This is a genomic window from Haloplanus sp. HW8-1 (assembly GCF_023703795.1).
Classification (GTDB): Archaea; Halobacteriota; Halobacteria; order Halobacteriales; family Haloferacaceae; genus Haloplanus; species Haloplanus pelagicus.
Map to the genome: position 1 here is coordinate 1 of NZ_CP098519.1, position 57,671 is coordinate 57,671.

49 protein-coding genes (1 of these 49 running past the window's edge) are annotated in these 57,671 nt (G+C 57.4%); 36 read left to right on the forward strand and 13 right to left on the reverse strand.

What is annotated here, in order from left to right; genetic code table 11:
- Positions 1–118 precede the first annotated feature (118 nt).
- From NBT82_RS18430 to NBT82_RS18445, 4 genes are all read left to right on the forward strand, one after another.
- Complete coding sequence (locus NBT82_RS18430) at positions 119–1,057, forward strand: ParA family protein (RefSeq protein WP_256476708.1); 939 nt, start codon at positions 119–121, stop codon at positions 1,055–1,057.
- Positions 1,050–1,451: a DUF7970 domain-containing protein gene (locus NBT82_RS18435; protein ID WP_251331434.1), complete on the forward strand. Its 402-nt coding sequence runs from the start codon at positions 1,050–1,052 to the stop codon at positions 1,449–1,451. Before NBT82_RS18430 ends, NBT82_RS18435 begins: the two co-directional genes overlap by 8 nt.
- Before the next feature lie 343 nt (positions 1,452–1,794).
- On the forward strand, positions 1,795–5,139 hold the full coding sequence (locus tag NBT82_RS18440; protein ID WP_251331435.1) for a PAS domain-containing protein: 3,345 nt from the start codon (positions 1,795–1,797) through the stop codon (positions 5,137–5,139).
- Between the two features lie 190 nt (positions 5,140–5,329).
- Positions 5,330–6,256: a DUF7504 family protein gene (locus NBT82_RS18445; protein ID WP_251331436.1), complete on the forward strand. Its 927-nt coding sequence runs from the start codon at positions 5,330–5,332 to the stop codon at positions 6,254–6,256.
- Between the two features lie 133 nt (positions 6,257–6,389).
- Here NBT82_RS18445 and NBT82_RS18450 read toward each other — a convergent pair whose 3' ends face one another.
- The 6 genes from NBT82_RS18450 to NBT82_RS20465 form a co-directional block, all read right to left on the reverse strand.
- The gene (locus tag NBT82_RS18450) at positions 6,390–9,053 is read right to left on the reverse strand and encodes a sensor histidine kinase (protein WP_175454621.1); all 2,664 of its coding nucleotides are present in this window, start codon (positions 9,051–9,053) and stop codon (positions 6,390–6,392) included.
- A gap of 382 nt (positions 9,054–9,435) precedes the next feature.
- On the reverse strand, positions 9,436–10,035 hold the full coding sequence (locus tag NBT82_RS18455) for a HalOD1 output domain-containing protein (RefSeq protein WP_175454622.1): 600 nt from the start codon (positions 10,033–10,035) through the stop codon (positions 9,436–9,438).
- Positions 10,036–10,431: 396 nt separating this feature from the next.
- Positions 10,432–11,466, reverse strand: coding sequence for a transcription initiation factor IIB (locus tag NBT82_RS18460; protein WP_089767367.1), 1,035 nt, complete (start codon positions 11,464–11,466; stop codon positions 10,432–10,434).
- A 446-nt stretch (positions 11,467–11,912) separates the two neighbouring features.
- Positions 11,913–12,053 carry a DUF7563 family protein gene (locus tag NBT82_RS20365; protein ID WP_425601780.1) on the reverse strand — a complete coding sequence of 47 codons (141 nt, stop codon included), beginning with the start codon at positions 12,051–12,053 and terminating at the stop codon, positions 11,913–11,915.
- 4 nt (positions 12,054–12,057) lie between these two features.
- On the reverse strand, positions 12,058–13,488 hold the full coding sequence (sufB, locus tag NBT82_RS18465; protein WP_089767369.1) for a Fe-S cluster assembly protein SufB: 1,431 nt from the start codon (positions 13,486–13,488) through the stop codon (positions 12,058–12,060).
- Between the two features lie 174 nt (positions 13,489–13,662).
- Positions 13,663–13,959, reverse strand: coding sequence for a DUF8152 family protein (locus NBT82_RS20465; protein ID WP_089767370.1), 297 nt, complete (start codon positions 13,957–13,959; stop codon positions 13,663–13,665).
- Positions 13,960–14,141: 182 nt separating this feature from the next.
- On the opposite strand from NBT82_RS20465, the gene NBT82_RS18470 reads away from it, so the two are divergent.
- The 3 genes from NBT82_RS18470 (at position 14,142) to NBT82_RS18480 (ending at position 18,817) form a co-directional block, all read left to right on the forward strand.
- On the forward strand, positions 14,142–14,939 hold the full coding sequence (locus NBT82_RS18470; protein WP_089767371.1) for a sulfite exporter TauE/SafE family protein: 798 nt from the start codon (positions 14,142–14,144) through the stop codon (positions 14,937–14,939).
- Between the two features lie 615 nt (positions 14,940–15,554).
- The gene (locus NBT82_RS18475) at positions 15,555–17,138 is read left to right on the forward strand and encodes a transposase (protein WP_251331437.1); all 1,584 of its coding nucleotides are present in this window, start codon (positions 15,555–15,557) and stop codon (positions 17,136–17,138) included.
- 446 nt (positions 17,139–17,584) lie between these two features.
- Positions 17,585–18,817, forward strand: coding sequence for a phage integrase SAM-like domain-containing protein (locus NBT82_RS18480; protein ID WP_251331438.1), 1,233 nt, complete (start codon positions 17,585–17,587; stop codon positions 18,815–18,817).
- 90 nt (positions 18,818–18,907) lie between these two features.
- Here the strand turns inward: NBT82_RS18480 and NBT82_RS18485 are convergent, their stop codons facing one another.
- Positions 18,908–20,773: an MBL fold metallo-hydrolase gene (locus NBT82_RS18485; RefSeq protein ID WP_251331439.1), complete on the reverse strand. Its 1,866-nt coding sequence runs from the start codon at positions 20,771–20,773 to the stop codon at positions 18,908–18,910.
- The gene (locus NBT82_RS18490) at positions 20,770–21,666 is read right to left on the reverse strand and encodes a hypothetical protein (protein ID WP_251331440.1); all 897 of its coding nucleotides are present in this window, start codon (positions 21,664–21,666) and stop codon (positions 20,770–20,772) included. The genes NBT82_RS18485 and NBT82_RS18490 overlap by 4 nt, the downstream gene beginning before the upstream one ends.
- 128 nt (positions 21,667–21,794) lie before the next feature.
- On the opposite strand from NBT82_RS18490, the gene xseA reads away from it, so the two are divergent.
- The 13 genes from xseA to NBT82_RS18555 all read left to right on the forward strand — a co-directional run bounded on the left by xseA (position 21,795) and on the right by NBT82_RS18555 (position 38,592).
- The gene (gene xseA / locus NBT82_RS18495; protein WP_251331441.1) at positions 21,795–22,847 is read left to right on the forward strand and encodes an exodeoxyribonuclease VII large subunit; all 1,053 of its coding nucleotides are present in this window, start codon (positions 21,795–21,797) and stop codon (positions 22,845–22,847) included.
- A 3-nt stretch (positions 22,848–22,850) separates the two neighbouring features.
- The gene (gene xseB / locus NBT82_RS18500) at positions 22,851–23,033 is read left to right on the forward strand and encodes an exodeoxyribonuclease VII small subunit (RefSeq protein ID WP_251331442.1); all 183 of its coding nucleotides are present in this window, start codon (positions 22,851–22,853) and stop codon (positions 23,031–23,033) included.
- A gap of 221 nt (positions 23,034–23,254) precedes the next feature.
- A complete protein-coding gene (locus NBT82_RS18505; RefSeq protein WP_251331443.1) occupies positions 23,255–23,533 on the forward strand; it encodes a hypothetical protein in 279 nt (92 codons plus the stop codon).
- Between the two features lie 6 nt (positions 23,534–23,539).
- Positions 23,540–23,959, forward strand: a complete 420-nt coding sequence (locus tag NBT82_RS18510) for a DUF7985 family protein (RefSeq protein WP_251331444.1) — start codon at positions 23,540–23,542, stop codon at positions 23,957–23,959.
- Positions 23,960–23,986: 27 nt separating this feature from the next.
- Positions 23,987–25,720: a DUF8186 domain-containing protein gene (locus NBT82_RS18515; RefSeq protein ID WP_251331445.1), complete on the forward strand. Its 1,734-nt coding sequence runs from the start codon at positions 23,987–23,989 to the stop codon at positions 25,718–25,720.
- Positions 25,717–26,547 (forward strand): hypothetical protein, encoded by an 831-nt coding sequence (locus tag NBT82_RS18520; protein ID WP_251331446.1) that lies wholly within the window; start codon positions 25,717–25,719, stop codon positions 26,545–26,547. The genes NBT82_RS18515 and NBT82_RS18520 overlap by 4 nt, the downstream gene beginning before the upstream one ends.
- Before the next feature lie 2 nt (positions 26,548–26,549).
- On the forward strand, positions 26,550–27,611 hold the full coding sequence (locus NBT82_RS18525) for a TrbL/VirB6 family protein (protein WP_251331447.1): 1,062 nt from the start codon (positions 26,550–26,552) through the stop codon (positions 27,609–27,611).
- A gap of 6 nt (positions 27,612–27,617) precedes the next feature.
- Complete coding sequence (locus NBT82_RS18530) at positions 27,618–28,739, forward strand: TraC-like domain-containing protein (RefSeq protein ID WP_251331448.1); 1,122 nt, start codon at positions 27,618–27,620, stop codon at positions 28,737–28,739.
- A complete protein-coding gene (locus NBT82_RS18535) occupies positions 28,723–30,957 on the forward strand; it encodes a VirB4 family type IV secretion system protein (protein WP_251331449.1) in 2,235 nt (744 codons plus the stop codon). Before NBT82_RS18530 ends, NBT82_RS18535 begins: the two co-directional genes overlap by 17 nt.
- Positions 30,950–34,774, forward strand: coding sequence for an ATP-binding protein (locus NBT82_RS18540; protein WP_251331450.1), 3,825 nt, complete (start codon positions 30,950–30,952; stop codon positions 34,772–34,774). Before NBT82_RS18535 ends, NBT82_RS18540 begins: the two co-directional genes overlap by 8 nt.
- Positions 34,771–35,655, forward strand: coding sequence for a bifunctional DNA primase/polymerase (locus tag NBT82_RS18545; protein WP_251331451.1), 885 nt, complete (start codon positions 34,771–34,773; stop codon positions 35,653–35,655). Before NBT82_RS18540 ends, NBT82_RS18545 begins: the two co-directional genes overlap by 4 nt.
- Positions 35,652–37,172, forward strand: a complete 1,521-nt coding sequence (locus tag NBT82_RS18550) for a primase-associated protein (protein ID WP_251331452.1) — start codon at positions 35,652–35,654, stop codon at positions 37,170–37,172. Before NBT82_RS18545 ends, NBT82_RS18550 begins: the two co-directional genes overlap by 4 nt.
- Positions 37,173–37,581: 409 nt before the next feature.
- Positions 37,582–38,592, forward strand: a complete 1,011-nt coding sequence (locus NBT82_RS18555; protein WP_251331453.1) for a phosphotransferase family protein — start codon at positions 37,582–37,584, stop codon at positions 38,590–38,592.
- A gap of 9 nt (positions 38,593–38,601) precedes the next feature.
- Here the strand turns inward: NBT82_RS18555 and NBT82_RS18560 are convergent, their stop codons facing one another.
- The 3 genes from NBT82_RS18560 to NBT82_RS18570 form a co-directional block, all read right to left on the reverse strand.
- Positions 38,602–39,240 carry a SagB/ThcOx family dehydrogenase gene (locus NBT82_RS18560; protein WP_251331454.1) on the reverse strand — a complete coding sequence of 213 codons (639 nt, stop codon included), beginning with the start codon at positions 39,238–39,240 and terminating at the stop codon, positions 38,602–38,604.
- Positions 39,241–39,326: 86 nt separating this feature from the next.
- Positions 39,327–40,658: a YcaO-like family protein gene (locus tag NBT82_RS18565; protein ID WP_251331455.1), complete on the reverse strand. Its 1,332-nt coding sequence runs from the start codon at positions 40,656–40,658 to the stop codon at positions 39,327–39,329.
- Positions 40,643–41,527, reverse strand: a complete 885-nt coding sequence (locus tag NBT82_RS18570) for a TOMM precursor leader peptide-binding protein (RefSeq protein WP_251331456.1) — start codon at positions 41,525–41,527, stop codon at positions 40,643–40,645. The genes NBT82_RS18565 and NBT82_RS18570 overlap by 16 nt, the downstream gene beginning before the upstream one ends.
- 877 nt (positions 41,528–42,404) lie before the next feature.
- Here NBT82_RS18570 and NBT82_RS18575 point away from each other — a divergent pair.
- Entirely contained in the window at positions 42,405–42,845 is a 441-nt protein-coding gene (locus NBT82_RS18575) for a DUF8030 family protein (protein ID WP_251331457.1), read from the forward strand.
- A 100-nt stretch (positions 42,846–42,945) separates the two neighbouring features.
- Here the strand turns inward: NBT82_RS18575 and NBT82_RS18580 are convergent, their stop codons facing one another.
- Positions 42,946–44,310, reverse strand: a complete 1,365-nt coding sequence (locus NBT82_RS18580; protein ID WP_251331458.1) for a DUF5797 family protein — start codon at positions 44,308–44,310, stop codon at positions 42,946–42,948.
- A 117-nt stretch (positions 44,311–44,427) separates the two neighbouring features.
- Here NBT82_RS18580 and NBT82_RS18585 point away from each other — a divergent pair, with 117 nt between their 5' ends.
- The 5 genes from NBT82_RS18585 (at position 44,428) to NBT82_RS18605 (ending at position 46,824) form a co-directional block, all read left to right on the forward strand.
- A complete protein-coding gene (locus tag NBT82_RS18585) occupies positions 44,428–44,973 on the forward strand; it encodes a hypothetical protein (protein ID WP_251331459.1) in 546 nt (181 codons plus the stop codon).
- A gap of 73 nt (positions 44,974–45,046) precedes the next feature.
- The gene (locus NBT82_RS18590; protein ID WP_251331460.1) at positions 45,047–45,337 is read left to right on the forward strand and encodes a DUF8069 family protein; all 291 of its coding nucleotides are present in this window, start codon (positions 45,047–45,049) and stop codon (positions 45,335–45,337) included.
- Positions 45,337–45,672 carry a DUF7558 family protein gene (locus tag NBT82_RS18595; protein WP_251331461.1) on the forward strand — a complete coding sequence of 112 codons (336 nt, stop codon included), beginning with the start codon at positions 45,337–45,339 and terminating at the stop codon, positions 45,670–45,672. Before NBT82_RS18590 ends, NBT82_RS18595 begins: the two co-directional genes overlap by 1 nt.
- Before the next feature lie 49 nt (positions 45,673–45,721).
- On the forward strand, positions 45,722–46,318 hold the full coding sequence (locus NBT82_RS18600; protein ID WP_251331462.1) for a helix-turn-helix domain-containing protein: 597 nt from the start codon (positions 45,722–45,724) through the stop codon (positions 46,316–46,318).
- A complete protein-coding gene (locus tag NBT82_RS18605; RefSeq protein ID WP_251331463.1) occupies positions 46,315–46,824 on the forward strand; it encodes a PIN domain-containing protein in 510 nt (169 codons plus the stop codon). Before NBT82_RS18600 ends, NBT82_RS18605 begins: the two co-directional genes overlap by 4 nt.
- A 2-nt stretch (positions 46,825–46,826) precedes the next feature.
- On the opposite strand, the gene NBT82_RS18610 is transcribed toward NBT82_RS18605, so the two are convergent.
- Positions 46,827–47,087, reverse strand: a complete 261-nt coding sequence (locus NBT82_RS18610) for a MarR family transcriptional regulator (protein WP_251331464.1) — start codon at positions 47,085–47,087, stop codon at positions 46,827–46,829.
- A 120-nt stretch (positions 47,088–47,207) separates the two neighbouring features.
- Between NBT82_RS18610 and NBT82_RS18615 the strand changes: the two genes are divergently transcribed.
- The 10 genes from NBT82_RS18615 to NBT82_RS18660 form a co-directional block, all read left to right on the forward strand.
- On the forward strand, positions 47,208–47,468 hold the full coding sequence (locus NBT82_RS18615; RefSeq protein ID WP_251331465.1) for a HalOD1 output domain-containing protein: 261 nt from the start codon (positions 47,208–47,210) through the stop codon (positions 47,466–47,468).
- 582 nt (positions 47,469–48,050) lie between these two features.
- Positions 48,051–48,917 carry a DNA-binding protein gene (locus NBT82_RS18620; protein WP_251331466.1) on the forward strand — a complete coding sequence of 289 codons (867 nt, stop codon included), beginning with the start codon at positions 48,051–48,053 and terminating at the stop codon, positions 48,915–48,917.
- A 306-nt stretch (positions 48,918–49,223) separates the two neighbouring features.
- Positions 49,224–53,417 carry an NACHT domain-containing protein gene (locus NBT82_RS18625; RefSeq protein WP_251331467.1) on the forward strand — a complete coding sequence of 1,398 codons (4,194 nt, stop codon included), beginning with the start codon at positions 49,224–49,226 and terminating at the stop codon, positions 53,415–53,417.
- Between the two features lie 169 nt (positions 53,418–53,586).
- Positions 53,587–54,513 (forward strand): transcription initiation factor IIB, encoded by a 927-nt coding sequence (locus NBT82_RS18630; protein ID WP_251331468.1) that lies wholly within the window; start codon positions 53,587–53,589, stop codon positions 54,511–54,513.
- Positions 54,514–54,607: 94 nt separating this feature from the next.
- Positions 54,608–55,489 carry a biosurfactant protein 1 gene (locus NBT82_RS18635; protein ID WP_251331469.1) on the forward strand — a complete coding sequence of 294 codons (882 nt, stop codon included), beginning with the start codon at positions 54,608–54,610 and terminating at the stop codon, positions 55,487–55,489.
- Between the two features lie 138 nt (positions 55,490–55,627).
- On the forward strand, positions 55,628–55,816 hold the full coding sequence (locus tag NBT82_RS18640; RefSeq protein WP_137711694.1) for a DUF8012 family protein: 189 nt from the start codon (positions 55,628–55,630) through the stop codon (positions 55,814–55,816).
- A 91-nt stretch (positions 55,817–55,907) separates the two neighbouring features.
- A complete protein-coding gene (locus tag NBT82_RS18645; protein ID WP_251331470.1) occupies positions 55,908–56,288 on the forward strand; it encodes a hypothetical protein in 381 nt (126 codons plus the stop codon).
- Positions 56,289–56,355: 67 nt separating this feature from the next.
- Positions 56,356–57,018, forward strand: a complete 663-nt coding sequence (locus NBT82_RS18650) for a DUF6735 family protein (protein ID WP_251331471.1) — start codon at positions 56,356–56,358, stop codon at positions 57,016–57,018.
- Positions 57,019–57,091: 73 nt separating this feature from the next.
- Entirely contained in the window at positions 57,092–57,508 is a 417-nt protein-coding gene (locus NBT82_RS18655; protein WP_251331472.1) for a DUF8025 family protein, read from the forward strand.
- Positions 57,509–57,612: 104 nt separating this feature from the next.
- Positions 57,613–57,671, forward strand: partial view of a DUF7995 family protein gene (locus NBT82_RS18660; protein ID WP_251331473.1) — the beginning only. The gene runs 433 nt beyond the window's last position; the window shows 59 of its 492 coding nt (coding positions 1–59); the start codon lies at positions 57,613–57,615; its stop codon lies beyond the right edge, outside the window.

Below are 57,671 nucleotides of genomic sequence, written 5' to 3' on the forward strand. Positions count from 1 at the left end.
TATATAGGCTATTCTATAATAGAATACTATTTTAGAATAGTATAACTGGAAGAGATAGTATTCTATCTATACTATTCGCGGCAGATTTAACTTGAGGGGAGTTGATACGCTGAATAGCATGAGTGGCTCAGATAGCAAGAATAGCATAGATAGAACGAATAGCCCAAATAGCCCATATGATTCGGTACAGACCGATGGGAACTCTCGGGCTGTTTCGGTGTGTATGCTGAAGGGAGGCGTCGGCAAATCGACGATTGCGGTCAACCTCGCCCGACAACTGGCCGCACACGAACACGATGTCCTCCTCATCGATCTTGACCCGAACGGCCACGCGTCCGTGGGGCTGGGGTTTGACGACCAGTACCACAACACCGAGGAAACCATCGGCGACGTCTTCTTCAACGATGCTGACCCGACTTCAGTTGTCTACGATACCAGCTATGAGTTCGATATCCTCCCGTCCAGCGAGGACTTAGAACAGGTCGAGCGGGAGATCGTCGTCGGCGACGTATTCCAACCCTCTGCGCTGCTCAAACGGGAAGTCGTCGACCCACTCCTTGGGGACACGTACGATTATATCGTCACAGATTCGCCGGCGTACCGATCCCGACTCACGGACAACGCGCTCGTCGCGACGGCGAACTTGGTGCTTCCGCTCGCCCCGGGGAACGAGGCGATGGCCGGCTTGGAGCGAACCATCGAGCGACAGATCTCACCGCTTCGGCAGCATATGGACGTCGACGTTCTGTCACTGGTTCCGAACATGTTGAGCGGCCGTATCGACCAGCAGACTCAAGATCGACAGCTCCTCGAACGTCTCAACTCGCACGATAACCTTCAGGACCGCATCCCGAATTTCGCGAGAATCACGGACTGGGAGGCTGTCGACGCCGGCGATCTCAAACCCTCACCGGGCATCCGGGACCGAACCAGCATCACGAAGGCCTATGGCGAGCGCAAACCCCTGCTGGACTACGACCCTGACTGTGACCAGTTGCAGTGTTTCAACGAGTTGGCGCACATCGTCGAGGCAGGTGAGGTGGTCCGCCATGTCTGACGACGATCCGTTTGCCGACCTCGGGGAGACACTCGAAGATGAACCGGACGACGAACCCCAGGATACGGATGACGCGTCTGGATCGGGAGGCGACGAAGAGACGCCCTCTCAGGAACCCGTCGAACGACGAAATCCGATGACCGATTCAGCGTTCAGCTATGAGGCCGCCAAACAGCGGCCTTTCTACGCCAGGGAGGCTACGATCGAGGACTTCGATTCTTGGTTGAAGTACGAACTGGAACGCGAGCTCAACCAGCAGGGCTACCAGAACATCGTCGTTAGGGAGATGACTGATGCTCTTCTCCGAACCGTCGTGGAGGAAGATCTCGTAGACGAAGTGGCCGAACGATTCGAACAAGCCCGCGAGTCTGCTTCTTCAGAATCGACTGAATAGCGTACTATTCCAAAATAGAATACTATTCTACAATACCCCAGCAGCAACCTCAGAATAGTCTGATTCCGCCTCTATATGGTGGACTCAGTTGAGACCCATAACCTCGGAGGATATATTTGATGTGTGCCTTCTATTCAACAGATGTTGTGCTGTTCAAAATCCGGAGTAAGAGTCAGTACTGGTTCTCAACTCATTTATTAACGATTTTAATAGATATTCATTTGTCAATAATGAATACATCAATCTACTACCTGTGAAACCCACTCTTAGGCTGTAAAATCTAGTTATGGGCAATTACGGCGATACTCTCAAATTGGTCCAGAATAGTGAATTATATAACAAGATGAGTCCGGAACCCACGTCTCCCGACTACGGAGCCGACGCGTTCCTCGCGCGGCTGGCGATAGAAGGTCCAGCACCGATCCTCGCCGCAGAGGCCGCCACCGGAACCGTCGTGGCGGTAAACGAGGCTGCGACCGAGCTGTTCGGTCGCAACCGCTCTTCGCTTATCGGGATGCACCAGACCGAACTTCACCCTCCAGAGACTGAGACGCGCCATCAAGAAGGGTTTCAGGCAGTCCAAGACGGGCGGGAGAAACACGTCCGCGCCGACGCGGAGGAGCCGGTAACGATTCTGCGCGCCGACGGGTCGACGGTGCCCGTCGACGTGAGGTCAACGACGTTTACACACGCGGGCACCGAGTACGTCCTCGGAATCTTCCAAGACGCCAGCGAACGCATGGAGAACTTGGCTCGGCTCGAACAGCAGGCGGCCGCGATGGACCTGACGACCTCCGGTATTGCGTTATTAAACGGTGACGGTGAGTACACGTACCTCAACGACGCCCACGTCACGATGTTCGGGTACGACGACGCCGAGGAGCTGCTCGGCGGGACCTGGCGGCAGATATACGCGGACGACGTCATCGAGCGAATCGAAACCGAGGTTCTCCCGGTCGTCGAGGAGACGGGGTCGTGGGACGGAGAGTTGGTCGGCGTCAAACGGGACGGCACGCCGATTACACAGCGCGTGTCGCTCGCACAGCTTCCCGACGGGGGAATCACCTGCGTTAATCTCGATCTCACCGAACAAGAACGCCGACTCCGTCGCCTTGAGGAGACACGTTCGCTTGCCGAAGAGCTGATGACTGCAGACGATTACGAGGACGTGATCGATACTGCGATCGAGGGAGTGACGGAGATTATTGATCGGCCGTTCTCTGGGTATTGGGCACACGAACCTGCTGGGACGGATACAGCGAATCCGACTGGAACTGCGGAAACCGCGACTGACGTGCTCGTTCCGGTGTCTGTCTCCAGTAGCGGAGCGTCGATTGTCGAGGAGGTACCGCCATTTCGCCCCGGTGAATCGCTTGCGTGGGAGGCGTTCGATGCTGGGACGCCGGCATACTATCCGAATGTCGCCGCTGAGGTGGGCGTTCACAACCAGGACACGCCAATCGGTACCGAATTTATTGTCCCTATCGACGACGATGGCGTGTTTCTCGTCGGATCGCCGGAAACGGACAATCTCAGTGAGGACGAACGCGAGCTCATTTTGATCGTCACACAGTACCTCCAGACGGCAATCGAACTCGTCGCGCAGCGACGTCAACTACGTACTGCGCGCGACCGCATAGCGTCAGAACGCAATCAGCTCGAACGTGTCATGAATACAGTCCCGCAGCTGATATTCGCGAAGAACACCGACGGCGAATTCTTGCTCGCGAACGAAGCGGTCGCTGACGCGTACGGTACCACCGTCTCGGATCTGATCGGTTCGACTGATGCCGACTACACGGCCGAGCCCGACGAGGTGGACGCATTCACCGACGACGATAGACGGGTGATTGAGACCGGCGAGCCGCTCCATCGCACCGAGGAGACGCTGACCGACGCCGCGGGCAACGAACGGGTCTTAGAAACGTGGAAAATACCATTCAAGCCGGCCGACAGCGATGAGGACGCGGTACTCGGCGTCGCCAACGACATCACCGATCTCACCGATGCGCGTGACGAACTCGACCGGCAGCGCCGGTTGACGAACCTCTACGCCGTGAGCAACCGCGTATTCAAATCAGCGGATCCGGAAGACGCGTTCGACGCGTGCGTCGAGGCGGTCGCCGACGTGGTGACGGCCGACGAGATCGCGATATACGATCGCAATACGTCAGAGGGGGAGCTGGTTCGGCTCGCGACCGCGGGAGACAACGCCGACTCACGTAGCCGACGGCGAATTCACCCGGGCGAGACGGACCTCTGGCGAGCGTTCACCGAGTCAGACACGTGCTGGCTCCCGGCCGACGCCGTTATCGAGGTGGACGGCGCGGCCGAGAAGCGGGCACTCGTCACGCAGCTCGGTGAGACGAGCCTGTTGAGCGTAGTCGTCGACGAACGGGACGAGACGTTGGAATCGTTTATTGGGGCGGTGAGCCAGCAGGTCTCGGCAGCACTCACACAACTCCGCCAGGAAACGTCGATAGCGGGGCTCTCGAATGATGTCGCCAGGACCCAGCGGCAAGCGGACCGCTACCAGAACCTGTGGGAGGGAGTGGTCGACGCTATTGAAGCGATCGTGACTGCGGAGACGTCGGCGGCAGTGCGTGAGGCGGTTGTCGACTTCGGCGATCGTGTGGCGGAGTACGCGTTCGTCGGGACGTACGATCCGGTCACAGAGCGAATTTCCCCGGTCGAAGTGTCCGAGGCTGGTGGACCGTCGAAGCTGTACGAAAACGACGGGCAGGCGTTCCCCGCGATCACCGCTGCCTCACAAAACGAACCAGAGCGTGTCGTCGATGGACAAGAGACTGGGGGAAGTCACGGCGAGTGGCTTAACCGACTGCTCCATTTCGGCTACCGGGAATCGCTCGCGGTTCCAGTGAGCCATTACGGGACCGTCCACGCCGTCGCTGAGTTCATCAGTACAGATGCCGAGCGCTTCGCCGAACCAGAACGCCAAGCAGTTGGTGCGGTTGCGGACGCCGCCGGAATGCGCCTGTCAACGCTTGAGTCCGCGAGCGCGTCGAACGCACCGATCGCCTTCGACCTCGAATGTCAGGATCCGTCGCCGCTCTTTCCGGGCCTCTCGACGTCCGGTACAATCGTCGTCGAACACGTCGCGCTAACGGACAGAGAAAACTTTCACCTTACCGGTCGCGTCGACGGCTACACCGAGACCGCATTTCGTGACTACGTCGCGGCGACGCCGGGCATCGAACTAGACAGCATCGACTCGATCGACAGCAGCGTCCACGAGATTGCTGTGCGGATGAGAGATACACCAGACCGGTCGCTAGCCTCGGTTCGCGACGTACTCATGCGGACAGACACACAACTGAGCAGTGTCCGTTCCCGCCCGAACGCTGACGTGTTGGAGTTCTGGACCACGGACCCGGGAGTAATCGGTCGGGTCCGCGAGGAGTTGTCTACCGTCTCAGATTCGTGTCAGCTCGTCTCGAAGCGCCATCTGTCCGGGTCAACCGGTAGACGCGACGAGTCGGCCGGGAATACAGAGTTGACGAGCCGACAGCAGGAGATCGCCGAAACAGCGCTCCAAGAAGGATACTATGATGATCCGCGGGGTATCAACGGTGCCGATCTCGCCGACCGGTTCGACGTGTCTTCGTCGACGCTCCACCAGCATCTGCGCGCCGCGGAGTCGAAGATCATCCGCGGCTTCTTCGAGTGACAAACGGTTGTGAACTACTACTGAGACACGGACATATTTGGTATCTATTCTGTCTGCCACATATCTTCGGGCGTAGAAATAGTATTGACACTGAAAGATTAGCAAGTATGACCTCGGGACGGAATAACGCGCTGCGGCTCTCGATGAAGGGCCCTCTATACCCGATACCGCCGCGGGCGGGTGAGACTGAGTGAGCATCCAGCCGTCTGAGTTGACTATGATGGTGTACGAGTATCTGAACCGGCCCACTGAACCCACCCCGACTGCGACGAGTGAAGACCGTTCGTCATGGGTCGACTCTTCCGTCTACGTCGACGACTACGGGAACAAGCTAGTTGACCGGCTTCTCGCAGCCGAAAGGCATCCCGGTGAGGCCTTCGAAGCCGTTTTACACCCGTCTCCAGAAACGATCGCACCGGCTTTCATCACCGATGTTGCGGTCCACTACGACGACATCGTTGGATTTGCTGCGCCGAGCTCCCAATTATATGATGACCTCTTTTACGCCATGTACGCGGCGATGACCGAGAAGGGCGCGGTGTTGACGACGAAGTACCCACGCCATGAGGTTCGCTCGCGGCTCTCGACGATGGACCCTCTCGTCATCGATTCTACCCCTGGTGCCGAGACCGACGGCGGTGTTGACGTCGCGACTACCGACTCCGGACCGGTCCGATGCGGTGACCTCACTTCACTTGGGGTCGCCGCCGAACGCGCGACGACGCAGCTCGCGACGGGTGATCGAACGGGAACATTCGCGATCGCGACGTTGACCCAACTGCTGGCGCATCATGACTCAACTGCACTCGATAGGTTCCTCCACGAACTGGTCGGCCAGTGGCGAAATCAGGGCGTCGGCGGGCTCATCCACCTGCCACCAGCGAGGGACATCGACGGTTCCAGCTGGTTTGGGTCGGCACACTTCGATTACGTTATTGAGATGCGAACCGACGACGGCCAGATTGAGGCGCGAGTGTGTGGGAAGCGAGATGTTGCCCCCACATGGCAGGTGGTTGGCTCGGCGCCGTGCTCGGATAGTGAAGCGTCGGCCCAAGCAGTGGACCGACAGCCTTCCGGAATAGTCGATGAAGACGGCGGCGAGTCTACCCCGGAGTGAATACGGTACTGTTACCCGACGAGTCCGTGTCACAACCCGGCCTCGGTTGCTGGGTTTCGGATCGCTGACCCTCGTTGTGAGACGGGGCTTTGCCGACCCTTCCACACGCCTCGCAGTTTGTACGGTATGCCCCCTAGGACATCTGCCCGGGTGCGGCTAAACCCAGATTACGGTTTGCTGACGACGTCGGAACGCGAAGCACAACTTCGGTACCTGTGTCGGTCACGTCGACGTCGATCTCCCCGCCGAGTACCGAGACTAACATCCGAATCAGCCAGATCCCGAGCCCAGAACCGTGCTGTAACGGCGTCTCTTCGCCGGTGACGAGTACCTCCCGCTCGATATCTGGCATGCCAGGCCCGTCGTCGGCCACGACGATCTGGAGCCAGCCGTTGTCGACCTGTCTCACCGATACGTTGACGTACGGGTCTTCTCGGTCTCCTGCGGCCACCGCGTTCTTTATCACCTCGGTAACTGGGTGTGTAAGCCATCGTGAGACTGTCTCGTCGGTCGCGTCGACAGAGACAGCGATCGTTGCGTCCGAGTGGTCATCTCGTACCGCCGTTGCGGCCGTTTCAGTGACCTCAGCGATGTTAACGCTCGACTCGTCGTGTGGTATCTCCCGTATCGCGCGATCGATCACCTGCATTTTGTTCGTAAGTCGTTCCCATCCGTCGAATATACGCGTCAGTCGGCGGAGATGATCTTGACGACAGTCAGCGTCCGGTTCCTCGGCGAGCATCGTTGTCCATCCCACGAGCTTGTTTAAATCGTTGCGGACGTTGTGTCGGACGACCCGCTGGAACACTTGTAAATGCTGTCGCTGTCGCGTCTTCACGGTGATATCCTTCCCCTCAACGGCGATCAGCGTGATTTCACCAGCGGCGTTACGAATCGGCTTGAACGATACGTCGATGCGTGCGAGACCATCTGGACCCTGTAGTTCTCCTTCGGTCTGGACGAGTTCACCGTCACCCGCGCGGTTGACCGCCTCACAAACCGTGAGTCCGTGGTTCGGATCAAGGTTCAGCCACGGGAATTTGTCGATTGGTTCACCAACTATAGTCGACCGATCCACACCGATGCGTGTAACCAGCGTATCGTTCACGTCAGTCACGATTTTATTGGGGCGGACTAACGCGGTAAACTGGTGCGGGCTGTTAAACACTGCCTCCAGTCGCCGAGTGTACTTCTCGCGTTCAGAGATATCGATGAACAGCACATCGGTACCTACGACTTCGTCGTCGACGGTGCGCGGGATCGCCCGTAACAGACACGGGACCGTGTCGCCGTCCGTCGTCACGAGCGTGCGTTCCGCAACGGTAAGATCGCCGCTAAGCGCGCGTTCGTAGCCGTCTGTTTGGAGCGAATCGGCCGAGGTATCGTCGTAAAACTCACTGAGCGGCTGTCCAACCACCGCTTCGCGCTCGTACCCCAGCGCGTCGGAAAACGACCGGTCACAGGCCTCAATGACTGCTTCGCCGCCAACGGCCCGAGTTTGAACGAACAGCAGCGGGCCCTGATCAAACAGTTTCGACGCCCATTTCACACGCTCGGAGCGCTTCGTCGCGTCTCGCCCCATCGCCAGCACACTGGCAGAGCCATCACCCGCATCACTCACAACGGTGTGTAGATCTATCCACGTGACTTCGCTGTCATCCGTCCCGATTCGTATCGTCTCAGCAGCCGGGTCACCGGTCTCGATCGGGCGCCGCAGGGCGTCAGCGGCACGTTCGCGGTCCTCCGGATAAACTACTGCTTGCCATTCGTCTATCGTCGTCGGGCTCGCTCCGACCGTCTCTCGTAAAGTGGCGTCCAACGTGACTGTGTTGGTACTGAAGTCCCACTCACCGATGCCCGTCTCCGTCCCGCTGAGGACGAGTTCCAGCCGCTCAGTCTGGTTTCTGAGCTCTCTGATCCGCCGTCGTTGCTCGGTAATATCGTGTTGAACCCCGATGTAGTTTGTCACGATTCCGTTTGCGTCTCGAACCGGCGTCACGGAGAGCTTCGCCCAGTACGGTTCACCCCCCGCGGTGTAGTTTCTCAGCTTAGTTGTTATCGGTCGCTCGGTTTCGATCGCCGTACGGATTCGCTTTGTCGTCTCCGAATCTGATCCGGGGCCCTGGAGGAATCTCGGGTTTCGGCCGAGAGCCTCTGACCGCTCGTATCCGGTTAGCTGTACAAATTCCTCGTTAACGTACACCAACGGGTTCCCCGGTTGGGTTGGGTCCGTAATCTGGATGCTGGTCCCTGCTTCGTCCAGCGCCCGCTCTTTTAATGCGAGTTCGTGTTCCCGTGCTTCACGATCGCTCACGTCACGCACCGTACAGACCATTCGGGATGGGGTGACCATCGTCAGGGACAGCTCCGCCGGGAACGTCGTTCCATCTGGCCGACTTCCCGTTACTCGCCCCTGCCAGTGACCATCGCGTTCGAGCGCGTCGAAAGCTTCCTTCTCGATCCGTGCCGCTTCATCCGCAGCGTATAGCTCCCGCCAACTTCGACCGAGTAGCTCCTGTTTGCTGTCGAATCCGTACATATCGACGTGCGTCTGGTCGATATAGACGTACGCCTCGTCGTCAAGGATGGCGACGCCATCGGCGGCGTCCTCGATCGCCTGTTGAAACGCACCGAGGCGAATATCCGAGGCGATCTCGCCTGTCGGGTCACGGGTCTGGGAGCTAATACGGTCGAGTGCCGCGGCGAGTGACCCTGCTGCTCGCTCGAGAACATCACGGACAGCGGCCTCGTCCAACGCGGTCGCGAGATCGTGGTGATCCCAGCCAACCGATAGCACACGCTCGGAATCGATCGGAACGAAAAGTTCCTGACGCGGAAGCCAGCGGTTATCATCCGGTGCGATTGGTCCGGCCACCCCGTCAGTTCGAACCGGCGCATCAGCCGTGAAACATCGCTTGATTAGAGCTGCGTCTGGTGAAGGGATTCGAGCCGACCGACCCGTATGGCGTTCGGAACCGAACAACGGTGGGGACGGCTGTTCCGGCGATTGGGCATTCTCGGGGTTACTACCATGCTCGTTGCGGTTTCGCCACACGGTAATAACTGTGTCCCCCAGTGTGGTACGGACCGCAGTCAGTGTCCGATCAATAGCGCCACCTACTGTCTCTTCTCGGTTGAGATCGATGCCGAGGTTGAACAGTGCGTCATCGGTCATCTCGTCACAACTGGTCATCTGTCTGTGTTGCCAGCGGTTCAGTCGAAGACGACTGCGCGGTCAGGTCGTCAATCGATGTCTGAATGGCCCAGAGTTGCTCCACCACTGCCCAGAGCGGATCGCCGAGTTCAGTATCCGAAGTGTTGCTAGCGGCGGTCCAGACGTATTCTTCGGCCTCGGCAAACGCCGCTGCCGCCGCTTCGAGAGCCGCTTCGGTCGATTGCTGTGCGCGTGCGTCGGCTGACAGTCTATGGTGTGCTGGCCGTGTGGGGAACGCGTCTGCGTCGACGACCTCGATCCATCCGTCATGTGTCACAGTCACGAATACATCGTCGTATCGAAACGAAAGGGTCCCCTCTTCAATACGCGTTGTTGAACTATCCGGACCACCAAACAGGAGGTTGATTGTGTCGGCGTCAATATATCTGTCGAGACGCCGGAGATTTTTCGCATCTGTATTTTTAAACTCGGAGACAGCAGTGAATACAGCGTCGAGTGCTGACCGAGTAGTCGTCGGATCAAACCGAGTAACTGACGAGTCCGAGTTCATAGGTCTGTCAATATACATAAATAGTGGATCAATATATTTCGTCTCGCGGACCACTCCGCCTCTCATGGCCTATACCGGATATGTACGTGTGCGCGACTCTCGACAGACATCCGCTGGTACACTTCATAAGACAACCGCGATTATCGAATCAGTCACAGATCGCCTGGCTTAGAGCGGAAACCCGCGTGACTCGATGGTCCATTCGAGCCACGCGTTTTGCCTCTGACAGATTCCTCACTTCGTCGATAGCGTCAACCTAGTCTAGAGGTCGACAGGTTTCAGTCAGTCGAAGAAAAGTTATTTTCTTTGGCGGAACAGTCCGGCATCGAACAAAAAAATCGAATATTTGGGGGTAAGAGGCTGTGCTGAATCGCCATACAGCAGCAAGCTTGTATGTGGGTTAGCCAGATACGCCTCTGAGTTCGGGGGCAGCGTTGTCATTCACTGTGTCTACTCATCCTCCGTATCTGTTGCGGCCAAAATCTCAGGATACCGGTTCCGTATCGTCATCTCGCTCACGTCCGTAGCATCAGCGATATCTGTCTGTCGGAGCGACTCATCGCATCGCTTAGCGGCCGCGTACAATGCCCCAGCGGCGATGCCTACCGGATGTTTCCCGCTGTGAACGCCGTTTTCAACCGCTATTCCGGCGAGACGTCGTGCCTCTCGCTCTGTTGCGTCCGTACACTCCACGTCCGACGCGATCCGTCCGATGAACGAACGGGGGTCTGTCGGGGCGATTTCTAACCCGAGTTCACGTGAGACGTGTCGATATGCCCGCTCAACGCGAATTTGTTCGACGCGGCTCACTGCCGAGACCTCGTCGGTAGAGCGCGGGACACCGTCCATGCGACTCGCCGCGTATATCGCCGCAGTGGCGACGCTTTCAACGGCTCGACCCGTAACGAGTCCGTCCGCAAGTGCGCGACGATAGATGACGCCTGCTGTCTCTCGGGTGCTGTCCGGCGCACCAAGCGCGGAAGCCATGCGGTTGATCTCACCGAGTGCATGTATGAGATTCCTATCCGCAGATGAGCGCCGTCGGAAGCGCTCATCCCACCGTCGCAGGCGGCGCATCTGTTGTCGCTGTTCTCCTGACAGCGCGTTCCCCTTCGCATCTGTGTTTTGCCACCCAATCATCGTCGACAACCCCTTATCGTGTAAGAGGTTCGTGCTTGCTGGTCCGACGCGGGAGTCCTCATCGCCGGTGCCGTTCGGCGTGTACAGTTTGATGTTCGTATCAAGCGTCGCGTCTGAAACGACGAGTCCACAGTCGTCACAGACCGCATCAACCTCATCATCGGCTCGACGAAGTCGCCCGTGACACTCCGGACACGTAGTCTGACTGTGCCGTTCGTCCCCATTCTCCACCGAAACTGCGTCGGTAACAGACTGTCCGTCGCCAGTTTCGCTCGATGAGGGCGCATCAGTACCGTTTTTGCGGGAAACTGTGTCCGGTCGCTCTTCGTTAGTGCGCTCGTTCATCAAGTCGAATCACCTCTCGTGACCGGGGCAGAACAGACGCGTTCGACTGTGTGTCTGGCCAGTACTGTTCATTATGGGCTCTGAGCCGGCGTTGAGTCGCTGATCCTGATACCATGCGCGGTAACTCTCGTAGCAACCGCAGATGGAACTGACCACACTGTCTCGGTGGGTACTGTCACTCCATCGATCGCGAGACAGACGAGTTTCCCTCGTCCCCGCCGCGCCGCAACAACAAATTCAAACCGACGTGATCGGTCGTCAGTCGCTGTCACGTGGATCGTTGAGAGCCCGTTCACACTCTCCCACGTTGTCGTGTCGACGACCCTGAGGTCGCCTGCGGGAGTGACAGCAGTCGAGTCACAGGCTGGACAGGACCCCTCGTGTGGGCTTGTCCCAAGATACCCATAATCGGTGTCACACGCAAAGCAGTGTTCCATGGTCAGAGACTAGTACCGATCCACGATCGTCTCTGCGATATGTGCCCGACCGGAACATGCTGGACAGGCAACTACGTCACCACCGTCTAACCCGAACACGGTGACGAATCGCTGTGAGACGTGTCCGCCGCAGTGGGCGCATTCCGGCATCAAATTACCCCAGCGAGCCCTCCATCTCGAGTTCGACGAGCCGGTTGAGCTCAACGGCGTACTCGATCGGCAGCTCTTCGGTGATAGGCTCGATGAAGCCCGAGACGATCATCTGCTTGGCGTCGTCGTCGTCGAGACCGCGCGACTGGAGGTAGAAGATGTCCTCGTCGCCGATCTTGCCGACGGTCGCCTCGTGGGCGACGTCGACCTTCGACTCGTTGATCTCCATGTACGGCATCGTGTCCGACGTCGACTCGTTGTCGAACATCAGCGCGTCGCACTCCACGGCGGTCGAGGAGTTCTCCGCGCCGTCCGCGATGTGGACGAGGCCGCGGTAGTTCGTGCGGCCGCCGTCCTTCGCGATCGATTTCGACTCGACGGTGGACTTCGTGTCCGGCGCGTTGTGGTACACCTTCGCGCCGGTGTCGATGTCCTGGCCCTCGCCCGCGAAGGCGATGGTGATGTGGTTGTCGGAGGCGCCGCGCCCCTTCAGGATCGACGACGGGTACAGCATCGTCGCCTTCGACCCCATCGAACCGGAGATCCACTCCATGCGCCCACCCTTCTCGGCGATGGCGCGCTTCGTGTTCAGGTTGTAGGTGTTCTTCGACCAGTTCTGGACGGTCGAGTACTGGACGTGCGCGTCCTCGTCGACGAACACCTCGACGCCGCCACAGTGAAGATTGAACTTCGAGTACTTCGGCGCCGAGCAGCCCTCGATGTAGTGAACCTCCGAGCCTTCTTCGGCGATGATGAGCGTGTGCTCGAACTGGCCCATCCCCTCGGAGTTCATGCGGAAGTACGCCTGCACCGGCATGTCGACGGTGGTGTTTTCGGGCACGTAGACGAACGAGCCACCCGACCAGATGGCGCCGTGGAGCGCCGCGAACTTGTTGTCGCTCGGGGGGACGCACTTCGTCATGAAGTGCTCGCGGACGAGTTCTTCGTGCTCTTGGACCGCCTCGTCCATGTTACAGAAGATGACGCCCTTCTCCTCCCAGCGCTCCTGCATGTTCTGGTAGACAACCTCCGATTCGTACTGCGCGCCGACGCCGGAGAGGGCGTTTTTCTCGGCTTCGGGGATGCCCAGCTTGTCGAAGGTGTCTTTGATGTCGTCTGGAAGTTCGGTCCAGTCGTCCACGCCGGCGCGGACGTCGACGTCCGGCCGAATGTAGGGGACGATCTCGTCGACATCGACCTCCGAGAGGTCCGGCTGGCCGGGCCAGTCGGTCGGCATTGGCATCTCTTGGAACTGTTCGAGCGCGCGCAGGCGCCGCTCCAGCATCCACTCCGGTTCGTCTTTGTCCTCCGAGATGACGCGGACCGTCTCCTCGGTGAGCCCCTTCTCGGTCTGGAAGGCAGACTTCTCCTCCTTTTTGAACTCGAAACGGGCCTCGGTGTTCGTCTCTTTGAGATCGTCTTGTTTTGAACTCATCAAAGTATTCTTCAGAGACTACAAATATAAGTGTGGTGCGCTGGAACACACTTTAGTAACTTATACTGGTTTCTTTAACGAAAGTGAATAACTTTGTGTAGTTTAATTTGGTTTCTCTACCTAGTAGAATTTAATATGTGGCGAGAGGGCTATTGCGTACAAACAGGACCACCGTCATTTGTTAGCGAGAACGACTCGACAGCATTCAATCGCCGCTTCGATGTGGCGGTCGGCGACGGAATCATCCGTTTCGTCAGCCGACTCAAGCAGTGTAGCAACTTGCCGAACCCGTTTCTGTCTGGTTTGCGTGTCAAGATCATTACTAGTAGCATCGCGGGCGACGGCTTCTGCCTCTCCGAGCCATCGGTTCGTCGCTGGCGGTACTGGGCGATCTGCGGTCGCAGTTAGGTGGGTCGCCAGTGCGTCGACCGCAGCCCGCGGCTCGGTTGGGATGTCGATTTCGTCCGTCATTGTTGGTGTATTCGCATCCACTGTGAAGAATTGTTGCGCCAAGCTACACTCCAGATGCTTGCGAATGTCTCTAGCCTAGCACGACCTCTTGTTCGCCTATCGTAACATGTCTGCGGTATCTGTCTGGGCTTGTTCGAGAGACACACCAGACGACACAACCCCATGCGCAACCGAGAACGACTATGATCGAGTCGCTCCTCCGGATTGACGTCATGCTCTTCGTCCTCATCGGCGTACTGGGCGGCGCGCACTGTATCGGGATGTGCGGTCCGCTTGTGACGATGTACTCGAAGCAGATGACGCCGCAGCCTGACGGCGGGGCGGTGACGGCCAACGACGGGCGTGCCGGTCATCTCACGACCTACGAGGTTCGCCAGCACTTCCTGTTCAACGTCGGCCGGGCGACGACGTACGCAATTTTTGGGGCCCTCTTTGGTGCACTTGGGAGCGTCGTGTTCGTCACCGCTGACCAGTTGACACCGATCGCTGATCTCCTGCGGGGTGCTGTCGGTCTCGCGGTAGGGGGATTCATCGTGGCGACGGGCGTTCGGTACGTCATCGGGGGGAGTGGAGGCGATATCCGAATACCCGGCGTACAGCGCGTCACGTCGTGGCTTGCGACGAGAGTTCACCGACACGTGAATAGCCCGAGTATTGTCGGCCTCGGCGCCGTCCACGCGCTTCTTCCCTGCCCGATGCTGTATCCCGCGTATCTGTTCGCCTTCGCGAGCGGATCCCCGACCACTGGGGCAATCGCTCTCGGCGCCCTCGGTATCGGGACGATCCCGGCCGTCTTCCTCTATGGAACGATTATCCAGTCGATCGACGTTGCCCACCGGCGTCGAGTCCATCGGTTGCTTGGCGTTGTGTTCGTTGTGCTGGGGTACGTGTTGTTCGCGCACGGACTGATGGCACTCGGTATACACCTCCCACACCCAATGTTCCCACATTATCAGCCTCTCGGTGGGATGGGACACTGACGCATTCGATAGATCTGTCGAATTAGTAGCTAATCCAGTAGATTTCTCAGGGCAGAACACGGGATATCGAGGCGAAACCGTGACCTGAGACCGCGGCAGACCCAACAGACAGGTCTCCTAAGTTGATATACACCCGGAATCCAGACGGGGGTCTGTTGAGGATTTTAAAGACATTACACACCTCGTCTGGTCCTGTACCTCACGTACGGACTCTTTCCATATCACTTCGATATATCGAACAACTGGACAGGGGGGAGACCGTAATTTCAGACCACTCTCGTGTCGACTGGGAGATTCCGGGAGGAACTGACAAAAAGAGGCCAATACCGACCGAACTGGATACTTTATCGGATGCGACTGGGCTAACTTACGCCAACAAAATAGACGTGATTGGGGATATAGGGCCGGATTTAATGGGGGTTCTCTGAAACAGATGAATCCAAAGCATTTGCTAATAATCACGTCGGATCGACTATCGGGTCCAAGAGTAGCGATCGACCACCCGTCGATAAAATCCAAATGACAGAGATAGAGTAAGTAGACCACTTTACTGTTAACCGCCTCAGAAATCACATGCACTGTTCTGACGACTCAACTCGCGACGAGCGTCTGTGAATGCGCTCTCTGTGTGAAGCGTACCAACTGGGGATTACTATTCGGAACAAACTCAAAGAAACCGATCTCGTCACCGCGTTCGAGAAGCTCGATCATTCGATAGATGCTATCGAAGACGGGTATCCAGCGTGGCATCCTGCGCCGCTCTCCTTTCGCGCAATGGTTCTCTCGTTCGTGTTCATGGAGATAACGGGTGACTCATACGCCAACTTCACTCGACGACTCACCCGACAACCGGAAGTAGCGACTATCCTCGGCTTCAGTCGAGTGCCCGACGAATCAGCATTCTCTCGTGCGTGGCGAAATCGATTCGACGACGCGACCCACGAATACATCCACGCTGCCGCCCACTTCGTTGTCAAAGAAGTCCATGATCGCAGCATCTCAGCGCCGGAGGTGCGGCCTAAGGCAGAGATCGTCGACAATGAGCAAGAAGATACAGACTCAGTAGAAGACGAATCCTTCTCACAGGAGGAGATTGTTCAGACAACGCGCCTCGCGCGTGATCACGCCTTCGGACACTTCGACTCTGATCGGGCGCCGAACGCCTCGTACGAGGACACGCAATTTTTCGAGTTACAGACATTCATGGGGATGGTTCGGTGCGGAGCCACGCAGGGAGCTACTCGCTTTCAGTACCGGCGTGGCGAGGACTACGGCCCGCATGGCGATACCCACCTTCGCACCGTCAAGCAGTTCGATCCTGACGAGCTCGTCGACGGCTTCAACGAGACAACGGATCGCTTGCTTTCCGTGATTGCTTCTGAAGCATCGTTCCGCCGGCCAGTCACTGCCGCGATCGATATCACGACCATTCCCTACTACGGGGATGTCGAAGGGATGCCGATGGTCAGTGGAACGAAGGACAGAGACGGTCGAGCGTTTAAATTTGCGACCCTCTCGATCATCGGACAGAACATCCCGCTGGTCTTAGCTGTCGAGCCGGTTCGAGAGAGTTCTGAGTGGGATGAGAACCCGTCGAATCAGATCCATCGTACTGTTCGGCGACTCGTTCGACGAGCGAAAGAGCATGTTCCAATCGAGACAGTGCTGTGTGATCGGGAGTTCGATTCGATACGCGTGTTTCAGACGCTCTCAAACCTCGATGTGAACTACCTCATTCCGAAGCGAGTCTCCAGCTCTGAACGGGATGTACTCAAACAAATGGGGGAAGACGACCAAGAGGTGGCTGTTGAGTCGGCTTCTGTCCATGTGGAATCTGGATCGCATCCAATGCGGCTCCTGTACGTGCCGTCGACGAGTGGGGAAGGAACGGCCGTCTTCGCGACGAATTTCCGAGTGGGACCCGGTGAGGCCGAGACGTTCTGTAGACGGTATAGTCACCGGTGGCAAATCGAGAGCGAGTACAAATCGATCAAAGGTGACTTTCTCGCGAAGACCTCCTCGAAAGACTACCGCGTTCGCTTGTTCTACTTCGTGTTCGCGGTCCTCTTGTACAATATCTGGCGGCTCACCGACTTCCTGCTGAAAGCAGGCGTCGACGGTGAGATGGACTACGCACCCGTGTTGACTGCGGGTGAGTGTGTTGAACTCGTTGCCTCGTCGTTGATTCCACACGACTAACCGGCTGATACCCCACTGAGTCCGCCTTTTGGGAGTGACAACCCTAACCAGGAGCGGCAGAATCTGCGTAATTTCGCACGTTCGTCCGGTAGATGCGAACGGTAGTGATCCAAATCAGGACTGGTCGGCGAGAAGAACCAACGAATTGATGCTAATTCGACCTGAAACTGGCCCATCCTCCGAAACTGTGGGAGACCGTCGGCTCAGATTTGGTATAGCGGTATATAATTTATAAGCCCGGTTTCTTGGCTATTAACACTGCTACTGCCGGAATTCGGTACCTCAGGCAAATACGCGTCTGGGCGTGATTACACCAATAATCACGACCACTTTGAAGTACCCCGCCGCCGTCGGTGAAGCACGGATGCTACAACCGCCTCACGACGGCGCTTCCCCCAGGGTAGAGGACCCGAGACCGGGCCCGCAGGACGGTGGAGGGCCGGTGAATGCCTAACCGAGCGCTTTCGACGCCGTTCGACGACAGCTTCGAGCGCTACCTCCAAGACAAGGGGAAAGGCCGCGGCGGCGACGGTGGGAACTATCGACGTAACGCTGCACGCGAGCTCGAACGATTCGCCGAGTGGGCCGCCGGCGACCGCCGCGCCGACGACTGGACCGGGATCGTCCCCAACGACGTCGACCGCGAGCCGACCTTTGACGATCTCGACGAACGCGTGTTCCGGGAGTACGCCCGACATCTCGGTGGTGACCGTGGCCTCAAGCAGAACACCGTCCAAACCTATTACCGCTATATCTCTGCGTGGTGTGGCTGGTGCGTCAACGAGGGATATCTCGAGGCGCATTACGCACAGCGGGCCAGTGCGATGGCGCCGCTGCCGGAGGACGACGGCCGCAAGCCCGGCGACCAGCAGGCCTGGACGTCCGAACAGCGCCACGCCCTCACCCGCCACGTCGGCGAACGGGCCCGCGACGCCGTCGAGGCGTACACGACACTCCCAGAGGATACTGACCTCCTCGACAAGCAGCGAGCACGCTATGCGGCGCTGAAGGCGGCTCGTGACCGGGCGCTGGTGTTCGTCCTCGCGTACACCGCTGTTCGGGTCGGGGAGCTACTTCGGGATCCGAACGACCCACGCCGGCGGGGCGTCCGCTGGGAAGACCTCTCCCTTGACGACGGGAGTATGGACGTCTATCGGAAGAAACAGCAGTGGGACGCCGCCAGTCTTCCCGACCCGGTGATCTCGCCGCTACGGAGCTACCACCAGCTGATGAACCCGCCGACAGAGCGCTGGCCGGTGTTTCCGACGTTCGACCAACGGACGCTCGCGGGACTCGTCTTGGATGAGCTCGCCGACCGAGGGGAACGCCCAGAAGCAATTACTGAGCGGCGTGAAGAATACGCTCGCGACCTACTGCTTGCGCTCGATGAGGACATTCGACCGCCGTCGATTACAACAGATGGAGCACGGTCGGTTCTCCAGCGACTCTCAGAGGCTGCCGAGATCGACATCGACCATCCGAAACACGACTATCTTGCACCCCACGGCGGTCGACGTGGGATGGGTGAGGTCCTCGTCCGCGCGTTCGGGTACACCGTAGCAGCTCGGTATCTCGATAACTCCGAAGAGATGGTTCGCGAACGATACTCATATATCGAGGCTGGCGAGTTGGGGGACGTGGCCACGGAGGCTCTCGAAGAAATTGATGATGTCGGGTAGATCTGAATCTCCAGTAGATGAGGTAGACATCATAGAGCCAATCCTATGATCCGGACTGGTGTCTTCGGCTATGGAGACGCTCTGACTCGCTCAGTTGGATTGATTCTCTTCAACTGCTTCACGGACAATCTCGTCCATCTCATCTCGGACAATTTGGCGTATATCTTCTTCCGAAAATCCACTATCATGTCGTTCAACGGCGAGCTGACCACTCAACGTGCGCAAGGCTAATTCAAGAGCTTCGATTTGATCACTGAACTCGGATAACGTCCCGTGGACTGCGTCTGAACCGAATTGGGCACTATCGCCAACCTCAATGTCAGCACCACGCTCGTCTAGTATTCGCTTCGCAGGCCTGTCACCCACGATCTCTTCTTCGGGAAGATCCGGCGACACAGATACCGGATGCATCATTCCCGTCAACTGGATCTTGGAAACCGAGTCTAGATTATCTCTCAAGTGCTGCGCCATCTTCTCTTGTTGCTCCTGTTCACCGTGAATAAGGTACACTTGGGATGGTGAGACTTGGCGAGCGAATTGAAGCAACGTATTTCGCGCTGCGTGAGCTGAGAGGCCATGATATCGACTTATCCAGCTTACGGGCACCTTCACGCGGGTTCCCTCGCCCTCATCTGGTATCCCTCCGTTAAGTCCGTTCGAGGGAAGAGTGACACCAACTCTCTCGAGATCTTCCTCAATAGCGTCCTCCAATTGACGACCAGGTGTCCCCTCGGCTTGATACCCACAGAGAATTACGCGTGCATCATCGTACCGCTGGCAGAATTCAAGTAAGTAGGTCGGTGAGAACCCACCCGAGAGCATTCCAGATGGAGCAATGATGATCGGTGTCTCATCAGCTTCGAGCAATTCTTCGCGAGACATCGGCATTCGTCTAGCGGCCGATGCCTGATCGAAGAGGAATGGTTGTTGGTCACCTGAATTTACTATGTAGTTCCGAATCGATTCGGCTGCGAACTCGCTTCTACAGTGCTCGTTATACGTGTCAGTGGCGCTTTGCGCCATTCCATCATAGACTACGTTGAGCTGCTTTCGGTCCTCTTCAGGAAGCGTATGAACCCGGTTTTTGAACATATAGAGCAGCTCTTGGGAGCGTCCAACCCCGAAGCAGGGGATGAGTACTGGCTTCCCATCGGTGGCTGCGTCGATGGCTTCGTTATAGATGTCCGTTCGGGTGTCAGTGGCACTGGTATGCGAATGGGTGTCCCCATACGTCGATTCAAGGAAGAGGGCGTCAGCCTGCGGAGGCTCATCAATTTCGGGGAGATGATTCGACCGGCCGCCAATGTCTCCTGAGAAGACAACCCGTGAACCGTCTACTGTTAGTGCTAACCAAGCACTACCCAGTAGGTGGGCTGCATTTCCGAATTCGAAGTGAAGCGTTTCCGTATCTTCGATATGTGCGACGTGATCACTCAAATCTGCCGCCTGGTATCCACAGGGGCGGAATCGGTCGATAACTTTCCTCAGGTCTGTTTCCGAGTACTGTTGTTCTCTCCCCGGTTTTTGCGTCGCTCGCCGGTGAAGCTTCAGTGAATCTCGGAGTAATGTGTCTGCAAGCGCAGCTGTTGGCCTCGTTGTAATCACTGGTGCCTGATCAGAGAGGAAGTCGTGACTCTCCAACAGAGGAAGCGAGCCGACGTGGTCGATATGAGCATGGGTGAGAAAAACCGCGTCTATCTGTCCCTCATCGAGTCCCCTCAAATCAGGGAATAATCCCCCGTCACCTTGATTCAGTCCGACGTCGACGAGATACGTTCCATTACGCGTCTCAACCTGATAGCAACTCCGGCCGATCTCCTTTGCTCCCCCACGAGGGATAACCACGAACGGGGAGTCGCTGTCAACCGAAATATCAAGATCAATCTCCCCACCGACTCGTGGGATGTATTCATTTTGCGACTCCTCGCCATCAGGTTCCTGAACTGTTTCACTCATCGTGACAGTACTTCGTTTGCGTAGAATCGCTCACTCGTTTCAGTACGTCCCTGTAGCTGAATGAACTCGAGAAGATCAGTCTCTGCAAGCTGTGGGAAAAATCGTTCAATTTCGGAGAGTACCGGATCAAGCGGCCGATGACTCTCAGATGCCGCAGCAACTTGGTCCAGCATCCAGGCAGCAGGAGTTGCATCAAGTTTGTCGACCCGCTCAGCTTCACCCTCTGTGAAGTATTTGTGTCGTCCCGCTGGTTGCTGTGTCTCTCGACTTGACCGAGCCGGTTTAGCCGTTGCTTCAGTGATTTGGATGAGCTGTGGGGGAGACCGCGTTTCACCAGGCATTGCAGTATCGAGGGAATCCCGAACTTCGGTTGCAGAGAGACTCCCCTCACGCCGGAAATACCCGAGGGTGATCTCCCCATGGTCACCGTACAATTCTGGCGTGGCGACGGTGTCACCTGTTTGTAGGTCGCTGGTTGTATACCGAGGTGCTATCTCGGCCACACAAAGGTCGGTGAATTGTAACCGATCTGGATCGACATGTGGTGAGTCCTCGATTTCATCTAACAGCTCAGAGAGCGAATCAACGAATTCTCGTGGTCGCCAGGCCGCTGCATTTCGTGGTGGCCGCTCTGCAGGATTATCGAAATAGACTGTGGATTGCGGGATGTATTCTCCCTGTGGAATTCGCACGTCTACAGGGTAATCTGGTGTCCTTAGCGACTCGTGTGTCCGGTCACCACTCGTCGATTTCTGAAGAGCAAATCGAATCATGACCGGGAAGACAGTATTTGGTAAGCGTTCTATCACCGTTCGCGGATCTGATTCATCCAAAATAACAGCTCCCCGGCTGCTTGTCTCTACAGAACTTGTATCGGAACCACTGTTGCTCATAATCCAGCCAAGGGCCCAACGGAATCTAAATGTCATCAAAGCGGAGTGAAAGTAAAATCGGGAAATGTTGAACGCATAACAGCGAAGATACCTTTTTCAGGCTTCTGTCCAGAAGATAGTAGACATATATGGCGGACGCATCGGATGCTGACCGGCAGGCGGTCGAGCCTGAGTCAGGAGAGGTCCTCAGCGTGTCACAGCTGAACGACCGGATTGTGTCGATCGTCCAGGACACGCCTGCCCTCAACGGCGTCCGCTGTATCGGCGAAGTCACTGATCTCCACCAGAACAGTACAGCGCTCTACTTCACGCTCACCGATGGCGACGCCGAGCTCCCCTGTATGATCTGGGCGAACCGCTATCGGAAGATGGACGCCGACCTCGAGGACGGCACCGAGGTCATCCTCGAAGGCGATATCGACTACTGGGTCGAAGGTGGGAAAATCGACCTCAAACCGTGGGAGGTGATCGTCGTCGGTGACGGCGACCAAGCGGCTGCCGTCGAGCGGCTGCGAAGCGAACTAGAAGAGCGTGGCTGGTTCGACGACGACCAGAAACAGAGCCCGCCGGCGTTCCCAGAGCGGGTTGGGGTCGTAACCTCCCTCCGTGGCGATGCCCGCTATGACATCCAGAGCGCGATCCACGAGCAGGACCCCACCGTCGATATCTTAGTGAAGGATGCGACCGTCCAGGGGTCGGAGGCACCGACGTCCATCGCGAACGGGATTCACCATTTGGATCGGTCAGAGGACGTCGATTCGATCATTGTCGGGCGGGGCGGTGGAAGCGATTCGAACCTTCAGGCGTTCAATACCGAGCGGGTCGCAGAGGCGATCTTCACTGCGAACACGCCGATCGTCACGGCAATTGGCCATACAGACGACCGGTTGATCGCGGACCGAGTGGCGGATATGACCGCGATCACACCGACAGCGGCCGGCGAGTACATCGTGAAATCCCGGAATGAATTCCTCGCCAGCGAAATCGACCTGCTTGAGCAACAGCTTGAGGCCGCGTACGAGACCTTTGAGCAGGAGCACGAACACGAACAAGAACTAACCGAGGCCGTTGAACAGGCGACCGCCCCTGAGGGGTTGTCGCCGGTCTACTACAAAGCCGCAATCGCCGTGCTACTGGTGCTGTTGCTGCTCATCACCGCACTTTGGCTAGGGGTGATCTAAATAATGGCGAAAGACCCAGAAATCAACCGTCGAGTCGACCAGGTCGAAGAGATCATCGACCAGCTCGATACGGATGACGTGTCGCTCGAGAAGGGTAAAGAATTACACAAAGAAGGAGAAGCTCTGTTGAACGAAATCCGTGAACAGCTCAACGAGGATGAGGGAACGATACTGGAGATTGAGTAGTCACTGAGAGGATCGGGGCAGTCACCTCAACTGATCAGAAGTCTAGCTTGAGTAATTCCGTCGAGACCCGCTAAGACCAGATGCTATTGTAGCGTTTATTGAAGTTTAAATTGGGATTATCTCGGATTAATCCTAGTTAACTAACGATCTCCACTTAATTCCTCAGAAGTATCGACCACCGTGCGCCAACACACAGTGTCGGTGGCCAAATTCACACAAATATGATTACCAGATCGGTGACCATCGAAGAGATTGACGAGCTATACTTGATGTGGAACGACCACATCAACGCTTCAGCCCTCTATCGTCGTGCCCTCCGCGAAGAGATGAATGTTCGTGGCGTGGATCCCAACGAATTCCGAGACCTCCTTGAGCGGGCCCGCGAGCAGGGCTACACACTCGAAGAGATCGCTGAAACCACAAACCGCTTCGCTGATCTCCAGTCGCTCGTGGAAGATACAGATCGCAAGCCGCCGGCTGGAGATACCCCAAACGAATAATTCGCGATGTCAGAGAACAAGACTCCCTCCGACTCTGAGCAAAGCGCTGAAAATCAGTCACTGTTGAACAAAAGTATCGCTCGGCAGGCGGGGCTCACGATCGTTTTCCTCAGCCTCGTCGCTGTGGAGCCAGTAGCCGCCCAAGACAACGCGGTCTGTAGCGCAGATAACCTCCCGAGTATGATTGAGGGATTCTTCCAGCTGACTACTGCGCTGGGGATCGTCGGCCTCGCCATCGTCTGGCAGGCTGACTCCCTCATCGAGATGTTCACCCTGAACCCCGAGCAGAAGAAGGGACTTAAGCGCCACAAGCGCTCCGCGATGAAGTCTGCGGTCGTCCTCGTCGTCCTTGGCCCGCTGTACACCGTCGCCGGGTCGATAATGGGCCTCCCGCTGGCAGAGTGCGTGGACCTCGTTCCCTGGTGACTACCCAGTTCCCACAACACACCCCTGATGATACGAGGAAAGCTCCCTGTATTCATCGCCGGCTTGCTCGCGACGAGCCTAGTCACGGGCATCGTCGCCGCTGACCCGCCGCGACCAGGTACGGAGGGGAACGGGCTTACAGAAAACGAGTCGGCAACTCTGTGGTCACGTGATGCGGACAACTACATCAGCCAGGAGGAGTACCGCCAGCGCTACGGCGAGGATCGCTCCGCCGTCCACCAAGTCGCCAACGGGACGGACGTTACGTTCAAACGGCCGCCCGCCACCGCGGCGACGTGGACGCGGAACGACTTCGAGGACATAAAAGCCGGCGGCCCAGATACGTCCGTGCATCCGCCGCACGCGGACCTCGAGGACGGCGTCTTCATCGAGGATGCTCACGCGACGATCTTCGCCGTCCAGCCCTCTACTCGTGGCCACCTCGAGTCCGGTGAAACCCCACTCTACATCGCGCCGAATGGGACGATGCGCGGGTTCGTTGATTACCGCGTTCGTGTGCCCAACGGGAGTACCTCCAGCAACACGACTATCTCGTGGTCGCTCACGGAGCACGAGATCGAAGAAGTCCGGTTGAAGAAGGACGGCGAGACCATCGCCGAGCGTGACGGGGCCCATACGCCTGCCCTCGACTACCAGATCGAGGACGACTGGAGTGCGAATCTCACGCTGGAAGCGGAGATTCACGTCCGGCTGAAGAAGACCGTCAGGACCGACCTGGGTGACCGGACGGACGTCGACGTCACCTATCGGACGGAATCACGCAACGTCTCCGATTCAATCGCCGTCGAGATCTACGACATCTCGGCGTACCCCTACTACGCCGAGTATCCGAACGGCGATGCCGGCGTGGCCATCTTCCAGTCGCGGCCGTGGCAGGGGTACACGCTCACGGAGGACGGTGAGGCACGGGTCCGAGGAATCTGGCGGTTCTACACCGCTCGGAACACCAACTGGGACACGCTCGTTCGGTCGAATCGGACTGCTAGTGCGACCGTTCAGTCGGACGCGATTCCGGTGTACGTCCACGCCTATCCCTCGCGGATCGGGCCGCGTGCCGAGCCGGTTCGAGACGGACCGGAACTCATCGAGACTTGGGGGACTGACCGCCCGTCACCAGTCGGCACCATCGGTGAGAACATCAATATCGACATCGTCAACCAGTCGTACACGACGACGTACGGCGTCGCCGTTCGAGCCGAGAACGTCGATCGAGAGGCGCTGCACGTTGCGGGTATCGTCCGGGGCGTGAATGCGTCAATCGTCGAGCCGGACGCCGTCTCCGAGCGACAGCTCCGCCGCAGTAATCTCACTGTTGAGGTCATCCACCAGAATCAGTCCCAAGCGACGCTCAGGGTCGAACTGCGGGACAATCAAACTGGTGCGCCGATTGCGCTCGACGATAGCCGTCAATATCCAATCGGCGGCACCACCCGAAACGGGTACATCACGGTCGCGGATCAGCGCGTCGAAACCAACGCCTCAGGGGTGGCGATCGTGACCATCGGCGAACCGGGCATCTACACGGCTCGGTACCACCCTAGTTCGTGGATCGGTCACGACCCGGCGTACGTGAGTGATACCGCGACGGCCCGGTGGCACCCTCTAGGGACGATCGACGGCTGGTTTGCGCTGGTGTTCGAGGTCGGCTGGCAGCTCCTGCCGTTCTTCGTGATGTTCTACGCTGGCAAGCGCCTCCTGCGGATGCTCGGCCCAGAAGACATCTTCCAGCAAAACCCATGACTCAGAACAATCCCCACCTCAGTAGACGGACCGCCCTCCGAACAGTCGCCGGCGCCGCTCTCGTGAGCGTGGCCGGATGCCTCAACAACGGTGATTCCCCGAATGGCGGGAACTCAACACCGTCTGATGAAGGGGGAATCATCCAGCAAGTCACCGTAGAGGGGACAGAACTCGTCGTTGAATACTCCTCAGAGGAGGGAGTCGATCAGATCAACCTCGTCCAGCCGAATGGGGAGCTGTTCGGTCAACGAGAGACCGCTGCTGGGTCGCAACAGGTCTCCTTCGAGATCGGAACTTCCTACGAGCCTGGAGAGTATACTGTCGTGGCCCTCAGCGGTGAAGAAACGCTAGCTGAGACTTCCTCAGCGATTCAGCCGGAAATTGGAATTCAAGAGGTCGGTCTTTATCGGAATAACCCTGAGAAGCCGTGGGACGAAGTCTACGGAGACACCGAGACGGATCGGCTAAAGAACGGGGAAGCGTACGTCACCGTCGAAAACACCGAAAGCGGACCAGAAGCGATTGTTGAGTTAATTTTCTCCGGTGATGTTCCAAACCCTGTCGAAGATCCCCAAGGTAGCGGGATGTATGAAACCGAACAGGTGGTGATCTCGCCGGGAGAAACTACCGACCTGTTCAGTAGTTCGTTCCCGTTTGGTTCTGAATCTGAGGAGGGAATGGGATGCTCCCCGGACGGGAACAGCGGCCAGTTCACCGTCACAGTCCGAACCCAGGTTGGCGGCGACCAGGTATCGAAATCCTTCGATGTACAGTACTCCGGATCCACGGAGATGAGTGACTGCGAGGTTTCAATCACGGAGGCCTAACGATGGTGGACCTGATAGACGTCGTTCTCGAGGGATTCAAAGACGTCGTCGATTGGTTCATCGGTCTGTTCATGGACGGGCTTCGGTCAGGGTATCAGACGCTGACCGAAGAGATGTTTGGCACTCCGACTCCCCAGACTGACGGGACGTTCATTTTCGGAGAACCAAGTAACGCCCCTTGGCCAGCAATCCAAGAAGGGCTCATCGGCGGCGAGATCATGTTGATTTCTCTGCTGCTACTTGTGATGAGCGTTCAGGGACGACACACCATCCGCATCTTCAATATCGGGAGTGCGTACGAGGCTCGGAAGACCAAGAAGACTGCCTGGGTCGGAGCCTTTCTGATTATTACCTGGTACTGGATTGGGGCGCTCGCGCTCTACCTTGTTGATGGGTTCACGATTGCCCTGATGCCGGAACTGTCCTCGCTGGGCTCTGCTATGTTGCAGTTCATAACGGGGTCGATTACCAACCCCGGTCTTGGTCTCCTCTTTGCTCTTATCGGAGGAATTTCGATGTGGGCACTGGAGGCGCTGTTCTACATCCGGCAGATTCTCCTCTACGTCTACCTGTACGGGATGCCCATCGCGTTCGCCGTTGCGTATGGTAATATCCCTGTCCTCTCTGATGTCGCGATGGGATTCAGCAAACGGTTCGTCCCGTTGGCCATCCTACCCCTGCCTGCAGCGATAGTCCTCAAAGGATACGATCTACTCTACTCTGGAGGGGCGTTGACGCCGGGATCAGCGTTCCTCAAGTATCTCGTTGCGGCTTCACTTCCCCTCGTTGCACTCTATGTGACGTGGAAGACGTTCAAGTACGCGACCCCACTCACGGCGAAGGTTCTCGGTGGTGCGACGAAAGGAGCGGCCCTCATCGGCGGTGTCGCCGCTGGAGCCTACATCGGCGGCGCCGGCGTCGCCACGACGGCGGCCCGGTGGGGACCGAAGGCCGCAGCGGGACACGCTGTAGCGCAGAAAGCAGCAGCCCGGGGCGCGAATAGCGACGAAGACAGCGGGACGCCGTCCTACCGGCGGACCGAGAACGATCCTGGAAGCTACTAACAACCTATGTCCATCGACAAAGACGCAGCCGCACGGCGTATCATGGACCAGTTCGGTGAGGAGAGCCGCATCCCCTACCTCAACATCGAGGAAGGCGACGTCGGCGTCCTGATCGCCTTCCCGATCGTCGGCCTGTTCATCGCTGGCCTCACCGGCATCGAATCACTCGCCCTCCCGTTCGTCGCAGGTGGGTTCGGGTTCGGCGTCGCGATCGTCTACGTCTCGCCCGACCACCTCAATGCGTGGACGTGGACGAAAGACGTCTATCGCTACGTCAAGCGCCCCCAGATCACGTTCAGCGCCCCAGAGGAAGCTGACAGTAGTACCAATGAGGCAGAGCGCAACGAGGGCGGGCTCGCGAACTACACGCCATTCAAGCCCGACGAGCGGACGCAGGACCTCACGAATATCGAGCGGGCGTGGCCGGGCGCTGGCGCGATCCAGCGCGCGGACGGCACGATGGAGGCGTTCATCGAGATCGACCCCGGCAACATGGACTTCGCGATGTCCGACGACTGGGCACAGCTCCAGGACGCCGGCGAAGAGTTCGCCAACAAGGAACTGGATTCGAAACTCAAACTCCACGCCACGACCCGCTCGTTCCCGGTCGAACAGATCACCGAGAACATCGAAGACCGCCTGAACGACGAGGACGTCAAAGAAAATCCGATCTTCCGGGAACTCCTCGAGGAGTATCGGGAGACGCGGCCGAAGGAGATGCGAGAACGGGGCATCCAGCAGGTGCGGTACTACATCGGCGTCGAGGTCTCCCCGCTGGAGGTCTACGACCGCTTCCGCGACGAGGGTACGCCGGCCGAGAAGCTGACGCAGTTCCCCGTCATCGGGTTCCTGTTCAACCCGTTCGTGACCCGCCGCGAGGACCTCACCGACATCGAGCGCCGCGCACAGATGTTCGAGAAGCTGGATAGCCGGGTCAACGATGTGCGGTCGGAGTTCATCCAGCAGGCCTCCGGGTGGTCCGCACGCCGGCTCAGCACGGTCGAACTCTTCGTGTTGAATATGGACTTCTGGAACGGCCGCGAACACGAGTACGACGACGCAGAGAGCGTCGTTCGCGAACAATCCATCATCGGCCACTCGCGCCGGGAGGATGACCACGATGCGTAACCTCGTCCTCCAGACTGGCAGCGGAGCCGTCGGCCAGCTCACGGAGTGGCTCACGAACCCAACCTCAGCTGAAGGTGCGGCTCTCTACATCCTGCTCGCGGTACTGGTCGGGATCGGCGGGAAATTCCTCTGGGACTGGTACACCGAAGACGACGAGGAAGAGGTCGAGTTCTCGGACCTCCTCGACGAGGAGACCATCGAACAGGGCGCGGCCGAACGCCAACTTCTCGACGACATCGCCGAGTCACACAAAACGGTGACCGCGCCGGCGGCGATTGAGTGGGAGACGCGCGCGGCACGGGTCGGGGAGCAGTGGACGACGACGCTGTACATCGCTGACTACCCGGACTACCCCAACGACGGCTACCTCTCCGAGATCTTCGAGATGACGGACGTGCAGTTCGATTTGACGGCCCACATCACGCCGAAGAACCAGGAGCGGGCGCGGAACGAACTGCAGGATATCGCTGACGACCTTCAGGTGGACGCTGACCTTGAACAGAGCGTGCGGAGTGCCTACCTACAGGAACGCGCCAACGAGGCCGCAGCGACGTACAAGGCCGTCGAGAACGGCGCGAATGTCTTCGACCAGGGGATGTTCATCACGGTCCGGGCCGACGAGAAGGAGGACCTCCGCGACGCCGTCCAGAAGGTCAAGAGCGCGCTCCGCGACGACCCGGCGAACCTCACGCCGAAGACGGCGATCTGCCGGCAGGATCTCGCCCTTCAGTCCGCCGCACCCATCGGTGACAACGAGTTCGGGCGGACGTCGATTGCGCTCGGCGGCGCCGTCGGCGCGCTGCTGTCCTCGCCGCACAACGCGACGATCCTCGAGGAGGGCGGCGTCGAGTTCGGGATTCACAAAGACAACCAGAGCCCGGTCGTCATCGACCCGTTCGCGCGGGACAACGGGTACGCGATGTTCACCGTCGGCGACACCGGCTCCGGGAAGTCGTTCAGTTCGAAACAGAACTTCATCCGGTCGATCGAGCAGAGCAAGGACCGTATCGGCATCATCCTCGAGCCGTTGAACAACTGGGCGGGGGTCGCCGAAGCGCTCGATGCCAAACGCATCACGGTCGGCGGGACGCTCGGCCTGAACCCCTTGGAGATTCGGGAGACGCCCGAGCACGTCCAGCGGGCGATGGGCGAGGACGCGAGCCCGTTCAACGAGAAGCTCGACGACGCAATGAGCTTCCTCACCAACTTCTTCGCGCTGCGGGGCATCTCGCTGGGTGACCGCCGGACGACGCTCGAACTCGGGCTCAAGCGAGCGTACAAGCGCAACGGCATCACCGACGACATCTCGACGCACGACAACCCGAGTCCGACGATTCAGGATATGATGGACGTCTTCGAGGAGATGGTCAACGACCCGGAGGAGTTCGTCGTCCGGTCCGACGAGGAGGCGGGGAAGATCAAGGAGGACGCGACGTGGCTCCTTGACCAGCTCCGCCCCTTCGAGGACGATGGTCGGCACGGCAACCTCGGCCAGGAGTCCGACTTCGACATTCGCGACGAGAAGGTCATCTACCTCGACCTCGCCCAGCAGGAGGGCAGCGTCGACAGCAGCACGGCGCTGACGATGCAGCTACTCATCTCGCTGGTGTACGAGCGGGCGAAAGTCTCGGAGAAGGAGGTCGTGTTCTACATCGACGAGGCGCGCTACATCATGCAGGACGCCGCGAGCTTGGCGTTCCTTGAGACGGTGTTCCGTCACCACCGCCATCACGACCTCTCGATCCGGCTGGTCACGCAGACCGTCGACGAGTTCTTCGAGCACGCCGAGAGCGAGGCCATTCTGGACCAGTGTGCGGTCAAGCAGTTCCACCGTCTCGACGGGATGGACGAGGAGTGGGCTGATGAGTTCGGCCTGAACTACGCACAGATGCGGTTTGTCCAGGACGCCGTGCCGGGCAACGAGGACGCCGGCTTCTCCGAGGCCTTAGTGGGCGTCGACGGCGAGTGGCGCGGTATCCAGGTCAAAGCGATGCCCAAGGAGAAGCAGGTCATCGACTTCGACCCGACCTCACAGATCCGGTCCTCGCTGCCCGGCGCCGGCGACGACGCCGTCGATACCGAGATGGAAGAGTTCCAGGAAGAGCTCGAACACCGAGCAACGAACGGAACGAACGAAACGAGCGAACCGAACGAGGAATCAGACGCCGTCGAAGCTGAGCCAGACGGCGGGTCAACGGAGGAGACCAGCGATGGCTGAGTACCTGCGCGTCACGCCGACATCCGAGCGGCTTGACCCGGAGAGCATCCCCCGAGTCCTCGACAGCCTCCACAAACTGACCACGCCCGGCTCGTCGGGCCTCGGGGCGAAGCTGAACCCACTCCACAGTAAGACACCACCCCGATTCGAGTTCCTCGCGATCAGTGATGGCCCGGACGACCCGGTAGAGTTCTTCTACGGGGCTGATGCGCACCTCGATACGCTTGAGAAGCGCCTCCGCTCCATCTATCCAAGCACGTTCGACATCGAGCGCGTCGACGTCGACGTCGCCGCTCGGCTCATTCAGCCAGTCGAGTTCACACCGCAGGAATTCGTCGACCACTACGAGGCTGGGCGGCTGCAGTACGAGTTTGGCCCGGCAGAACAGTACGACATCGTCGACGAGGAATCAGCGGGTTCCGAGTCAGCCGAATCCGACCCCATTGTCGACGGCGGTACGGCAGCCACGAAAGTCACCGATCATCACGTTACTGTCGGGGGCTCAGCCCTCGAACTAGCGCCGCCCGATGCACTTCCAGACGACGAGGAAGAGCGACAGGCCATCGAGAAGCCGACGATGACACCGGCGGGAACGATTCTGGCTCGCCCGGCCCAAGACGCTGTCTCGCCGCTCGGGGTTCGGTGGTGTGGCGCCGCGTCGCGGAAGCAGGACTGGATGACCTCGCTGACACCGTTCACGGCAGAGGAAACGAACGGCGATCTCTCGTCCGTCGACGAACCGGGCGCAGCGCTGGCGTCGCTGATCGACCACTTGATGGAGGCGACAGCGCCGACCGCGTTCCAAGTCGTCTTCCAACGGCGTGCTAGCTGGCAGTCCGACGCGGAGGTGCGGAAAGAGGACCTCGTCGACGGCCGAGATACGTTCTTCCAGGAGGTCGTCGGGTCGTTGCTCGAGGTCGAGGAGCAGCGGAGCGACCAGGACGACCGGCAGCTCAGCGAGGCCGTCGAGAAGCGGATCGAGTACATCGACGCGAAGAACGCCAAACGGTCGTTCACGGTCAACATCCGGGCCGTCGGCGTCCCTACCGACGACACCCGCGACGACCTCGATGGCCGGATGGACTCGCTCCTCCCCGTGTTCGACCCCCTTGATGGGCCGTTCTACGAGGTCGAGGGGCAACGCCTCCGGGACAGCGGCTTCCGTGAGAAAACGAAGGAGAAGAAGGCACGGGCCGCTCTCCAGCGCCTCCTCAATCGCGAGTTGACGATGGGCCGGGGGAAGACCCGCCCTGAGCTGGTCCTCTGTGGGACGGAGCTTGCGAACTTCGTCCTCGTCCCCTCCTCCGAACAGTTGACCGTCGAAGGGACGCGGGGAACCAGGGCCGAACAGCAGAGTCGGAACCCACTCCCGTGGCCAAATCCGGATCTGATCCAGCAGTTCCAGGACGGGATGGCCATCGGCTACGCGCTCGACGAGAACGGTGAGCCTCGACCAGATCCCATCCGAATCCCGCCGGACCTGTTGCCGACGCATTACGGCCGGTTCGCGTCGACTGGTGGCGGGAAGTCGAAGGCCATCATCAATGACGCCCTCTCGCTTCGCGAGTCGACGGGTGGCCCCGTCGTCCTCGTCGACCCGAAGGGGGACGGAATGTGTGAGAACTACCTGCGCTGCCACTACGAGCGGTTCGCTGGTCTCGACGACGTCTACCACTTCCGCGTCCCGGAGACCATCCCCGCGTTCTCGTTCTTCGACATCCGCCCTGCGCTCGAAGCGGGCCGCAACCGTGAGGACGCGATTCAGGACAAGGTCGACCATTTCCACGACATCCTCCGGATGATTATGGGCCGCGAGCAGTACGGGCAGGCGTTCGTCGCGAACGAGATCCTCAGCTACCTGATCAAGGCGCTGTTCGACGAGGAGTATGGGAGCGACGTGTTCGGGCTGGACGACCTCTTCGCCGCCGCGCTCCGGATGCAGCGCGATCAGACGATTCCCCCGGTCTCAGCGGACAATCAAAACATCGAGGAATCGCTGACGCGCCACTTCGCGAAGGACAACCACCAGTTCCAAGTGTCGATGGACGCCGTCGGGAACCGCCTCGACAAGCTCAAAGAGGACGCGCATCTCCGGCGGATCTTCAGCCACGTCCCCGAGCAGAACGACGCCGGCGAGTACGTCGACAACCGGTTCGACTTCCGCGAGTTCCTCGATGAAGACGCGACCATCATCTTCGACCTCGGCGACCTTCGGCCGGAGGCACAGCGAGCGATCACACTCCTGCTGTTGAGCAACCTCTGGGACGCCGTGCAGGTGCGCCGTCGCGACGGTCAGACCGACTACGAGAAGCTCACGAACCTCATCATCGAGGAGGCGGCGCCGGTCGCGTCGACAAAGCTCGTCTCCGAGCAGCTACTGCCGCAGGGCCGATCGTTCGGGCTGAGTATGGGGCTCGTGATGCAGTTCCCCGAACAGGTACGAAATCGGAACGAACGAGCCTACGACGAGGTGCTGAACAATATCAAGACGAAGCTCATCGGCAACATCTCGATCGAGCGTGATCTCGCAGAGTCGCTCGCGCACGAGGACCTCAGCCCGACCGAACTCCGCAACCGAATCAACACGCTCCCAAGTGGTGAGTGGATTGCGCAGCTCCCGAGTCCGTCGTTCGGGGAGACTGGTCCGCCGCCGTTTTCGCTGAAGCCGCTCCCGATTGCGCCGGGGCATCCAGAAAGCGACCAGCCGCTCACAGAGCCCCAGGAAGACCATTTCGAGTCCGTGTCCCGGCCACGGATGGTCGAGCGAACACAGGCCCAGTACGGGCTGACAGAGCCGACTGAGTCGAACGCTTCCCCAGAAGAGACTGGCTGGGGGAGTTCGGGGGCTGAGACGACGGGTTCGGCTGCCGACGGCGACTCAGGAACGGATCCGACGCAATCCGCATTCATCAGCGAATCGACGACCGAAGACACATCGACGTCGACCACCCAGTCCGAGACGGACAGCGACCCAGATGCGGACGAGGCAGCGATGATCCCCCTGTTCGGGCAGGCCACCGAGGCGGACGAGGAGTCAGCTGCTGACCAAGCAGCGGAGCCGGAGAACGGGGCAACACCCGTTCAGGAAAGTAGCGTGCCCGTCCCCGATGACGAACTCCGACAACGCGGGCTCAGCCGTGACGACGTCCGATTCCTGAATCGGGTCCTCGACGTGATGAACCGAGAGGACGACGAGTACACGCTACTGGACAGGATGAGCCAGCTTCGGGACGAATACGACGACCTCCATGTGGAGCGGCTCACGGAGCAGGACCTCCTGGAAGCGGACTCCGCGGCGGGGCGCAAGTACTACACCGTCCTCCCAGACGGTCGAGACCTCCTCGGGAGAGAATTGAAGGCGGGACCAGGAGCGGGCGATCTCGGCGAGAAAACGCCACACAAGGTTGGCGTCCGGCTCCTCGAGCTGTGGCTCCAGCAGCGGGACGACGTCGGTCGCGTGGAACCGTACTACGAAACCGACGACGGCACGGTACTGGACGTGGCCGGCTTCGACGGGGACGGCGAGCTTGTCTGGGCCGGCGAAGCAGAGCTCGCTAGTAACAACCGGCACGCCCCGGTCGAGGATTACGACAAACTCAGCGCGGTGGACGCCGACGCGATCTGGGCCTTCAACAATCGCGAGACGGCGCTCGACGTTCTGGACAGCCTTGCCGACGCGGATCGGATCGACGAGCGGGTCAGCGGGCGTGCGGCACGATCGTTCGCGACCATCAGAGACGCCGTCGACGAGTTCGATGCTACGGGGCTGACCACCGTTCGGGGCTTCAAAAATCTCGACCAAGAACTCAACCAATGACTTGGCGACAGGCGACCCGCGAGGAGCTTTACGACTACTACGCCGAAGAATTCCCCCGCTATCTGGGTGACCTGCCGGAATTCATCACGGCGACCGGCCCGAAACAGTACGCCGTCGCCTTCCGCGAGTCCCACCCGGTGCGCAAAGACGAGGTGCCGGCCAAGGACTTCATCCGGCGGGATACGTGGCAAACAGATCCGTCGGGGGACCGAACGGCACCCGAGTTCAACGGCTTCGAGGACGTCGTCGAGTTCATTCGACACCCCGCTCGCAACGACCCGCTGGGGCGGAGCAAGTTCGCGCTTGCTGATCCGGAGGTATTGGAGCAACCGGATCCACGGCCCGACGCCGTCTACTACGCGCTGGATCACTGGGAACGACCCTGGGTTCTTCTCGTCGACATCGACGCGAAAGAGATCGCCCGAGACCGAGCGGACGAGATGGTGTCGGCGGACGGCGACGATCGGGACGACGATGCGCTTCTCGACGCTGCGGGTATCCTCGACGCCGCTCCTGAAGGGTATCCGTACGCCTTCGAAGACGTCGACCGCGCTATCGAGTACGGGTTCGAAGTGCGCGACATCTTCGAGGACGATTTCGACGCCGAGGAGACGATGGTTGTCTACAGCGGGCAGGGTGTCCACGTCTACCTGCTGGATACCGACCCGGCGCACCGGTACGACGAGCAGAGTCGCGAGGTGTTGAACGACCTCCTCCTCGAGACGTACGATATCCCCATCGACCCCGTCGTGACGGCCGACCGCCGGCGTGTCGCTCGTCTGCCCTACTCGCTGCACGCCGACGTCTGTAGCATCGTTCAACCCATCGAGAGCCCGGCGTTCGACGTTCGGTCGGCGACGCCCGAGGTGATCGGCGAATGAATCCGAGTACGCCCACCGACGACGAGGGTATGGCGTATCGAGTTGCGGCACTCCCGCTGGAGTACGGTGAGACCCGCATCAACCAGCTGTTTACGCGTGGGTACAATCGATACGTCGTCGACGGCGAGGACCAACCCGAGGACCTCCTGAACGACGTCGAGCGGTTCGGGACGGCGGCGTTCAAAGAGGAGGTTCGTGCCGATGCCGCCGAGGAGCCGTTCGTCGACGAACCGGGGACGCTCGCTGTGCTCGCGACGCTGAGTGCGATCTGTGTGAAAGAGCACCCGAAGTTCGAGCACGCGTCGCCCCGGAACATCCAGGTGCTCTACGACATTCGAGAGCTGTACGTCAACAATCTCGCCTCCCTCCTTCGAGCCCACGGGGGTGGGGCGCTCCAACAGGACATAGCCGACGTGCTGTACAGCAAGGAGCCCGGTGAGGATGGCCCGCATCCGGGTCGGGTCTGTACGGGTATCACAGAGATGCCAGAGTTCGGGGATGGCCTCTACCTCGAAATCCCGATGGCGGCGGCGTCACGCAAATGCCTTGTTCGGGAGGACGAAGCGGCGAATGGGAGTGACGACGATGGAGAGATACTGACGCGAGTTAAGGACAACAACCTGTACGTCCCGGTCGGTGATTTCGACAGTAAGTATCGCGACTATGCTGAGCGGGCATTCAAGAAGCTCCTGCGGGTTCAGGAGGACGGCCTCTCCGACGACCAGCTATCGTGGTTGACCACGAACGAGTCGGCGATCACGGAGCGAATCGACCGCTTCCTCGAGACCGGCCATCATGAGCGTATCTGGCGGAACTGGGACCGTGGGGAGCGGACGATTCGCGTCCTCCGGCGGGCCCTTAGTGACGCCCCCGACGACGTCGCACAAAAGGGTGAGTTCCACACAGCGAAGGAGCTCTACCGAGCGGTCGAGGCGTATGAGGCCGAGGACGACTGGGAATCCTCTGTGACGGATTGGATCTCGAGTCCGAGCAGTCTCGCGAAGACGCTGGCCGACCACGAGTCTCACTTGGCAGTCACGATCGACCGCGACGGGCGCGTCAATACGTACCGAATCGGGCGAGCTGGAACCGGCGCCGAACAGATCGAGGTGCGAGAGATCGAAGACCTCTTCGAACTCCCCTGTATGGCGAATATGGAGGAACGTCTCCACGAAAAGAAGCCGGTACGGAAAGACCTCTACAACTTCGCGCGGATGGTGATGTGGCTGCCGCAGTACCAAGACAGCAGCCTCGACGAGATCGTCGCGGACCTCAAGGACGTCTTCTCTCGGTGGCCGTGGTACGACGAGCAGGAGACCGAATACCAGGTCCGCTACGAGTTCTCGAATACGATCGACGGCGACACACCGTTGCCGATGAACTGCGATAACGACGATCTGCAGCGCTACTGTATCGGTCAGGACCAGTGTCCCTACTCGATCTGGGGCAGTCTCCCGTTCTCGGATGAAATGTACAACCAACTGGATGAGGCCGGATATGCTGGAGAAGGGTTCTAACTTGATTCAGCAATATCAAGTCGAGTGTTAACTCTCTCCTGGATACCAATATGTAGGTATGCACTTGCGCTATGATTAAATCTAAAGACACCTCCTACCTGCGGTTGGGGATCCAGACTAGCTTGAAAGAAACCGTTCGAACAGAGGATGTGTTTGGCTAGCTACCACCGCAGCTCGGAGCTGAGGATGGACTACAACTGGAGTGTGCGGTATACTTCTCCGTGGATCGGTCATCACTCAGTTCTTCAATTTCCAGATCGAGGCCGTCGTCTTTGACTTCCAACATCCTATCTGGTGGTTGTCACGAGATAACAAATATCTTTGGGGCAGAGATGCATACTTCCATTTATATATTCTTTCTTGTATTAACCCCAAAGATACAATATGTTAGGTAATTTCATTCGCGGTAATGGAAAATAATACGGATATATTAATTTCGGACGCAGTAGCAGCTCTTGGCGAGGGAGTGGAACTCATCTCTTACGAAAGGATCAACAAGGGGCTAAATACGCTGTATCGCCTTAATCTTAATCAATATAGTGAAAGAATTGTTGTTTTAAAGATATATACATTTAATAATGGTACTCGGTACGCACAGAAGGAGTCGCACCTATATCAGTATCTATCAGAGAACACATCAATCCCAGTCCCTGGTATCCTTGCAGCTGGCATTCCTCAAACATCCTCTCCACCATGGTTAGTGATGACAGCGATACCCGGTAACGAATTTAATAAAATAGAGTTACCATCCGAAGGCATATTACCATCAATAATGCGACAAGCAGGCAAGTATCTGGGCGAACTTCACCAGAAAGTTACGTTCGAGTCTTATGGAAGACTCGAGTTTTCTGGAGATTCTTTCCAGAGCGATGGTTGCTACCAATCGTGGGAAGAAGAGTTAGAATCGTTCATCGAAATGGGAACAAAAGGGATCACGAACAAGAAATTTAACCACTATCCAGAGCGCGTACGTACGACCATGGCCGAGTTATCTCCTATACTAGAATCAAATCCGAACCCGGTACTCATGCATCAAGATTACCGCCTTGGAAATATGATTTTTGAACAAAAACAGGACGGTGGACAGATAACCGGTATTCTTGACTGGGAAAGATCAATCCCAGGGCACTCGGAGTATGACCTATCCAGTTCAGAGTATCTGTTAATAGATCGCTTATATTCTGATTCCCATCTGTGCGAAGTGCTACGAGAAGAGTTCTTTGGTGGATATTGTGAGAAGAAGCAGATCCCGGACTCTTCAGCCTCGGATAAACGCTTTTCACTTTATCGAGCAGTAAACATACTTCTACTGATGCGGGCGTTTGAGGATATCTGGGGTACTTATGACAAGTCGAGACAAAATGAAGCCGCAAACCGATTATCGCGAGATATGGAGGCCACACTTTCAAGTCTCCCCTAACTCGATTTATCACATAGAACTGATTAATCCAACATATAGTGTCGTCTCCTGATCTGGTAACTCTAAGAATTGATCAGCAGCATCCTCGATAAAACCCCCGTAGGGACGGCATGCTAAGTTAAGTTCTGTTGCCACAAGACAAAGATTCTGCATTATATGTCCGGCTTCAAGAATTGTATATCGGTATCCCCGAGATGCATATTTTTGTGTTGACCGGTGGAATACAGCAGATAGGAACACGATTAGCGGTGCCTCATTCGATTCTTCCCCTGAAATAAAATCTAAAGAGTGATCAGAGGAATGCTTGTTAACTTTTTCAAATTTGTTATCGAGAATATTAACATGGTATACAGCTTCATCTAATCCGTTGACCGAGTTGGCAAAAATATATGCTTCAACAGGATATCTGGCGCCTGCAGATGGGTAGGCTCTGCGTTGATTGTTCGGGTCTTCTTTATTGGTCGTAATTCCCATCGATGTTCCAAGTAATTGTGATACCTGTTCTAATTCAAGCGGACCCGAATCAAACTTATCGACTGACCTTCGTTGAGAAATCAAATCGCTAATGTTCCCATCAACATCTGATAGCGGGATAGATTCTGTGTTACCATATGTTTTGTATTCAATCTCCGTCCAGCTGTCAGGCACGTCGTCGGGTCTATCAAGTTCGAAATTTTTACTGTTTTCGTGATAAACTTCATATAAGAAATCGCCAGCAATACGTTTTCGTGATGTCATAGGAATGGCTGTGGAACCTGATTGAGTTCCTTTTCTGTATTTTTCATATTTAGCAGACCAACTTCAACCGGAACCTCATAAAGTCTGTTCCCACCGAGATATCGGAACTTTTCCCGCAAATGCATCGGATGCATTTCTGGTATAATTGCCCTCACAGTCTTAAACCCATACTGTGCTACATCTGAGGTCGTTACATCTGCAATATAACACTCATAATCACGTTTATTGAGATATCTGAGTATCGTCTCTAATGGTTTTTTGTCCCTCACTTCACGACAATCTTCGACGGAGATCTTATCTGTGGGCGTCAACCAGAACCGAATATCTGAGATTCTCTCATCAGAAGCCCAGAACCGAGCACGTTCCTCAACTGAGTCGATGTCAGAAGGGGTTGGGGATTCATCTAGGTCTTCAACCTCCCAATCACTAATTTGGAGAGCTTCACGAAGCGCATCTTGAATGGCATCTCCCATGTTCCACTCACATCCCAATCCCAGACTGAGAGCTGGCTTACTCCCACTATCGACTGCTATTGCCAAGCAGGTTGGAACAGGTTGGTCTAAAGAGATATTGAGCAGATATACTGTTCTTCCACGGGATTTCAGTATATCATGATACGTCTTAGCCTCATCAGGAATAGTCGATTTATCTATATGAGGGACCGATAGTTTATTCAAATAGGTTATCATCAGACATTCTCTTTCAATAATCTCGCAAATTGCGCGATAACACGCACCTAGGTATCCAGTTCCAGCAGCGGCACCCGTTGAGATTGGAGATCGAAATACTGTATTATGGTTGAATGGAAGATAAATAAGCTGGCCAGGTACTAGTCTCTGGTCGCCAGAAGTTATTTCTCTGGTTGCAGTCCAGTGGTACTCCTCTTCATTCAGTATACGTTCTGACAATCCTCGCTGAGATAATTGAGATTCAGAAAACATATTGAATGCGGCCGGTGGGACTGCAATCTCTGAAAAATCGGAATACGCACCGAACTCAAAGTCAGATAAATCAGTCATTGATAGGCAGTAGCGTTCAATCGCTTCTCCTATCGCAGTAACCATCGCCTGTGATTTTACGAGACTCGTTCCAGCCGTATTTGGTGGATCTGAAAGCCCAGTTGACGATATCCGAGATGTATTCTGTATTAGCGTCTGGTACTGGTATACAGGAATTGACTGTCGAGTTATCTCTGGCTGCGAGAAGTGAACGATTGGCCCCACTTTCGAGTCGATCAGTTCTTTTCCAAGACTGATCGTCGTTTCAAGTGAAATGTCATTTCCTTCCAGAAGCGTACCGACATCTGGAGTATCTAGTTCGTTCCGCAAATCTCACACCCCGGTAATTTCAGCACATCTCTTGTGTTTGATTCCAACGTCTGAATATCAGTAATCAATACTGAACCATCAGTCGTTGGTCTCAGTTCATCAGCTAGCACCGCATTAATTTCTAGCCTTGCTTGTGAAGTCAACAATTGATGTACGGCCTGTGGGTATTCTGGTTGACGGCTGTGTTCTTCCCGAGAGACCATTTCTCTGGAATGTAAATCAGGATTTGAAGTACTCGCTAACAGCCGTTTACGATAACAGTTGTAACATGGTTTTCCCACCCCTGATAGTGGTCCGAGATGAACCTCAGTACCTACTAACCTCACTGGTAACCAATAAAGAGTCATCTTTTGAGTCTCCTCTGCCACTGCCTGATGGAATTCTGGATTGGCGCCAATTGTCCCGGTGACTAATATATCAAGATTATCTATTGTTTCGGGAAGATCAGATATTGAGCTTAAGCGGACAGTTGTTAACTCTCCTAGGAACTCATGAAACGTAGACGAACAATCCGGTTCAAGGATCCCTATCGTCGCTTCTCGGACAGATTTTCGTGCCTCAGGGGGAGAGTCAACTAACCAATCCCAAAAGTCGCATTCCGGGCGGGTTGTCTGGATAATATCCTCAGTCTCCAAATGCGACAAAAGCGTGGAAATATTTTCAGCAGAGAAATCAGTCTCTTGGTCAACCTCGGAGACGGTCGACCCACCTCTACCCAAAGCAATAATATTCTCTACAAGGTCAACTGAAGCACCACGTATCTCTTTCTTGCTGAGTGGCGTGGAAATAGCCGCCTTTGACTCATCAATACGAACAAATTCTACATATTCTGGGACGTAGTATTCGGCATCAGACGTAATATTACTCATTTTCAGTGTGTGAACTACTATCTGGCATACGCACCTGTCTACAACTTAGTGATTTAAAAAATATCGTGTACCGCAGTCATGGGTTGTGTTGACGAGGAGGACGGTGGGTATGGCTACAAAGACACTAACCGAGGCGGCATGTGAACCGAAGACGGTCCACTCATCAGATACTTCACGGGTTTACATCACTTGTTGATTAGTTTTCTTGTCCATGGGATAGATAGAGCGATTCTCATAGCATCCCTTCCGCACCATTTGGAACTAGGTATTCTATTCACTACCAGCTTATATCTCTGATAGTAATCCCCAGACTGGATACCCTGTGAGGAACTCACTAATTCAGGCTTCCTATCCGATTTCCGACACCCGGACGACAGGCCGGAACCAGATTCACCTAGAATCTGTCGAGCAATTTCAGCGGCCAACACGGCTGGAATCGAAGGAATAGGGAGTATTTCACGATTCGAGGTGCCGAGCCGGAGGACCTCGAGAGACGCAGAACAGATAAACGGGCGGTTCCAAGGTATCCAGATACGCCCGAAATCACCTCCGTTACCCCACCGTCGAGCAATTTTTGAAACAACAGGATTATCCCGGAACTCGTCGAGGTACTTTCTACGCCCTCAAATCGGCCCGACGGGCCTCTTCTGCAATTTGAGTTCGTTATTTCGGCTTGCATATCGCGGTTTTCGTCCAAAGAAAGAGGCGATATGCAATGTGCGAAGGCCGCCGGCTCTCTCAGGCCGAGGGGCCGTCGCTCAGAGATTGGATTCTGGAACTTGTCAGATTTAGCGCATAGGGTGAATGGGTGTGAGTCGGTGGTGTCTGTCGCCCCCGCCAGGGGGTGGCGGGGTACATCACGTGCCCCCGATTGACGATGGCTTCGGAACGACGCAGCAAGTCACGAGCAGCGGATCACGCAGCAAGTACCCCCGACGATGAGGCGCCGTGGGCTGACCTCGAGATGACGGTTCCGACCGACCGGGATCACGCGTCGGTCGTTGCGCTCGTGGAGTGTGCCCTCGTCGAGCTCACGCACGAGGCTGTGGGCGCCGTCTTCATTTCCCGGCAGGTCGGGCGGTCGACGCGGACGCAGTACGTCGCAGCCGACGACGTCGGCGAGCAGTTCCAGAAACGGCACTTCGACGACCGGCTGGGCTGGCACGAGACCACCGTCCCTCGACGAACCGTTCGCTACGAGCTCATCACCCATCTTACGCGGTCGACATACCTGATGACAAAGCGTCCGTGTGAGGCACCTGCTACAGACCCGGATACATTCGTGGTGAAGCCAGTTCGAGAACTCAAAACGCCGTAGTGAACGAGCTTAACCAACACAAAGGCACCTGCACCGCCTATTGTTGGTTAGAAGATACCGCGAGATTCAGACCAGAGGGTCATCGGCTCATGTTGAGACTTTAGACGACCTCTTCGGCATCTTCAGTGACCTGAATCCGACTTTCTGAATCTCGATAATACCATTCTGATAGATGACTCTCTAGATAATGGTGAACATCAGCACTATCGTCAAGCCCCCAGCGGTTTTGAAGTTCTCCGTTACTTGTGGGGGAGAGTTCAATAACATCTTGCAAGCGGGAGATTTCTCTGTCAGAGAGCTCTCTTGTATCATCATCGTCATTCTTGCTCGAATGTTGGGCTTTCGCTATCTTTTCAGCCTCCTCGGCCGGAATCTTCCCATCAGATTCTACTGCCAGGTTAGGTGTCTTATCGGAGTAGGCAAATCGGAGAGGAGACGGATGAAGTTCTCTCGTTCGGTTCCGATATTTCTCTAAAAACGGTTGAATAATTCTTCCCTCCCCAATTTCCATAAGCTCTTCAAAGAGATATTGGGCTTCCTCGGTTGAGTTGATTCCCTCATCTGCTTCCCACTCAGCACTCTCTGAATCTCCTCGACTTGGGTACTCCTGTGAAGACTCCAGCCACTGCTCAAACGCATCAATTTGTGAGAGCAGGAGATCCTCTTGGTATTGGAAACTCGTTTCATTTTCTGCGGTGACTTCGACGGAGGTGAGATACCAATCAACTACGATCGACTCTTTTATCGGGTAAATGTCGAATTCTTCAGCGACTTCCCACCCATCGATTTTGAACGGAAGTTCCCTAAGATGATACAGAAGGTTGGCAGTCCAGTAATCATTCGGTGCAGCATGGAATGAGCGGATATTTCGGCCATTTTCGATCTCCAGGCCCATGCTATCAGAGTTTGCGAAAGTCATTAGCCGATCTGAGATTCGTTCCGGGATTTTCCCGTAGTCAGTGTAATTCTGGCTTTCAATTTCACATCCAAAGGTAATGAAATCAGAAATGAGATCCTCTAATGCGTTCGCTTCTTCCCAGGAATCAGCTGCCTCAATATGGATGAGGGACTTCGGGGGGAACAGTCGTGTCGCGTTGGCTGATTTTTCTCCCGCAGTTGCGTGCTCTACAATCCGGTTAACAGGATCTCTGGTCTGGCCTACATAATAGACCTCATCTGCTTCCACAGCCTGTTCCACCCACTTTGGAAAGTTCGATTCGTGTCCGCCCATCGGGGGGCGTATTTTTGCTGGAAGCTCCAACCAGGAATCTTCGCCCGCCTGTACAGCGTTCTGAATTGCTTTCCCATCAAATCCAACCAAAGGACGTCGAAGAGATATCTCAGACTGACATTCCAAAACATAGATGTAGAATTCCCCAGAAGTATCCCCGATTAGCTTTTGAACCTGTTTTTTAGTTCTCGGCCGGATTTCATCTTCATCAAGTTCAAAGAGAGGAGAGGTCATGGTTGCCTACTGACTTGAGGGCAAACATCAGTCTTTCTACTGTATCCTCCAAGAGAACCGGACTGTAGTGGGGTATAGAGTAGTATTTTATCGGGATGGCTACGAATTACAGAAGATATGGTCGTCGTCGAGGAGGTCACCAAACTGAGCGAGCGCCGCACCCAAACCTCGTCCGAGGCGTTTCCGGATGATTCGTTGGCTTCGATTCGGTCGGCCGTCGAGGCCGTCCCAGCAAGCGTCTTCGACGGCTCGACGAAACACACGGAGGTCGGCGGGTTCGATGCTGCAATCGCCGACGGCCTCTCGCAGTACGAGTACGAAGGGGATGCCGCCGGGGGCTACAACCCGAACTGCAAGCTCTGGTCGCATCAAGGGTTTAACTACAGCGTCGACCTCTACGACGCCGACGACCGCATCGCCATCGAGGTCGAGAAGAGCGAGCGGAAGAACGTCAGCGACGACCTCCTCAAGTTCCAGAAGGGGTACCGCACCCAGAAGGACGGCCGACCGAAGATCGAGTTCGGCTGTCTGGTGGTGCCGGTGAACTACCTTGGTCGGCATAACCTCTACCAGCACAGCCTGACAAAGGTCGACTTCATGAAGGGCGTCCTGTTCATCGACGACGTCGCCGTCATCGGCTATCACGACCCGCGACCGGACTGACGCTGTCCGCCCTGACTGTTTGTCGGCGCCGGGAGGCGTGCAGCGCGCAACAGCGTGCGCTGCGTGACTCACCATGCCTGGTCCCGATCCTCACGACGACACGAGTCGCGACTACGAACAGTTCGAGAAAGAACTGCTCGCCCAAGACCGCGACGCCACCAGCGCCGATACGGCGGACGTCGACGACACGACGGCCCAACGCCTGGTCAACGACCTCGTCGACGCGGACGTCGTCACTCCGGTTCCCGAGGACCAAGTTCTGGTTCACGAGCCGAGCGGCACCACGTTCGACTCGACGACGCAGCTGGCCGTCTTCCATCGTGGCTGGACGACCGGCCGCGACGCCGACACGGAGGGCGAGTGATGCAGCAGACCCTCGTCGGCTGTGCGTTTTGCGACGCCCCGCCCGGTACCGAGACTGGCGAGGCCCACACCTGGGGGCAAGACGAGCGGGTCACCCACCCGATCTGCGTCGACTGCGCGATTCAGACGGAGCCGGAACCCGACGAGCGCGATCACGTCGCCTGTGACGGCTGTGGGCTGGTCGTCGACACGCTCGCGGCGCTCACGCGATTCCGGGTCGAACTCGGCCATCTGGAAGGCCCGTTACAGTTGTGCGCCCGCTGTAGCCCGGGCGGCCTCGCGACGTACTGGACGCGCGACCTCGAAGAGCATCTCGTCGCGACGCCGGCAGAGTGACCCAAACACTCTTTACTGGTTCGCTGTAAACTGTAATCAAGAACGAATCGTGTCACGCACCTCAAACCGCGCCGACGGCGACATCGTCCAGGACTTCCTCTCAGTCGCGGACCTCCTCGAGGAACCACAACTGGCCCAGCTGTACGCATACCTTGCTCGGGAGGGCGAGACAACCGTCCAAGACGTAATGGACGACCTCGAGCTCGCACAGGGAACGGCCTACAGCTACGTCAACCGGCTCGTCGACGCCGGCGTCGTCGACGTCACCGACGACGAGCAGCCGCGCCGATACGCCGCCCGGGAGATCGACCTGACCGTGACGACCGCCGCGGGCGACCGCGAGTACACGATCACACCGGCGCTCATCGACGCCGTCGGCCGCCGCGAGACGGACGCCGACATCGACACCTACATCGACCGCCACGGCGTCGCCGGCCTCGCGACCGCGCTCACCTACGCCGTCGCTCGGGAGCGTGGGGAAGTGACCCACCGGCTGATGGCGGAGGACCTCGACATCTCGCCGCTGGCGGCGGAGATGATCCTCCAGGCGCTCCGGCCCGTCGTCCACGAGCACTACGACATCGAGGAGGCAGGGGCAGGACTCGACGAGTTGGATATCGACGACGACGGCGCTGACGACGCGTGAGCCGGCTCCACATCGCTGACACCGGCCTGTTCGTCGCGATGGGACAGTCGTCGAACAGTCGGTACCAGGCCGTTCGGCGGTTCGCTCGCCGGAACGACGTCACCTTCGTCCTGCCCGAACGGGTGTACGAGGAGCTGACTATCGACGATCCGGATGTCGAAAACCCGCCCGTCGACACCGCAATCGACGAGGGCTGGGCGACGGTTGCGGCGCCGCTCGAGTTCTCCGAACCGGTCGTCTCGCGGGTGATGGACGGCGTCCAGCGGTACATCGCGAACGCCGACGACCGCCCTGCCGACGAGGTCGAGCGTGCCGACGCCGCCCTCGCCGCCCTCGCTGCCCAGCATCTCAGCGCGGAAACGGCGACCGAGGCGTACATCTACACGACCGATATCGCGGCCGGCGAAGGGGCCGAAACCGTCCTCGCGAGCGAGGGCTACGGGGACTCGGTGACGTTCGTGAACGGCTTCCGGTTCATCGAGGACCTGGTCACTGGAGACAGCTGACGCTATTCGGGGTCAAGGTCACGAGCGTCGAGGTCGCCGGCGAGATACTGCTCTCCCGTTCTCGTGATATCGTAGACGCCGTTGCCGAGGTGGACGAGGAGGCCGTATTCGACCAGCGTCTTGCAGCGGGCATTGATGTGTTGGCGGGAGAAGCGAACTCGATCGCTGTCCGTCATTTCCTTTGGGGTATCGGGGCCGGCTTCAGAAAGATGCTCTAGTATGCGGTCATCAGCGCGAGACATCCAGTCGGCGTCAAAGCGCATAATCGCTTCTGGTTGCGCCGACGCTATCCCGAACGCGCTAAGTCAAGTGGCGAAGCGTAGCGCTTCTACAGTTGACTCCTTACGTTTAAACGCCTGCCACCCTAACCCCCGAGCGTTCAGATGCATTCCCCTCCATCGGACAGTTCGGGCGGATCGAATGACCTTCTCGTCGAGATAATTGAGACGCTGGAGACGTGTGGACTCGAGGACGACGCCTACCAGCTCCACGATTACGTCGACCCCGATGCACTCGAACAGGTGATCGCCTCCGCCGATGAGAACATCACCGTTCAGTTCACTGTCGAGGGGATCCCACTCGATGTATCACCGGACGGTGTGGACGCCATCGTCGAGGACGAATCGCAGTCCGTCGGCGAATAACGACGTGCGGGTCCGAGATAGGGATCGTTCCTGAAAGCCCTCGGCCGCTCGACGCCCGCGACCACCGCTGCGCGCCTCGTCCCTGCGGTGCTTGCGGGGTCGGGGGACGGCCGAGGCGGCCTCGCCCTTTCTGAGTCCGCCAGGACAGTGGATGGCCCACCGAGCGACGTAGCCGGCTGAACGGGTGCGTACGTGACGGCTCGCCCCGCTCGCCGCTGCCGCCCTCCGCGTCGCTCGCGACCGACCATTCCGGGCATGCGGGCGCTCTCCACACCGCCCGCGCCCGTTCCGGGCTAAAGTGCATGTGCCCTCGACGCCAGCGGGTAAGCGCGAGGGGTTGCGCGGCGTAGCTGCTCACCCCCCACGCTTACTCCGCTGGCCGCTCGCTCCGGGCGGGTCGGCGCGCGGTGCTGGTTGGGCCCACCTCATGCAGGCGCGCTCTCGCTCGCGCCCGGTAGGGCGCTCGCGAAGGCGCGAGCGAGAGCGCGCAGATGGTTCTGTCGGTCGTTGTCGTCGGAAAACCGCGATGTAGGAGCATCGCGGAGTCGGCGCGTGAGCGCCTTCGGAATCAGGTCGATTCCAATGTCTAGTAACAACGCTAGCGGAAAGGTCGTTTCGGTCGATGAACAGGCATTCGAGAAAGCGGGCGGTCAGGCAGTCGATGAAGACGGCTTCCCGGTCGTCGACAAGACGCCGGAGTTCGAGGCCGCGGTCGAGCAGGAGACGCAGGCGAAGGTGGATGCAAACCACCCGGAAGGGATCGCGGACACGAGCAAAGACCGGATTCACGGCGTCACCCTCGAACAGGAAGAGCGCATTCGGGCGCGGGAAGCCGAACTGGAGCGCATCAGTGCCCAAGCCGAGCTGGGAACGCAGCACGGTCGTGAGCAGCGCACGCGAGAGGTCGTCAGCGAGCAGTGTGGTCGTGACGAGCCGGCGCCGGCGGAGCGCACGGATCCCCGAGAGAAGCTGACGCAAGAGGAACTCGCGGAGGTCAACGAGCAAGCCATGCGGATCAGCGACGAAGTGAAGGGCGGCTGGTCGAGAGCGGTCGTCGCGAAGCAGTTGGCCGAGAAGGTGCAGCGCGGTCGGGACGTCACGAAGGCGGTGCTGGAGACCCTCGAGGAACTGAAGGCGGCGCCGGGGGCGATCGTGCCCATCGCGGACGTGCCGGACGTCCCGGTCGGTGAGGTGACGGTCGAAGGCACAGTTAGCCAGCTCTGGGATCCGAGTGACACGTCAATTTCTCAGGTCGGGTTAATCGAAGACGACAGTGGGAAGATCAAGTTCACCATCTGGGAGGCCTCTCGGAAGACGGTCGTGAGCGAAGGTGAGACGGTCCGGTTCCGGGCCGCCAAGAAGAACTGGTACCAGGGGCGGTGCAGTATCGCCATCACGGGCTGGAGCAGGATCGAATTCCCAGAGCGCGGTCGGTGGTGGGAAGAGTAGGCGAGCGCGACGCCCTCCTTTTTTGATGTGTGCCGGACCGGCCCTGACCCCGCCGCCCCACCCTCCGCTCCGTGCTCGCTTCGCTGCGCGCGCAGCCACAACCTCACGCACCGGGCCAACCGATTCGACGATCTCATTACGGTGTGTGTCAAGCACCACCATCTCTGGAAACGACTCTCACCGCTTCAGATCGATACTCAGTAAATCTTGCAGCCAGCGGCCGTCTAAATGGGAAAGTGATTGAACAGCGGTTGGGAGGGAGTAACACCATAGATTAGATATGGCTCCCTGATGAGAGGGTAATCAATGAGTGTATCTGTCGATTTTGGAAACATTAGGCCCATTGAGGACTCTCGGAGAAAAGGTTTCGAGGAGTTATGCAGCCAAGTTGCTCATAAGTACGAAGAAATCCCGGCATCCTGGAAATATACGCGTATTGGCGACCCTGACGCAGGAATTGAGTGTAAGTGTGAATCCCCAGAAGGGGAAATATGGGGTTGGCAAGCCAAATATGTTGATAGGATAAACAACGAGAGCCTGTCTCAGATCGACAGCTCTGTGAAACAAGCCCTGGAAAACTACCCTAATCTAAGTCGCTACTTTGTCTGCGTTCCCTGTGATAGACCTCATAGTCCGAGGGAGGGCATCAAAACTGCCCTAGAGAAATGGAATGATCGGAAGGAAAAGTGGGAGAAATGGGCTGAGGAAGAGGGTATGGATGTGGAGTTTGTTTTCTGGGGGCATTCAGAACTTCTAACATTTCTTAGCCAAGATAAACACAAAGGTAGAATCTATTTCTGGTTTAATTCAGACTATCTTACTGATACAAAGCTCCAGGATCAAATGGATGTGTCTATTTCTAATGCCAAAGACCGCTATAGTCCAGAACTTCACGTAGATACCGGTAATGCGGATATTTTTGAACCTCTAGGAAGGACGCCGACATTCGAGGAGAAGGTGAATGAATTACTTGATGATTTGGACGAGAAGGCCAGTAAGCTGTTTACGGAAAGACGGCTTGAAATCTTGGAGGAAGTCGATAAAGACGCCACGCTAAATCTTCGTCAGGCAATAGAAAACCTACCTGATCTGCTTGAGGATATTGAACAAATTTCTGAGGATATTCCATTAACGGAGCTACGTGAAAACGGGGAGAAAGCAGAGAATGCAATACGAGAATTAGCACCGCAGCTCCGAGCACTCAAGGAAGAAACAGATGAAGAGAAGAGTGAGACAGAAGGCCTGGGGAGGTCAGCAATGTATGATTTCAGGCAACTTCGAGGCGCCGTTGCCGATTTGAAGGGGTATCTCGACAGCAATAATCTTCAAGCTGCTGAAGATTCTGTTTTGAAGGTGCTCGGGGATGCGGGTGTAGGAAAAACCCATCTCCTTTGCAACGTTGCTAAGAATAGGATGGAAGATGGCTATCCAACGATTCTTCTCCTTGCTGAGAACTTCAGAGACCGAGATATCTGGACTCAGATGATTGAGCGAATTGGTCTAGATTGTACGCCTGAGGAGTTCTTGGGAGCGTTGGATTCGTTCGGCGAGTCTCGCGGTGTTCGATCGCTATTGATGGTAGATGCACTGAATGAAAGCTCTGACCCCAGAATGTGGAATCGGCGGTTACCAGGGATTCTGAGTAAATTAGATAACTACCCGCATATCGGATTGTGCGTTAGTTGTCGAACCGGTTATGAAGACCTCATCTTCCCCGATAGTATCGATGACCAATTTGTAGATACACGGCACTACGGGTTCAATAACGTAGAGTATGAGGCCGTCAGAAAATTCTTCGATGAACACGGAATCGAGCACCAATCGGTACCAGTTCTCCGGCGAGAATTCCAGATACCGTTGTTCTTGAAATTGTTCTGTGAAAACTTAGAGAGTCGGGGGCAAAGCCGTGTATCACACGGCCCGGAGGGTATCAGCGAAATCTTTGAGGGATACATCAACGGAGTTCATAACCGTCTTCACCCGCGTTTAGATTACGATCCCAGCGATAATAAAGTAAAGAGGGCGGTAGAGGCCCTGGCGCGTGAGATGGCTAAAAATGGAGGGGGCACAAAGAGGCTTCCCAAGAATGAGGCCAAAGATATCGTAGACGAGTTCCTACCAAGGAGGTCTTACTCAAAGAGCCTGTATAGAAATATTCTGAGTGAGGGGGTTATCTCAGAGGTAGTTACTTTTGAGGAGGACACGGATGAGGCGGTTCGATTCTCCTACGATAAATTTGCCGACCACAAAATAGCTCAACAATATCTGGAAATCTATGTGGGCGATGATATTGAGGAAGATCTCTCAGAGACAGAGGAGTTACAAGAGGTGTTTGAGAATCCGGAGCGGTACGCTGGGTTGATCCAAGCCTTGGCTATTCATCTCCCTGAGCAGGAAGATGTCGAAGTATTTGATTTTGTAGAGTCGGATGATATTCTTAACTCCTTTATTAAGAGCTTGGCTTGGCGGAATCCGGAAACGCTGACGGATAGTGGTGGAGAATTGGGTGAGGGAATTGAGGATTATCTGTGGGGGGAATTGGAGTCTCTTGAGGATCTCCATGAGCTCTGGAGAGTTCTGCTTACATTATCTACTAGTTCAGAACATCCGCTGAATGCTGAATACCTTGATGACGTTCACAGAGACAAGGAAGTGTTCAGACGCGATTTTAACTGGTCCAACTTTCTGCATGAAGAGTGGAGAGAAGACACATCAGAAGTATATCGATTAGTCAACTGGGGATTCTCTTTGGAAAACAGGCCAGTGGAGTCGTATGAACTGAAGCGCTTAATGTCGATAACCCTCTCCTGGTTCCTTTGCTGTCCAAATAGACATGTTAGAGACCAATCGACAAAGGCTATAGTCAATATCATAGACTCTGATCTTGAAATTTACAGTGAATTGATCGAGCGTTTCCAGGATGTTACTGATCCTTACATCTTGGAACGGGTCTATGCAGCAGCCTACGGGGGAGTTCTCCGACATAAACAAGATGAATCGGTTGCTGAAGTTGCCGACACCGTTTACGAAATTGAGTTTGAGGATAACGATCCTACGCCTCACCAGCTTACAAGAGATTATGCCAGAGGGATTATCGAGCTGATTCACAATGTCGACGACAGTTACGATGTCAATTTGGAGGAAGTGAGGCCTCCCTATGACAGTTCGTTCTCTATCGATGTTCCCTCTCCAGATACGCTTCGTGAGCAAGTTGAGAGCGTCCTAAAAGACTCTGATACGGATTTGAATACCCGGTTCTGGTGGGGGCTAGTTGGATCTGATTTTGAAGGACGTGGACACAGTGATTTCGCACGGTACATTGTTGGGACCAACCACAGTCCTTCTAATATCCACGGTTACGACTTTTCTGGGGACAAGGCCCTTCGTTGGATAACTAAGCGGGTGTTCGACCTGGGATGGAGGCCCGATCTATTTGGTTCGTTTGACGACTTTGTGAGTCGAACCTACACAGGGAGAATGTCAAATAGGAAGCCAGAGAGGTTCAGCAAAAAATACCAGTGGATTGCATATCACGAATTAGTGTCCTGGATAACCGATAACTGCGACTTCTCTGATTCAACTGTAGAAAGGTCTTATAGCGGCCCTTGGACGCAGTTTGATCGTGATATCGATCCTTCAGTACTAAATCCTAAGGCCCGTTCTGAGGTTTCATTAGATGAGCCTGTTGAGTATGATTGTTGCATAGATGAGGTTGGCTTAGAGGAATGGATCACAGACCATGAGGAATTCCCTGACTTGGTTTCGCTGTTGGATATCTCTGTAAATGGTGAGAAATGGCTGCCTCTGCATAGTGTCTATAAGTGGAGAGCAGATGAAGGAGAGGATTCCAGGCTTGAGAGGGATGTGTTTGCCCGGATTGACACTGTCGTTGTGGATTCTGAGATGAAAAAGGGCTTAGTGTCTTGGCTTCAGGAAAACTGGGTTATTAGTGACGAGCTTGAAAGTACTCCGTTCCATTTGGGTACATTCACTCAGACGTTCTGGGCGGAGTATCCGTGGCATCCTTCGGTGGATGATGGCTGGGAGGAAGATAGGAATCCGATTCGAGGTGCACCGATTTCTACGACCGATACGACTGTCGATTTGCTTTGGGAGTCAGAATATGACTGTACTGTAGATGAGAAATATGGAACCTATGCCCCCTCCCCACCACTTGCGAAATTACTCGACCTCGAATGGGTTGTTGATACTAAGGAATTTGCCCAAAAAGGCTCTGACCCGGTACGTATAGCAGATGTTTCGACTTCGGAAGGGTTGATTGACAGAGTGAACTCGCTCTCGATGTTAGCAGCAGATGAGAGAGTGATAGGAGAATTAGAGGAAGAAGGCCTCTCCTTAGTCTGGATTATACAAGGAGAAAAGCGATTACTTACCGACGCTGCTACAGGAACCGGGATGGGTCAAAGTCAAATCAGGGCAGTATACACCCTTGAGGGAGGGGAATGGAGTGGAGAGATGGACAGCGGTTACTATAATTGAAATACATCTTGGTTGACTTTTCGAGGTTGGCGTGGTTATTGTCTTGAACTCGTAGTTCGTAATCACACCCAGTCAAGAAGCTGAGATTCCTACTGGAGTGCTTTCTATTTGCCCCTTAATGGGCGAGGGGCTCGCTGTACTGGCGAGTTCCCGAAACACGGTGAGAACGATGGCAACCAGAGACATCTACGAGAGCGGATTCGACGAAGACGTCCGAACGGAATCGAGTGCGAACCAGTGTCCCGAGTGCGACGGTCGGGTCACCACGAACGCGGTCGAAACGGTCTGCGAGGACTGTGGCCTGGTCGTCGACGAACAGCGCATCGATCACGGGCCGGAGTGGCGGGCGGACGACGACGAGGAGCGGGGGCGAACGGGCGCCCCACTTACTGCGGCCCGCCACGATCGCGGCCTGTCGACGGAGATCGGTCGCGGCACCGACGCGAAGGGGAACGAGATCTCTGGGCAGAAGCGACGGCGACTCGCGCGGATGCGTCGAGAGCAGACACGTGGTCGCTGGCGGTCGAAAGCGGAACGAAATCTCGCCCACGGGCTGGGCGAGGTGCGTCGGTTGGCAAGTGCCCTCGAACTCTCCGATTCGGTCCGTGACCAGGCGTGTCAGCTCTTCCGGAGCGCTCAGAACGAGGATCTGCTTCGTGGCAGATCCATTGAGGCCATCGCCGCGGCCAGCGTCTACGGGGCCTGCCGGTGCAACGGCCGCTCGCGGTTAGTGGACGACGTCAGCGAGATGGCCCGCGTCGCAGAGTCACGAGTCACGAACGCGTACAAAACGCTAAACGAAGAGCTGGGGCTCCCCGCTGAGCCCGTCTCCCCCAGCATGTTCGTGCCGCGACTCGCTTCGGACCTCGAGTGTCCGGACGAGATCCGACAGCGGGCCCGAACCCTCGCGGAGCAGGCCGAGGAGCGCGGCGTCACGACGGGCGTTCATCCGGCCGGGTTCGCCGCGGCCTGCCTCTACAAGGCCGGTCGCGACGAGGGCCGATGGTTGACGCAATCCGAGGCCGCGGACGTGGCGAACGCCTCGAAGGCGACCGTCCGGGCACACTGGGATACGTTGGAGGAACAGGTCGCCTGAGGCAGATTACTGTCTCTCCGTCTGTACTGCACATCGGTCTATCCACGCTACGATTTAAACACGAAGACGAGCCATGTTCTCTGTAGACTGCTCTATGAACGGTCGTTACTCCGACTTTGAGGAACTGCGGCCGACCGGCGAGGCGTCCCACATTCCGGACACGAGGCTGGACGACGGCTGTGAGGGTGCCCCCCGGCGGCAACGCGACGCGACGAGCTCTGGTGGCTACCCTGATGCGCCGACGGTAACCGACGGCGAGTGCAAGTCGTGTGGGGCGTCAGTCCCAGACGGCCAGACGAAATGCCGATTCTGTCTCACTAACCATCTCGGGAGTGACGCCACTAGCACGAACGAGACAGCGTTGACGACGTTCCTCGGCATCGTCCACCTAGTCGTCGAGTCGACCACGTTCTACGGCGCCGTCGCGAAGGGCGGCGCGGCGGCAAACCTCCTCTCCGCCAACGAGGCTGAGTCGGCCGTCGACGACTACACGCTCATCTACGATCTCGACGAGGCGCCGGCGCGCCAGCTGGCCGAGCAATGGCCCTCACTCCCCGACGCGGTACAGGTGTCGTCAGAGGAGGGAGAGCGGCTTCTCAGAGCCGCCCGTGACCGGACTGGGTGGCACGGGCAGGAAGCGTCGGAGCGTCAGGAGCAGGTCCCGACGCGGCTCTACGACCAGCGTGGGAACGGCATCCGCGACGCGTCGCGTCTCGACGCGGTCCTCGACGACGCCGACGACGCGGTGTGGCTGGTTCCAGCGATGGCGCTAACCGAATCCAGAGGCGAGGCTGCGGCTGATCGCCAGGTGTCGTCGGTACCGACGACTCAGGAACTCGACTGTCAAACCTGTGGACGGGCGACCGACCATCGGTTCAAGAGCCACGAGTCGGTTCCGGATGCGGCGTGGACGGGGCAACCGATCTGGGAATGCCGGGTGTGTGGCTCGGCTCGCTACGGCCCCAATCTCGAGTAGCCCCAGTGCTGAGCGTCGATTAACCAACATCCTGCGAGCACCGTCGATGTTCGTTGGTTAAGACTAGGATCTCCTGCAAGTCCGACGCCAGTCTCGATGGGGAGTCTTTCCGCGCCGGCGAGCGGTGAGGCGCTTCCGATGGAGCAAGAGTTCAAACAGGGCTACCGGATGCATCGTATACTCAGCAATCTCAACCGACTCGACGTCGACCGATTGGACGATGCGGATCGAGAGCGAGTCGAGACCGCGAGAAATCTCCTGGAAGAGGTGAGCCTTCTCACGCGGCCGGGCGACGGAGCCGGGGCGGACGCCCACGCAGACTCCTAAATGGCGTCGTCGGCCACACCTCGGGAGGCACCTCTCGCGTCGGTTTATCGCCCCCGACAGGGGTGCGGGGGCGACCCCGTGAAGTCCAGACATGGCGACACTGCAAGCTGCGACGACGTCGACCGGCGCGATCGTATCGGATCCACAGGCAGTCCGCGAGCTCTGTGAGAGCTACTGCTTCGGGACGCTCGACTGGGAGGTAACCGAAGACGGAGAGCTCACCATCTGGGGATACGACGACTTCGAGGTGTACGAGGCGCGGGAGAACGGCCTCCCGGACTACGAGGGCGGGATCGTGACCCACGAGTTCTTGCGAGAACTCGCCAACCACCTCGAAGCGGACGAGGAACTCGATATTCAGACGGCAGGATTCACCAAGTGCCGCTTCCCCGTGCTGGCGAAGCGGTACGTCGTTCGCGACGGCCAAGTCCTCCACGCGGACCTCAGTTCCCCCGTCCCGATCGACGAGTAGCGTTGTTCGTCCCCCGAGAGGGGTGCGGGGCGATCCAGTCGCGGTCGCCCCGTGAGGTGATTGCTCGATGGGACACCGCGCGCTCGTTGCGTACGAACGCACAGACGGACAGTACACGCTCCACTACAGCCATTGGGGCGCAGCGAACCTCAAGCTCACGCACCGAATTTCGGCTGAATCGCCGTTCGGTGGCGACGACACCGACTCCAAGTGGGCGAAACAGCTCCTCGCAGAGCTTGCCGATGGCCTCGAGGCAGAAGCCGTCGACGGCGACCTCGCCGGCGAGGATCGACCGTCGACGGTTGTCGAACCGAAGCCCCGCGCCACCGGGCTCACCCTCGACGAGATCGTCGCTGACCATCTCGACTACCTCCACCATGAGGCGTTCTTCGTGGTGTCGACGACGTTCGAGGTGACCGCCTATCGGACGCTGTGGTTCGGGCTCCAGTACGACTCGGAGACGGTCGAACAGGGAGAGTCGGTCGGGAACGGGGCGCTCGCGACGGTGCGCTGGTACGACGGCGAGCCGGTGGGCGACGGCCACCTACATGGACAGTTCGCGGCCCTCAAAGACGTCGTTGGCGATATGCTCGACAAGGGCGTCTTCACGCCGTCGACGGCGAGACAGTACCTGAAACGGAAGCTGGCCGAGCGAGTCGGAGACCGACAGGAGCTGCTCATTCCGACCGGAGAATCACCCTTCGAGAAGGCGAGCTTGAACCACTCCTAGTTCGATCTGCTTCGTGGCAGCTGCTGTTTTTCAGGGTCGGAATGGGTGAGCCCCGCCGTAGGCTCATGATTCGATGACATCAGAGGACGACCCGTTTCACGACTGCGAGTTGGATCCCGAGACGATCCTCGGGACACACACCTTCGAAGACGTCCTGTTCACCGACGAGACGGAAACCCCGGTGAACGTGCTGACCGGCGTATCACCGGCACATTCGCGAACGACAGTCGAGGAAGCGAAGGAGTTCGCTGCGAGTATCGACACGGAGACGCCCCAGATCGCGCTCCCCGCATCCGTCGAGTCGCAGGTCGAAACACAGAGCAAGCCCTACACGGCGGCCGCGTTCTTCCACTTCAAGGCGACAGGCTCGCTCGAACGGCACCGCGCCTACCACGCCGCCTACGAGGCGGACGCGTTCGCGGTCGACTTCGAGGCAGATTACGCGTCGGGCGACCTGACCATCACTGTCGAACGAGCGGACGAATCCTGAGAATCCGCCGTCACGAGGAGAGTTTTTCGAGCGCCGGCGATGGGTGCCGGCGCAGCTGGAGCGAGCAACGATTCCCGGTGCGTCGGCGTTTCGAGGTGTTCGAGATGCATATGGTGATTTACGCCCTCGTAGAGGCATCGACGCACGACGACGCCCTGGCCAC

Bases quoted from the DNA above. Each gene is read 5' to 3' on its own strand.
- NBT82_RS18430 (WP_256476708.1), top strand. From the start codon at position 119: ATGAGTGGCTCAGATAGCAAGAATAGCATAGATAGAACGAATAGCCCA.
- NBT82_RS18435 (WP_251331434.1), top strand. From the start codon at position 1,050: ATGTCTGACGACGATCCGTTTGCCGACCTCGGGGAGACACTCGAAGAT.
- NBT82_RS18440 (WP_251331435.1), top strand. From the start codon at position 1,795: ATGAGTCCGGAACCCACGTCTCCCGACTACGGAGCCGACGCGTTCCTC.
- NBT82_RS18460 (WP_089767367.1), bottom strand. From the start codon at position 11,466: ATGAACGAGCGCACTAACGAAGAGCGACCGGACACAGTTTCCCGCAAA.
- NBT82_RS20365 (WP_425601780.1), bottom strand. From the start codon at position 12,053: ATGCCGGAATGCGCCCACTGCGGCGGACACGTCTCACAGCGATTCGTC.
- sufB (WP_089767369.1), bottom strand. From the start codon at position 13,488: ATGAGTTCAAAACAAGACGATCTCAAAGAGACGAACACCGAGGCCCGT.
- NBT82_RS20465 (WP_089767370.1), bottom strand. From the start codon at position 13,959: ATGACGGACGAAATCGACATCCCAACCGAGCCGCGGGCTGCGGTCGAC.
- NBT82_RS18470 (WP_089767371.1), top strand. From the start codon at position 14,142: ATGATCGAGTCGCTCCTCCGGATTGACGTCATGCTCTTCGTCCTCATC.
- NBT82_RS18475 (WP_251331437.1), top strand. From the start codon at position 15,555: ATGCGCTCTCTGTGTGAAGCGTACCAACTGGGGATTACTATTCGGAAC.
- NBT82_RS18480 (WP_251331438.1), top strand. From the start codon at position 17,585: ATGCCTAACCGAGCGCTTTCGACGCCGTTCGACGACAGCTTCGAGCGC.
- NBT82_RS18485 (WP_251331439.1), bottom strand. From the start codon at position 20,773: ATGAGTGAAACAGTTCAGGAACCTGATGGCGAGGAGTCGCAAAATGAA.
- NBT82_RS18490 (WP_251331440.1), bottom strand. From the start codon at position 21,666: ATGAGCAACAGTGGTTCCGATACAAGTTCTGTAGAGACAAGCAGCCGG.
- xseA (WP_251331441.1), top strand. From the start codon at position 21,795: ATGGCGGACGCATCGGATGCTGACCGGCAGGCGGTCGAGCCTGAGTCA.
- xseB (WP_251331442.1), top strand. From the start codon at position 22,851: ATGGCGAAAGACCCAGAAATCAACCGTCGAGTCGACCAGGTCGAAGAG.
- NBT82_RS18505 (WP_251331443.1), top strand. From the start codon at position 23,255: ATGATTACCAGATCGGTGACCATCGAAGAGATTGACGAGCTATACTTG.
- NBT82_RS18510 (WP_251331444.1), top strand. From the start codon at position 23,540: ATGTCAGAGAACAAGACTCCCTCCGACTCTGAGCAAAGCGCTGAAAAT.
- NBT82_RS18515 (WP_251331445.1), top strand. From the start codon at position 23,987: ATGATACGAGGAAAGCTCCCTGTATTCATCGCCGGCTTGCTCGCGACG.
- NBT82_RS18520 (WP_251331446.1), top strand. From the start codon at position 25,717: ATGACTCAGAACAATCCCCACCTCAGTAGACGGACCGCCCTCCGAACA.
- NBT82_RS18525 (WP_251331447.1), top strand. From the start codon at position 26,550: ATGGTGGACCTGATAGACGTCGTTCTCGAGGGATTCAAAGACGTCGTC.
- NBT82_RS18530 (WP_251331448.1), top strand. From the start codon at position 27,618: ATGTCCATCGACAAAGACGCAGCCGCACGGCGTATCATGGACCAGTTC.
- NBT82_RS18535 (WP_251331449.1), top strand. From the start codon at position 28,723: ATGACCACGATGCGTAACCTCGTCCTCCAGACTGGCAGCGGAGCCGTC.
- NBT82_RS18540 (WP_251331450.1), top strand. From the start codon at position 30,950: ATGGCTGAGTACCTGCGCGTCACGCCGACATCCGAGCGGCTTGACCCG.
- NBT82_RS18545 (WP_251331451.1), top strand. From the start codon at position 34,771: ATGACTTGGCGACAGGCGACCCGCGAGGAGCTTTACGACTACTACGCC.
- NBT82_RS18550 (WP_251331452.1), top strand. From the start codon at position 35,652: ATGAATCCGAGTACGCCCACCGACGACGAGGGTATGGCGTATCGAGTT.
- NBT82_RS18555 (WP_251331453.1), top strand. From the start codon at position 37,582: ATGGAAAATAATACGGATATATTAATTTCGGACGCAGTAGCAGCTCTT.
- NBT82_RS18570 (WP_251331456.1), bottom strand. From the start codon at position 41,527: ATGAGTAATATTACGTCTGATGCCGAATACTACGTCCCAGAATATGTA.
- NBT82_RS18575 (WP_251331457.1), top strand. From the start codon at position 42,405: ATGGCTTCGGAACGACGCAGCAAGTCACGAGCAGCGGATCACGCAGCA.
- NBT82_RS18580 (WP_251331458.1), bottom strand. From the start codon at position 44,310: ATGACCTCTCCTCTCTTTGAACTTGATGAAGATGAAATCCGGCCGAGA.
- NBT82_RS18585 (WP_251331459.1), top strand. From the start codon at position 44,428: ATGGTCGTCGTCGAGGAGGTCACCAAACTGAGCGAGCGCCGCACCCAA.
- NBT82_RS18590 (WP_251331460.1), top strand. From the start codon at position 45,047: ATGCCTGGTCCCGATCCTCACGACGACACGAGTCGCGACTACGAACAG.
- NBT82_RS18595 (WP_251331461.1), top strand. From the start codon at position 45,337: ATGCAGCAGACCCTCGTCGGCTGTGCGTTTTGCGACGCCCCGCCCGGT.
- NBT82_RS18610 (WP_251331464.1), bottom strand. From the start codon at position 47,087: ATGCGCTTTGACGCCGACTGGATGTCTCGCGCTGATGACCGCATACTA.
- NBT82_RS18615 (WP_251331465.1), top strand. From the start codon at position 47,208: ATGCATTCCCCTCCATCGGACAGTTCGGGCGGATCGAATGACCTTCTC.
- NBT82_RS18620 (WP_251331466.1), top strand. From the start codon at position 48,051: ATGTCTAGTAACAACGCTAGCGGAAAGGTCGTTTCGGTCGATGAACAG.
- NBT82_RS18625 (WP_251331467.1), top strand. From the start codon at position 49,224: ATGAGTGTATCTGTCGATTTTGGAAACATTAGGCCCATTGAGGACTCT.
- NBT82_RS18630 (WP_251331468.1), top strand. From the start codon at position 53,587: ATGGCAACCAGAGACATCTACGAGAGCGGATTCGACGAAGACGTCCGA.
- NBT82_RS18635 (WP_251331469.1), top strand. From the start codon at position 54,608: ATGAACGGTCGTTACTCCGACTTTGAGGAACTGCGGCCGACCGGCGAG.
- NBT82_RS18640 (WP_137711694.1), top strand. From the start codon at position 55,628: ATGGAGCAAGAGTTCAAACAGGGCTACCGGATGCATCGTATACTCAGC.
- NBT82_RS18645 (WP_251331470.1), top strand. From the start codon at position 55,908: ATGGCGACACTGCAAGCTGCGACGACGTCGACCGGCGCGATCGTATCG.
- NBT82_RS18650 (WP_251331471.1), top strand. From the start codon at position 56,356: ATGGGACACCGCGCGCTCGTTGCGTACGAACGCACAGACGGACAGTAC.
- NBT82_RS18655 (WP_251331472.1), top strand. From the start codon at position 57,092: ATGACATCAGAGGACGACCCGTTTCACGACTGCGAGTTGGATCCCGAG.